49 protein-coding genes and 1 pseudogene (1 of these 50 only partly in view) are annotated in these 57530 nt (G+C 64.5%); 33 read left to right on the forward strand and 17 right to left on the reverse strand.

Annotation, left to right across the window (positions count from 1 at the left end; translation table 11 throughout):
- Window positions 1–119 carry the 3' end of an outer membrane protein assembly factor BamC gene (gene bamC / locus DCN14_RS22265; protein WP_096506839.1) on the forward strand. The gene continues 1093 nt to the left of window position 1, outside the view, so the window shows 119 of its 1212 coding nt (coding positions 1094–1212); the start codon falls outside the window, past its left edge; it ends in the stop codon at window positions 117–119.
- Between the two features lie 525 nt (window positions 120–644).
- On the forward strand, window positions 645–935 hold the full coding sequence (locus DCN14_RS22270) for a putative quinol monooxygenase (RefSeq protein ID WP_096506838.1): 291 nt from the start codon (window positions 645–647) through the stop codon (window positions 933–935).
- Between the two features lie 41 nt (window positions 936–976).
- Here DCN14_RS22270 and DCN14_RS22275 read toward each other — a convergent pair whose 3' ends face one another.
- From DCN14_RS22275 to DCN14_RS22285, 3 genes are all read right to left on the reverse strand, one after another.
- Entirely contained in the window at window positions 977–1234 is a 258-nt protein-coding gene (locus tag DCN14_RS22275) for a DNA-binding protein (protein ID WP_096506837.1), read from the reverse strand.
- A 136-nt stretch (window positions 1235–1370) separates the two neighbouring features.
- On the reverse strand, window positions 1371–1646 hold the full coding sequence (locus DCN14_RS22280; protein ID WP_096506836.1) for a hypothetical protein: 276 nt from the start codon (window positions 1644–1646) through the stop codon (window positions 1371–1373).
- A gap of 220 nt (window positions 1647–1866) precedes the next feature.
- Window positions 1867–2583, reverse strand: a complete 717-nt coding sequence (locus DCN14_RS22285; protein ID WP_096506835.1) for a YdcF family protein — start codon at window positions 2581–2583, stop codon at window positions 1867–1869.
- A 157-nt stretch (window positions 2584–2740) separates the two neighbouring features.
- On the opposite strand from DCN14_RS22285, the gene DCN14_RS22290 reads away from it, so the two are divergent.
- On the forward strand, window positions 2741–3058 hold the full coding sequence (locus DCN14_RS22290) for a hypothetical protein (protein WP_096506834.1): 318 nt from the start codon (window positions 2741–2743) through the stop codon (window positions 3056–3058).
- A 192-nt stretch (window positions 3059–3250) separates the two neighbouring features.
- Here DCN14_RS22290 and DCN14_RS38755 read toward each other — a convergent pair whose 3' ends face one another.
- Window positions 3251–3502, reverse strand: a complete 252-nt coding sequence (locus DCN14_RS38755; protein WP_096506833.1) for a hypothetical protein — start codon at window positions 3500–3502, stop codon at window positions 3251–3253.
- Between the two features lie 209 nt (window positions 3503–3711).
- Window positions 3712–4098: pseudogene (locus tag DCN14_RS22300) on the reverse strand (transposase); the annotation flags it as partial.
- Between the two features lie 430 nt (window positions 4099–4528).
- Here DCN14_RS22300 and DCN14_RS22305 point away from each other — a divergent pair.
- The 9 genes from DCN14_RS22305 to truB all read left to right on the forward strand — a co-directional run bounded on the left by DCN14_RS22305 (window position 4529) and on the right by truB (window position 16575).
- Window positions 4529–5431, forward strand: a complete 903-nt coding sequence (locus tag DCN14_RS22305) for a LysR family transcriptional regulator (protein WP_096506831.1) — start codon at window positions 4529–4531, stop codon at window positions 5429–5431.
- Between the two features lie 64 nt (window positions 5432–5495).
- The gene (locus DCN14_RS22310) at window positions 5496–6698 is read left to right on the forward strand and encodes a pyridoxal phosphate-dependent aminotransferase (RefSeq protein WP_096506830.1); all 1203 of its coding nucleotides are present in this window, start codon (window positions 5496–5498) and stop codon (window positions 6696–6698) included.
- 273 nt (window positions 6699–6971) lie between these two features.
- Window positions 6972–7973 (forward strand): SMC-Scp complex subunit ScpB, encoded by a 1002-nt coding sequence (scpB, locus tag DCN14_RS22315; RefSeq protein WP_096506829.1) that lies wholly within the window; start codon window positions 6972–6974, stop codon window positions 7971–7973.
- Window positions 7974–8033: 60 nt separating this feature from the next.
- A complete protein-coding gene (gene rluB / locus DCN14_RS22320; RefSeq protein ID WP_096506828.1) occupies window positions 8034–9755 on the forward strand; it encodes a 23S rRNA pseudouridine(2605) synthase RluB in 1722 nt (573 codons plus the stop codon).
- 400 nt (window positions 9756–10155) lie between these two features.
- Window positions 10156–10614: a ribosome maturation factor RimP gene (rimP, locus tag DCN14_RS22325; protein ID WP_096506827.1), complete on the forward strand. Its 459-nt coding sequence runs from the start codon at window positions 10156–10158 to the stop codon at window positions 10612–10614.
- On the forward strand, window positions 10614–12089 hold the full coding sequence (gene nusA / locus DCN14_RS22330) for a transcription termination factor NusA (protein WP_096506826.1): 1476 nt from the start codon (window positions 10614–10616) through the stop codon (window positions 12087–12089). Before rimP ends, nusA begins: the two co-directional genes overlap by 1 nt.
- Window positions 12090–12180: 91 nt before the next feature.
- Window positions 12181–15117, forward strand: a complete 2937-nt coding sequence (gene infB, locus DCN14_RS22335) for a translation initiation factor IF-2 (RefSeq protein ID WP_096506825.1) — start codon at window positions 12181–12183, stop codon at window positions 15115–15117.
- Window positions 15118–15230: 113 nt separating this feature from the next.
- The gene (gene rbfA / locus DCN14_RS22340; protein WP_096506824.1) at window positions 15231–15629 is read left to right on the forward strand and encodes a 30S ribosome-binding factor RbfA; all 399 of its coding nucleotides are present in this window, start codon (window positions 15231–15233) and stop codon (window positions 15627–15629) included.
- Window positions 15630–15642: 13 nt separating this feature from the next.
- Complete coding sequence (gene truB / locus DCN14_RS22345) at window positions 15643–16575, forward strand: tRNA pseudouridine(55) synthase TruB (RefSeq protein WP_096506823.1); 933 nt, start codon at window positions 15643–15645, stop codon at window positions 16573–16575.
- 101 nt (window positions 16576–16676) lie between these two features.
- On the opposite strand, the gene DCN14_RS22350 is transcribed toward truB, so the two are convergent.
- The 4 genes from DCN14_RS22350 to DCN14_RS22365 all read right to left on the reverse strand — a co-directional run bounded on the left by DCN14_RS22350 (window position 16677) and on the right by DCN14_RS22365 (window position 21618).
- Entirely contained in the window at window positions 16677–18236 is a 1560-nt protein-coding gene (locus DCN14_RS22350; RefSeq protein WP_096506822.1) for a DHA2 family efflux MFS transporter permease subunit, read from the reverse strand.
- 27 nt (window positions 18237–18263) lie between these two features.
- Complete coding sequence (locus DCN14_RS22355) at window positions 18264–19481, reverse strand: HlyD family efflux transporter periplasmic adaptor subunit (protein ID WP_096506821.1); 1218 nt, start codon at window positions 19479–19481, stop codon at window positions 18264–18266.
- Window positions 19482–19533: 52 nt separating this feature from the next.
- Window positions 19534–21039 (reverse strand): efflux transporter outer membrane subunit, encoded by a 1506-nt coding sequence (locus DCN14_RS22360; RefSeq protein ID WP_096506820.1) that lies wholly within the window; start codon window positions 21037–21039, stop codon window positions 19534–19536.
- Window positions 21040–21123: 84 nt separating this feature from the next.
- Entirely contained in the window at window positions 21124–21618 is a 495-nt protein-coding gene (locus DCN14_RS22365; protein ID WP_096506819.1) for a MarR family transcriptional regulator, read from the reverse strand.
- 326 nt (window positions 21619–21944) lie between these two features.
- Here DCN14_RS22365 and typA point away from each other — a divergent pair, with 326 nt between their 5' ends.
- From typA to DCN14_RS22405, 6 genes are all read left to right on the forward strand, one after another.
- A complete protein-coding gene (gene typA / locus DCN14_RS22375; protein ID WP_096506818.1) occupies window positions 21945–23771 on the forward strand; it encodes a translational GTPase TypA in 1827 nt (608 codons plus the stop codon).
- Window positions 23772–24087: 316 nt separating this feature from the next.
- Window positions 24088–26952 (forward strand): 2-oxoglutarate dehydrogenase E1 component, encoded by a 2865-nt coding sequence (locus tag DCN14_RS22385; protein ID WP_096506816.1) that lies wholly within the window; start codon window positions 24088–24090, stop codon window positions 26950–26952.
- A 135-nt stretch (window positions 26953–27087) separates the two neighbouring features.
- On the forward strand, window positions 27088–28362 hold the full coding sequence (gene odhB / locus DCN14_RS22390; protein ID WP_096506815.1) for a 2-oxoglutarate dehydrogenase complex dihydrolipoyllysine-residue succinyltransferase: 1275 nt from the start codon (window positions 27088–27090) through the stop codon (window positions 28360–28362).
- Between the two features lie 81 nt (window positions 28363–28443).
- On the forward strand, window positions 28444–29874 hold the full coding sequence (gene lpdA / locus DCN14_RS22395) for a dihydrolipoyl dehydrogenase (protein ID WP_096506814.1): 1431 nt from the start codon (window positions 28444–28446) through the stop codon (window positions 29872–29874).
- A 100-nt stretch (window positions 29875–29974) separates the two neighbouring features.
- Entirely contained in the window at window positions 29975–31072 is a 1098-nt protein-coding gene (zapE, locus tag DCN14_RS22400) for a cell division protein ZapE (protein WP_096506813.1), read from the forward strand.
- A 144-nt stretch (window positions 31073–31216) separates the two neighbouring features.
- Entirely contained in the window at window positions 31217–31627 is a 411-nt protein-coding gene (locus DCN14_RS22405) for a transposase (protein ID WP_162826234.1), read from the forward strand.
- A gap of 102 nt (window positions 31628–31729) precedes the next feature.
- Here DCN14_RS22405 and DCN14_RS22410 read toward each other — a convergent pair whose 3' ends face one another.
- The 4 genes from DCN14_RS22410 to DCN14_RS22425 form a co-directional block, all read right to left on the reverse strand.
- Entirely contained in the window at window positions 31730–32191 is a 462-nt protein-coding gene (locus DCN14_RS22410; RefSeq protein ID WP_096506811.1) for a DUF2147 domain-containing protein, read from the reverse strand.
- A gap of 166 nt (window positions 32192–32357) precedes the next feature.
- Entirely contained in the window at window positions 32358–34043 is a 1686-nt protein-coding gene (locus tag DCN14_RS22415; RefSeq protein ID WP_096506810.1) for a POTRA domain-containing protein, read from the reverse strand.
- Window positions 34044–34188: 145 nt separating this feature from the next.
- The gene (locus DCN14_RS22420) at window positions 34189–35634 is read right to left on the reverse strand and encodes a collagen-like triple helix repeat-containing protein (protein ID WP_115531437.1); all 1446 of its coding nucleotides are present in this window, start codon (window positions 35632–35634) and stop codon (window positions 34189–34191) included.
- A gap of 40 nt (window positions 35635–35674) precedes the next feature.
- Window positions 35675–37342: a collagen-like triple helix repeat-containing protein gene (locus tag DCN14_RS22425; protein ID WP_096506808.1), complete on the reverse strand. Its 1668-nt coding sequence runs from the start codon at window positions 37340–37342 to the stop codon at window positions 35675–35677.
- 678 nt (window positions 37343–38020) lie between these two features.
- Here DCN14_RS22425 and DCN14_RS22430 point away from each other — a divergent pair.
- The 14 genes from DCN14_RS22430 to DCN14_RS22495 all read left to right on the forward strand — a co-directional run bounded on the left by DCN14_RS22430 (window position 38021) and on the right by DCN14_RS22495 (window position 51958).
- Window positions 38021–38245 (forward strand): Flp family type IVb pilin, encoded by a 225-nt coding sequence (locus tag DCN14_RS22430; protein WP_096506807.1) that lies wholly within the window; start codon window positions 38021–38023, stop codon window positions 38243–38245.
- A gap of 117 nt (window positions 38246–38362) precedes the next feature.
- Window positions 38363–38863 (forward strand): prepilin peptidase, encoded by a 501-nt coding sequence (locus tag DCN14_RS22435; RefSeq protein ID WP_096506921.1) that lies wholly within the window; start codon window positions 38363–38365, stop codon window positions 38861–38863.
- On the forward strand, window positions 38860–39315 hold the full coding sequence (locus tag DCN14_RS22440) for a TadE family protein (RefSeq protein WP_096506806.1): 456 nt from the start codon (window positions 38860–38862) through the stop codon (window positions 39313–39315). Before DCN14_RS22435 ends, DCN14_RS22440 begins: the two co-directional genes overlap by 4 nt.
- 93 nt (window positions 39316–39408) lie before the next feature.
- Window positions 39409–40335, forward strand: a complete 927-nt coding sequence (cpaB, locus tag DCN14_RS22445) for a Flp pilus assembly protein CpaB (protein WP_096506805.1) — start codon at window positions 39409–39411, stop codon at window positions 40333–40335.
- Between the two features lie 68 nt (window positions 40336–40403).
- Window positions 40404–41765, forward strand: a complete 1362-nt coding sequence (locus DCN14_RS22450) for a type II and III secretion system protein family protein (RefSeq protein ID WP_096506804.1) — start codon at window positions 40404–40406, stop codon at window positions 41763–41765.
- 60 nt (window positions 41766–41825) lie between these two features.
- Window positions 41826–43091 (forward strand): fimbrial protein, encoded by a 1266-nt coding sequence (locus DCN14_RS22455; protein ID WP_096506920.1) that lies wholly within the window; start codon window positions 41826–41828, stop codon window positions 43089–43091.
- 3 nt (window positions 43092–43094) lie between these two features.
- Window positions 43095–44465, forward strand: a complete 1371-nt coding sequence (locus tag DCN14_RS22460; RefSeq protein ID WP_096506803.1) for a CpaF family protein — start codon at window positions 43095–43097, stop codon at window positions 44463–44465.
- The gene (locus DCN14_RS22465) at window positions 44458–45453 is read left to right on the forward strand and encodes a type II secretion system F family protein (protein WP_096506802.1); all 996 of its coding nucleotides are present in this window, start codon (window positions 44458–44460) and stop codon (window positions 45451–45453) included. The genes DCN14_RS22460 and DCN14_RS22465 overlap by 8 nt, the downstream gene beginning before the upstream one ends.
- 4 nt (window positions 45454–45457) lie before the next feature.
- On the forward strand, window positions 45458–46453 hold the full coding sequence (locus DCN14_RS22470; protein ID WP_096506801.1) for a type II secretion system F family protein: 996 nt from the start codon (window positions 45458–45460) through the stop codon (window positions 46451–46453).
- An 18-nt stretch (window positions 46454–46471) separates the two neighbouring features.
- Complete coding sequence (locus tag DCN14_RS22475; protein WP_096506800.1) at window positions 46472–47317, forward strand: pilus assembly protein; 846 nt, start codon at window positions 46472–46474, stop codon at window positions 47315–47317.
- Window positions 47314–47658, forward strand: a complete 345-nt coding sequence (locus tag DCN14_RS22480) for a DUF3613 domain-containing protein (RefSeq protein WP_240327424.1) — start codon at window positions 47314–47316, stop codon at window positions 47656–47658. Before DCN14_RS22475 ends, DCN14_RS22480 begins: the two co-directional genes overlap by 4 nt.
- A 110-nt stretch (window positions 47659–47768) precedes the next feature.
- The gene (locus tag DCN14_RS22485; RefSeq protein ID WP_239007909.1) at window positions 47769–49694 is read left to right on the forward strand and encodes a hypothetical protein; all 1926 of its coding nucleotides are present in this window, start codon (window positions 47769–47771) and stop codon (window positions 49692–49694) included.
- 109 nt (window positions 49695–49803) lie between these two features.
- Window positions 49804–51195, forward strand: a complete 1392-nt coding sequence (locus DCN14_RS22490) for a sigma-54 dependent transcriptional regulator (RefSeq protein ID WP_096506797.1) — start codon at window positions 49804–49806, stop codon at window positions 51193–51195.
- Between the two features lie 55 nt (window positions 51196–51250).
- Window positions 51251–51958: a DUF2968 domain-containing protein gene (locus DCN14_RS22495; RefSeq protein WP_096506796.1), complete on the forward strand. Its 708-nt coding sequence runs from the start codon at window positions 51251–51253 to the stop codon at window positions 51956–51958.
- Between the two features lie 85 nt (window positions 51959–52043).
- On the opposite strand, the gene hfq is transcribed toward DCN14_RS22495, so the two are convergent.
- Entirely contained in the window at window positions 52044–52616 is a 573-nt protein-coding gene (hfq, locus tag DCN14_RS22500) for an RNA chaperone Hfq (RefSeq protein WP_115531438.1), read from the reverse strand.
- A gap of 295 nt (window positions 52617–52911) precedes the next feature.
- Between hfq and DCN14_RS22505 the strand changes: the two genes are divergently transcribed.
- Complete coding sequence (locus DCN14_RS22505) at window positions 52912–53196, forward strand: hypothetical protein (protein ID WP_096508294.1); 285 nt, start codon at window positions 52912–52914, stop codon at window positions 53194–53196.
- A 62-nt stretch (window positions 53197–53258) separates the two neighbouring features.
- On the opposite strand, the gene DCN14_RS22510 is transcribed toward DCN14_RS22505, so the two are convergent.
- The 3 genes from DCN14_RS22510 to DCN14_RS22520 all read right to left on the reverse strand — a co-directional run bounded on the left by DCN14_RS22510 (window position 53259) and on the right by DCN14_RS22520 (window position 57514).
- Window positions 53259–55013 carry an AMP-binding protein gene (locus tag DCN14_RS22510; RefSeq protein ID WP_096508295.1) on the reverse strand — a complete coding sequence of 585 codons (1755 nt, stop codon included), beginning with the start codon at window positions 55011–55013 and terminating at the stop codon, window positions 53259–53261.
- A 246-nt stretch (window positions 55014–55259) separates the two neighbouring features.
- Window positions 55260–56078: a TetR/AcrR family transcriptional regulator gene (locus DCN14_RS22515; protein ID WP_096508296.1), complete on the reverse strand. Its 819-nt coding sequence runs from the start codon at window positions 56076–56078 to the stop codon at window positions 55260–55262.
- 215 nt (window positions 56079–56293) lie between these two features.
- A complete protein-coding gene (locus DCN14_RS22520) occupies window positions 56294–57514 on the reverse strand; it encodes an MFS transporter (RefSeq protein ID WP_096508297.1) in 1221 nt (406 codons plus the stop codon).
- Window positions 57515–57530: the final 16 nt, after the last annotated feature.

The following is a 57530-nucleotide window of genomic DNA, read 5'->3' on the forward strand; positions in this document are numbered from 1 at the left end:
ACGTGAAGGCGCTGACGCCGGATCAGACGCGTATCGCGGTCATCGACGATTCGGGCGCGATCGATACGTCGTCGCCGGCCCGGCAGATCATGGCACTGCTCGTGAATCAGCTGCGCTGATCGCGGTCGTTCCCGATCCTGAAAAGCCCGCCATCCGGCGGGTTTTTTTATGCCCGCACGCATTGGTATTGGTGTGTGCGAGAGGTTCGGTCCCTCCGTGTGACGTTACGTAACATCCGCGCGTTACGGCGGCAGAACGGGTGTTACATCGTCATGACTCCGGAAAATACCCTTATGGATCAATGGTATGACTACGCATTCTCGGTTGGCACGCAACCTGCTTTATATGTTGGAATTGTGAAACAGGGAGGATGGCGTCAGATGCCGGGCGTGCGTCGCGAACGCGCGAACAACGGTACCGGCGCTCTCAAACGCCGGCGCGGCGAGCGCCGGTACAACCGATGACGATCCGTGCCGTGCGCGGGTCCCGATGGCCCCGTCGCCTATCCTCGTAGGGCGACGGTTTCGCCCGCGCTTCGTCTGAAGCGCGGGCAATTTTTTTGGCGGGCCGTCATCGAAGACGTGTCGATCCGGCCGATGCGGGATTCACGTATTCTCGGACTTTTCTGAATGAAGGAGCCGGGAATGGCGGAAATCGCAGTCGTCGCGCTGATCGTGGCAAAGCCTGGCGTGGAAGAGAAGTTGCGCGCGGTGCTCGAGGGAATCGTCGAGCCGACCCGCAAGGAAGCGGGCGCGCTGCAGTACGACTTGCACCGGGATCTGAAGGAGCCGGCACGGTTCGTATTCGTCGAGCGCTGGGAAAGCGAGGAGGCGTTGGCCGCGCACGCGCGTTCCGCGCATATTCTGGCCTATCGGGAAGCGGCCGCGGACTGGATCGATCGTTCCGAGATCCGCGTGCTGTCGAAGCTCATGTGAGCAGGGCGATGCGGCCGGACGCATTGCCGGCCGCCGCCGTGTCAGTGCGACGCGCTGGGTACGTCCAGGATCAGGATGATCGTCCAGTCGGCGTCGCCGTCATGGTGATACTGGCGTTCGGCCACGATGAACGGCTGCTGCTTGCCTTGCGGGCCGAGGAAAAGCACGTCGCCTTCCATCGGCAGGCACTCGATCGGCGGCAGCGCGAGGAATGCGTCCTCCGAGCCGCGCGGCATCAGTTGCTTGATCTTGCGAGTGGCTGCTTCGGTCCACTCGATGTCGAGTTGAATGTTGCTCATGCTGTCCTCCGCACCGGGGTGCGCACGGGTGGAAAATTTCGGTGCGCGACTTTAGCACAGCGCGCAGGCGCCGCAACCAAAAAAGCCGAATCCGGTTGCCCGGATTCGGCTTTTCGCTTGTGCGGTGCCGCCGAACTTACTGGCTTGCGGCGTCTGCCGGCGCGGCCTTGCCGGCCTTCTTTGCTGCCTTGTGGTGAGCTTTCTTGCCGTGATGACGGTGGTGCTCTTCTTCACGCACCGCAGGCTGTGCAGCCTCGGCTGCTTGCTGCTGTTGCAGGGCTTGCGCGCGCTGCTCGATCTCGGCGATCTTGGCCGGGTCGGTGATGGTCTGGATTTGCGTGCTCTCTTGCGCATACGCTGCGCCAGTCAGCGCCGACATCGCAACCAGGATAGCCAGGGACGTCTTCTTCATTGCTTTACCTCCGCTAAGTGGTGATGAACCCGAGTGTTGCCGTTTTGTCTGGCGACTGCAATCGAGTGCGTGTCGAGTGTAACAAAAGTGACGGATCAATGTGCACCGGATCGCCGCGTCACGCAAGGCCCCGTTGAAGTCGCGCAACACTTCGGGCATTCCGTCACGCGGATGCCATCGCGAGCAGGGCTACCGTTGCACGTCCGGTGCGTGTCGCCTGTCAAAACCATCCGAGCATCCGGTACACGTGAAATTGCGCGATGCCGACCAGTTCGTGCAGTGCCTGTTCGGCGTCGACCAGGTTGTGCCGGCGGGGCAGCCAGCCCGTCTGTGCACGTCGGCGATTCGAATACACGGGTTGCGGATCGAGGCCGAAACGGCGGAAATCGAGCAGCGCGCGACGCATCTGGTATGACGACGTAACGAGAATGAGCGAGTCGTCATGTTGTGAGCGTAGTATAGACGCAGTGAATTTCGCATTTTCATAGGTCGTGCGGCTCTTCGGCTCCAGAACGAGGTCGTGGGAATCCACACCCTGGGCGATGAGCTGGCGCCCGTAGACGGCCGCTTCGGTGTCGCCGTGATGTTGCGGATCGCCGCCCGACATCACGACGGTGCAGCGGGTGGCGTGTTGTCGGCACGTGCGGTAGAGCGCCGCGGTCTTGCGGATGCGTGCATCGCCGTCGGGCGGCGGCCGCAGTCCGGAATCGGCGCGTCGCGTGCCGGCGCCGATCATGATCAGCGTCGTATTGCCGCGCATGTCGGGGCGCTCGACGGGTGTGACGCCTGCTTCGCTCCATGCGATGAGCGGTGCGGCGAGCCAGCCTGTCGCGAGCAGCCAGAACAGGGCGGCGGCGACGATTGCAATGAGTCGACGCCGCTTGCGGCAGAGCATGAAACAGATGAAGAGAAGTACAAATGAATCGAACAGAATCAATTTGATTGGGGTATGGTGTCTTTTTATGGACGGCTGACGATCCGGCCCTGACGCGACGCCGAACGTCGGCTTCCAGAATCGGTGGCGGTATCGGCGGGCGGAGACCCTGCCCGGCGCACCGCTTCGCATTGTCGCTGCACTTTAAGAAAGAATCGAGATGGCCACGTATTCCAACGAAGCGGTGCTCGACGCATTGAGACGAGTGCAGTACCGCCAGGTACCGTGGGCGCGCCGCCCGGGCGTGTTCGAGTATCTTCGGTCGCTTGGGCTGATGGACACGGTCAGGCAAAAGACCGTTGCGCCCGCGCCGGGTTTTCATGCACCGGTCGACATCGCGGTGCTCACCGACAATGGTCGAGCAGAATGTGCGCGCCTCGAGCGCGACGAGAAATTGTTGTCCTGGACCGATCGCCGCACGGACGACTACGTGCTGAGCGACGCAAGCGCCGTGGCGATCCTCGAAAGCCGCCTGTAGCGGCGAATCTTCCTGTCCTCGTGTGCGCCGTCGCCGGCGCCCAAAAAAAAGCCCGTATCACGAGGATACGGGCGTACCGGATACTTTTGCTGTTGCCACGCTGTGCTCATGGCAACGATGTGACTCATCGTATGCCGGGCAGTTCCCGGATCCGGGAATTTTCTTTGACGAAATCCTGCAGAAATACCGGCGTTACGGATGACGCGGCATGTCGGACGGCTGCGAGCCGATACGCGCACGCGCATTGCTCGCGATATCGCCGCGCAGGTCGCCGCGCGGCACGGTCTGTCGGTTCGGCGGCGCAACGGGCTGCTGCTGGCGGAGGGTGTTTCGGTGATCCTGCTGGCGGTGAGGCGGCTTCGCGCGATCGTCTGCGTGAGCGGGGGCGGTCAGCGCCAGCGAAATGACAATGCCGCATGCGACGAGCAGTGACATTGATTTCATGGCGGGGCTCCCTTCAAGCCGTCGGTGCGGCCTGTTGATATGTCGCTAAGGTAAGCGTGGGAGTGCAGGGTTGCTGTAAATATTGGTAAATAGATGTATCGCTGCGCGACAACGGTAATCGATGGCAACGCGGCGCCATGCAAACGAGTGGCGCCGAAAAGAAACCGGGCGGCCGAGGCCGCCCGATCGAGCATGTGTTACGCCATCTTCACCGGGGCGCGCCAGGATTCCGGGTTGGTCCAGAAGGCGCCGCGCAGCCGGTCACGGCTCGGCGGCGCGGGCGGCTTTGCCGCGCTCGCGCCGATGCGCCCGCGCAGCGAAATCTGACGGCCGCTCGTGCCGAGTCGCTTGACGATTTCGGCGAGCGTGCCGTCTGCCTGCCATTCATCGAAGCGGCGGCGGCAGGTCGGCGGGGACGGATAGCGGCCCGGCAGCTTTGACCAGCCTTCACCCGTCGACAGCACCCACAGCACTGCATTTACCACCGAACGGGCCTCCACGCGGGGACGGCCGCGCCGTTCGCTCCGTTCGGGTTCCGAGCAAAACAGACCCTCGACCAGCGCCCACTCGTTATCTCTCAAATCGTCGAACAGCATCATGTCCTCACCTCAGCGAAGCTAACTCCGGTGCGCTGCCCTGCGCCGCGCACTCTTCAAGCACTCGAGCGTCGAGTGCCGGGTGGGGGCGTCCGGTTGGCCGGCAGCGGCGTTACTGCCTTCAGTCCGACGAAACCTGCGCCCTGTGCGCCAGGTAATGCACGAAGCGTGCCACGTCGGGGGCGATTCCCTCGAGAGCCGCTTGGCAGCGAGCTAACGGCTAAGTCAGCTAGGGGCGTATAAGACGCCAAAATAACCGCGCAGCAAATCGGGACAATCACCAATCTTGTGCAATTCGCCCGTACCACGTGCGTTTGCGCGAATATTGCACCGCAGCGAAACATGTGCGGGCGGTGCCGGAATTGCGCATCGAGGCCGGTTTCGCGCATTAAAATCGCGCATCGGTATCCACGATTGATGAGGTGAGGTGATGAACGTTACGCTGCGCCAGCTTCGCGTATTCATCGAGGTTGCGCGGTTGAAGAGCTTCAGTCGCGCGGGCGACGAGATCGGCCTGACGCAGTCCGCGGTCAGCCGCTGCGTGCGCGAACTGGAGGCCGAGCTCGGACTGAAGCTGATCGACCGGACGACTCGCGACGTGCAACTGACCGATGTCGGCGCGAACCTGATCGCCAGCGTGTCGCGTCTGATCGACGATCTCGACGACACGCTGCGCGAGATTCGCGAGATTGGCGAGCAACGGCGCGGGCGCGTGATCGTCGCGGCGAGCCCGACGATCGCGTGCCGGTTGATGCCGCGCGTCGTCGCGTCGTGCGAGCGCCAGTTCCCGTTCGTCACGCTCGGCCTGCGCGACGACGTGCAGAGCGATGTGCTGCGCAAGGTGAAGTCGAGCGAGGTCGACTTCGGTGTCGTCATCGGGCCGCTCGCCGTCGCCGATCTGGTGTGCGAACCGTTGATGACCGACTCGTTCTGTCTCGTCGCACGTGCAGATCATCCGCTCGCGGCGCGCGCCGAGGTGCCGTGGACCGCGCTCGACGGCGAACGCCTCGTGCTCCTCGACCATGCGTCCGGAAGCCGGCCGTTGATCGACGCGGCACTGGCCGCTCATCGCGTGAACGCGACGGTCATGCAGGAGCTCGGACACTCGGCGACGGTGTTCGGCCTGGTCGAGGCCGGTGTCGGCGTGAGCGTGCAGCCGTGGCTGTCGCTGCCGCTGCCGGCCGGATCGACGCTGGTCGCGCGGCCGTTGACGCCACGTACCGAGCGTACCGTCGAGCTGGTGCGCCGCCGCGATCGGTCGTTGTCGCCGGCTGCGCAGGCGATCTGGGAACTCGCGCGCCAGATGCCGGCGCGGGCGGAGGACCTCGACTGACGGCACCGATCCGGTGCGCGGGCCGGTACACTACGCGGATCGTGTTCCTCGGCGGTGGTTCTCGATGGCGCATTCCGCAGATTTCGGTCCGGCGACGGGTGAGCCGGCCGCACGCAGCGCAGTGCAGGGGCTGCGTGCGTCGCTGATCAGGGACGTGGCGAACGCAGGCTCCGGCGTGCCCGACGTGCTGCCGTTCTGGTTCGGTGAATCGGATCGCGTGACGCCGGCGTTCATTCGTGACGCGGCCTCCGCGGCGCTGCGCGACGGTGCGACCTTCTACACGCACAATCTCGGCACTGCGCCGCTGCGCGACGCGATCGCAGCCTACGTGAGCGCACGTCACGGCGCGACGTCGGCCGATACGATCGCCGTGACGAGTTCGGGCGTCAGCGCGCTGATGCTGGCCGCGCAAATGCTGGCCGGTCCTGGCGATCGCGTCGTCGCCGTCACGCCGCTCTGGCCGAATCTCGTCGAAATCCCGAAGATCGTCGGTGCGCATGTCGAATGCGTGCCGCTCGGCCATGGCGATGCGGGCTGGCAGCTCGACGTCGATCGCCTGCTTGCGGCGCTGACCCCCGACACGCGGATGCTGCTCGTCAATTCGCCGAACAATCCGACCGGCTGGACCATGTCGCGCGACGACCAGCAAGCGGTGCTCGCGCACTGCCGGCGGCATGGAATCTGGCTGGTCGCCGATGAAGTGTACGAACGGCTTGCGTTCGGGCCGGGCGGTGCGCCGTCGTTCCTCGATGTCGCATCGCGTGACGACCGGGTGGTTGTCGTGAATTCGTTTTCGAAGGCGTGGGCGATGACGGGCTGGCGGCTCGGATGGCTCGTCGCACCGGCGTCGGTCATGAGCGATCTGTCGAAGCTGGTCGAGTACAACACGTCGTGTGCGCCGGGTTTCGTGCAGGCCGCGGGCGAGGTCGCGCTGCGTGACGGCGAGCCGTTCGTGCAGTCGTTCGTCACGTCGCTGCGCGACGCGCGCGATCATCTGGTCGCCGCGCTGCGGACGTTGCCGGGCGTCGACGTGCCGCCTCCGCCGGGCGCGATGTATCTGTTCCTGCGCTTGCCGGGCGCCGACGACAGCCTCGCGTTCTGCAAGGCGCTGGTGCGTGAGGCCGGACTCGGACTGGCACCCGGGCGCGCATTCGGTCCCGAGGGAGAAGGCTTCGTGCGCTGGTGCTATGCGTGCGCCCCCGCGCGGCTCGATGCGGGCGTCGAGCGCCTGCGCAACTTCCTTGCGCGCGGCTCGGCTCCGCGCTGAAGCGGGGACGGAGCGGGCGCGGCGTGCGGGCGGCGGGGCGTTCGGCTTGTCTTTACGCACCGGACAATTTTGCGTAATATGGCGCTCAGTCACGCGGTTCCGCCGTTGAGCCGTGCTGTTTCCGTCCGGTTTGGGCCTGGCCTGAAGTTGATTCGCCGCCCCCGGTTCGTGCTCCCATCAATATGACCGATCAGAATCGGGCGAGCGCGTCTTCCGTTCCTTTCGTCTGTTTGTTGATCCGGTTCGTTTGACCACAGGGTCTGGCCTAGCTGCATGAATACCCAAGAGGCGAAGATCGTCCTCGAGACTGCTTTGATCTGCGCGCAGGAACCGCTGAAGCTCGGTGATTTGCGCAAGCTCTTTGCCGACGGCGTGTCGGCTGACACGGTCCGCACGTTGCTCGAAGATCTGAAACAGGATTGGTCCGGTCGCGGCGTCGAACTGGTGGCGCTGGCAACCGGGTGGCGTTTTCAGAGCAAACCGGCGATGCGCCATTTTCTGGATCGCCTGCATCCCGAGAAACCGCCGAAATATTCGCGCGCGGTGCTCGAAACGCTCGCGATCATCGCGTATCGGCAACCCGTCACGCGCGGCGACATCGAGGAGATTCGCGGCGTCACGGTCAATACGCAGGTGGTCAAGCAGCTCGAGGATCGCGGCTGGATCGAAGTGATCGGGCATCGCGACGTGCCGGGGCGCCCGGCGCTGTACGCGACGACCAAGCAGTTCCTCGACGATCTCGGCCTGAAGGCGCTCGACGACCTGCCTGCGCTCGAGGAGCCAGCCGCGAACATCGAGGCCGCGCTGCTCGCGCAGCAGGCGATGGACTTCGACGGCGATGCGCCGGTTGCCGACGGTCTGTCGGAAGCGGGCGAAGTGGCGGCCGATGAGCAGTCGAACGCTGTCGCGACCGACGTCGCGGCGACGCAGGAAATGCCGAACCGCGATACGCTGGACGTCGATCGCGGGCAAACGGAACAGGGCGGCGCCGAAGCAGCGCCGGCCGGCGTGCAGCCCGAGCCGCTGCGCGCGGAATGGAACGAGGAAGATCGCAAGCCGGCCGCCGACGCGGTTGCCGGAGATGGAGCGGAAGCGGCCGGCGACATGCCGGACAAGGCCGGTCAGGCCGACGCCTCGCGCTCCCGTCCAGCGGACGGCGAGATGCTGGACGATACGTCCGACAGTCTTGCCGATGCCGTACGCAGTGCCAGCGCGCCCATCGGCGCCGACGTGCTGCCGGACGACGAAGCAGAACCCGAACAGCGCCGCGCCTGATCGCGGCCGACTTCTTGCCGCGCCCCCGCCGGGCGCGAGACCTGACATTTTGAGGTTGTTTTGACAGATATCCACGATATTGAATCGTCCGCGCCTGCCGTGCAGGCTGCGCGTGCCGACGATGCGCCGGAGCAGGACGCTCCGGCCGCGGGTGGTGACGAGCGTCCCCGCCGCGGTCTGCGACGCGGCCCGCGCAGCCTGATCGCACGTCGCCGCGCGGCGGCCAAGTCGAAGGGCGCCGACGGCGAGCCGCAGGGCGGCGAAGGCGAAGAAGCGCAGCCGGCCGAAACCGCGGAAGCGCAGCAGCCCGCCCGGGCACCGCGCAAGGAAGGTGCGGCCCGAGGCGCGCGCAAGCCGGCCGGCAAGCGCGAAGGCGCAGCCAAGGGTACTCAGGGCGCGCAAGGCGGCCAGGGGCGGCGCGGCGGTGCGGCGAAAGCCGAAAGCGGCGCAGCGAAGGCCGACGGCGAGGCGTCGCAGGACGACCTGTTCGCCTATGTGACGTCGCCGGCATTCGACGCGGACAACGCGGCGGGCGGTAGCGGCGTGCGTGCGCCGATGCTGCGCCGCGGCCGGAGTCAGCCGACGAACAAGCGCGTGCTGTCGCCGGACGACGACGCGCCGAAGCTTCACAAGGTGCTCGCGGAAGCGGGCATGGGCTCGCGTCGCGAAATGGAAGAACTGATCGTCGCCGGCCGCGTGTCGGTGAACGGCGAGCCTGCGCACATTGGCCAGCGCATCATGCCGACCGACCAGGTCCGGATCAACGGCAAGCCGGTCAAGCGCAAGCTGCCGAACAAGCCGCCGCGCGTGCTGCTGTACCACAAGCCGACCGGCGAGATCGTCAGCCATGCGGACCCAGAAGGCCGTCCGTCGGTGTTCGACCGCCTGCCGCCGATGAAGACGGCGAAATGGCTCGCGGTCGGCCGTCTCGATTTCAATACCGAAGGTCTGCTGATGCTGACGACTTCGGGCGATCTCGCGAACCGCTTCATGCATCCGCGCTACAGCGTCGAGCGCGAATATGCGGTGCGCGTCGTCGGTGAACTGTCCGAAGGCATGCGGCAGAAGCTGCTGCACGGTGTCGAACTCGATGACGGCCCGGCAAACTTCCTGCGCATCCGCGATGGCGGCGGCGAGGGCACGAACCACTGGTATCACGTCGCGCTGGCCGAAGGCCGCAACCGCGAAGTGCGCCGGATGTTCGAGGCGGCCGGCCTGATGGTGAGCCGCCTGATCCGTACGCGCCACGGCCCGATTCCGCTGCCGCGCGGCCTGAAGCGCGGTCGCTGGGAAGAGCTCGACGAGGCGCAGGTGCGCAAGCTGATGGCGACTGTCGGCCTGAAGGCGCCGGCCGAGGAAAAGGGCAAGCGCGGTGCGGGTGGTCAGGCCGAGCGCCGCCAGCCGGATCCGATGCAGACGTCGATGGGCTTCATCGGCCGTGAGCCGGTGTTGACGACGCATGGCCAGCTCGATCAGCCGCGTCGCGGCGGCGGTGGCCGTCGCGGCGGCCCGGGCCTGCCGGGTCTGAGCGGTTACGGCAGCCTGCCGGTTTCGCCGTCGGGTTACGGCAATCGCTCGGGCGGCGGTCGCGATGTCGACGGCAACCGCGCGTCGTATGGCGCCGGTCCGAAGCGTGAAGGTGCCGGCGGCAAGCGCGGTGGCAGCAAGGGTGGCAACCGCAATCCGAACGGCAATCGCGCCGAAGGCGCCGGTAACGGTGGTGGTGGCGGCGCGCGCGGCGGTCAGCAGCGTCCGCAGCGCAATCGCTCGCGCGGCCGCTGAGCGCTTCTGGCGTACCGTGGTGTGAAGCCGTGGTGTGCCGACGGAATCGACGTCGTTTCGGTTTTGTCGGTACGTCGCCGACTGTATATATGTCGCGCAGCCGGATTGTTCCGCTTCGTCGGACGGTCCGGTTTCGCATTTTTGGTCGGTAAAGGCGGGCTGGGCGCCGCTTTTACCGGCTGGCTTGGCGTTTGCGCCAAAAATCGCTATAATCGCGGAGTCGCTGGGCGTACGGATTCAATGTGCGGCTCAGGTGCGACCACCAGTAAGAAGATGGGCGTTCCGCCCATTTTTTTTTGCTGAAACGGTTAGGCATCTCGGGTAGCGCTTCCTGCGCCGGCTAAGGCGCGCGCCCGCGGGTGAATCGCGAGCGGCGGGCGCGAACACCTGAGAGGACACTGTGCAACTGACGGAACTGATAGAAACCACGGTCACCGGGCTCGGCTACGAGCTGGTGGATCTTGAGCGCACCGGGCGCGGCATGCTTTGCATCTATATCGATCAGCTTGCCGGCATCTCGCTCGAAGATTGCGAAAAGGTCACGCGTCAGCTCCAGCACGTCTTGACGGTCGAAAACATCGATTACGAACGGCTTGAAGTCTCGTCCCCGGGGCTCGACCGCCCGTTGAAGAAACTGGCCGACTTCGAGCGCTTCGCCGGCAGTGAAGCTTCCGTGACCTTGAAAAAGCCGCTGGACGGGCGCAAGACGTACCGGGGCATTCTGCACGCGCCGAATGGCGAAACGATCGGTTTGGAATTTGAGAGGGAGAAGGGCGAGGCAGCCATGCTGGATTTCACGCTGGCCGATATCGATAAAGCCCGCCTGATTCCGCAAGTTGACTTTAGGAGCCGCAAATAATGAGTCGCGAAGTGTTGATGCTGGTGGATGCGCTGGCGCGCGAGAAAAACGTCGACAAGGATGTGGTGCTGGGCGCCCTCGAGGCTGCGCTCGCGTCCGCGTCCAAGAAGCTGTTCGACGAAGGCGCCGAAATCCGCGTCCATATCGATCGCGAAAGCGGCGAGCACGAAACCTTCCGTCGCTGGCTCGTCGTACCCGACGAGGCGGGCTTGCAGGAGCCGGATCGCGAGATCCTGCTGTTCGAAGCGCGTGAGCAGAAGTCCGACGTCGAAGTCGGCGAATTCATCGAGGAGCCGGTGCCGTCGATCGAGTTCGGCCGTATCGGCGCGCAGGCTGCGAAGCAGGTGATCCTGCAGAAGGTGCGCGATGCAGAGCGCGAGCAGATCCTGAACGACTACCTCGAGCGCGGCGAAAAGATCATGACGGGGACGGTGAAGCGCCTCGACAAGGGCAATTTCATCGTCGAATCGGGCCGTGTCGAAGCGCTGCTGCGCCGCGACCAGCTGATCCCGAAGGAAAACTTGCGCGTGGGCGACCGCGTGCGCGCGTACATCGCGAAGGTCGACCGCACCGCGCGCGGCCCGCAGATCGAACTGTCGCGTACGGCGCCGGAATTCCTGATGAAGCTGTTCGAGATGGAAGTGCCGGAAATCGAGCAGGGCCTGCTCGAGATCAAGGCGGCCGCTCGCGATCCGGGCGTGCGCGCGAAGATCGGCGTGATCGCCTACGACAAGCGGATCGATCCGATCGGCACCTGTGTCGGCATCCGCGGCTCGCGCGTGCAGGCCGTGCGCAACGAGCTTGGTGGCGAAAACATCGACATCGTGCTATGGTCGGAGGATCCCGCCCAGTTCGTGATCGGCGCGCTCGCGCCGGCAGCTGTCCAGTCGATCGTCGTCGATGAAGAAAAGCACTCGATGGACGTCGTCGTCGACGAGAACGAGCTGGCTGTCGCGATCGGCCGCAGCGGTCAGAACGTTCGCCTTGCCGGCGAACTGACCGGCTGGCAGATCAACATCATGACGCCGGACGAGTCCGCCCTGAAGCAGGGTGAGGAACGCGACCGCCTGCGTGCGCTGTTCATGGCGCGTCTCGATGTCGACGAAGAAGTTGCCGATATCCTGATCGACGAAGGCTTCACGAGTCTCGAAGAAATCGCTTATGTGCCGCTCAACGAAATGCTCGAAATCGAGGCATTCGATGAGGACACCGTGCATGAGCTGCGCAACCGCGCACGCGACGCATTGCTGACGATGGCGATCGCGAACGAAGAAAAGGTCGAGAATGCAGCGCTGGATTTGAAGGGCCTCGACGGCGTCACGCCGGAGTTGCTCGCGAAGCTGGCCGAACACGGCATGCAGACGCGCGACGATCTCGCCGAGCTGGCTGTGGATGAACTGGTCGACATGACCGGAATGGAAGAGGATGCCGCTAAGGCGTTGATCATGAAAGCACGTGAACATTGGTTCCAGTGAGAAATGACCATGGCGCACTGATTTGATGGCGGCCGTATGGCCTGACCCGATGCTAACAGCAAGGAATCGGTCCTTGCACTAAGAGGAATGAATGGCGAGTAACAACGTAGCCCAATTTGCCGCGGAACTGAAAATGCCTGCTGGTGTGCTGCTCGAGCAGCTGCAGGCAGCGGGCGTCCAGAAAGCGAGTGAAGACGATGCGCTGTCCGAAGCGGACAAGGCGCGTCTGCTCGATCATTTGCGCAAGTCGCACGGCGCAACCGACGGCGACAAGCGCAAGATCACGCTGACCCGCAAGCATACGTCGGAGATCAAGCAATCTGACGCGACGGGCAAGGCTCGCACCATTCAGGTCGAGGTCCGCAAGAAGCGCACGTTCGTCAAGCGCGACGAAGTGAGCGAGGGTGCGGAACAGGGTCAGGCGCAGGTCGCCGAAGCGGACGACGACGCGGAACTGAAGCGTCGCGAGGAAGAGGCGCGCCGCGAGGCCGAGCTGCTCGAGAAGCAGGCGCAGGAACTGCGCGAGCGTCAGGAACGCCTCGAGCGCGAGGAAGCCGAGCGTCGCGCCCGCGAGGAAGCGGCTGAAGCCGAGCGTCGTCGCGCCGAGGAAGAGGCGGCGGCGAAGCGTGCCGCGGCCGAAGCCGCCGCAGCACAGCAGGCTGCTGCTCAGCAGGCCGTCGAGGCCAAGCAGGAAGCAGCCGCTGCACCGGCCGCGCCGGCGCCGGCCGCACAGGACGAAGCACGCGCGGCCGCAGAACGTGCGGCACAGCGCGAAGCGGCGAAGAAGGCCGAAGACGCTGCCCGCGAAGCGGCGGACAAGGCGCGCGCCGAGCAGGAAGAAATCAGCAAGCGTCGCGCGGCGGCAGAAGCCGAAGCGCGCGCGATCCGCGAAATGATGAACACGCCGCGCAAGGCAGTGGTCAAGGCAGTCGAACCGCCGAAGCCGGTGGAACCGCCGAAGCCGGCCGAAGCGAAGGGCACGCTGCACAAGCCGGCCAAGCCGGCTGGCGCGGGCGCGCAAGCACGTCCGGCCGTGAAGAAGCCGGCAGGTGCAGCGCCGGCGACGACGCAGGCTCCGGCAGGTGCGGGAGATCGCAACAAGAAGCCGGGCGGCGGCAAGGGCGGCTGGCAGGACGACGCAGCGAAGCGCCGCGGCATCAAGACGCGTGGCGATTCGAGCGGCGGTGTCGACCGCGGCTGGCGCGGCGGCCCGAAGGGTCGTGGCCGTCACCAGGACAGCTCGTCGACGTTCCAGGCACCGACCGAACCGATCGTGCGTGAAGTGCACGTGCCGGAAACCGTTTCGGTTGCCGATCTTGCGCACAAGATGTCGATCAAGGCCTCGGAAGTCATCAAGGTGATGATGAAGATGGGCCAGATGGTCACCATCAACCAGGTGCTGGACCAGGAAACGGCGATGATCGTCGTCGAAGAACTGGGCCACCGCGCGGTTGCCGCGAAGCTGGACGATCCGGAAGCGCTGCTGGTCGAAGGCGAGACCAGCACCGACGCAGAGCAATTGCCGCGTCCGCCGGTCGTCACGGTGATGGGTCACGTCGACCACGGCAAGACCTCGCTGCTCGATCACATCCGCCGCGCGAAGGTTGCAGCGGGCGAAGCGGGCGGCATTACGCAGCACATCGGCGCTTACCACGTCGACACGCCGCGTGGCGTCATCACGTTCCTCGATACGCCGGGTCACGAGGCGTTCACGGCAATGCGTGCACGCGGCGCGAAGGCGACCGACATCGTGGTGCTGGTGGTGGCGGCCGACGACGGCGTGATGCCGCAGACGAAGGAAGCTATCGCTCACGCGAAGGCGGGTGGCGTGCCGATCGTCGTGGCGATCAACAAGATCGACAAGCCGGAAGCGAACCCGGACCGTGTCAAGCAGGAACTGGTCGCGGAAGGCGTCGTGCCGGAAGAATACGGTGGCGATTCGCCGTTCGTGCCGGTGTCGGCAAAGACGGGCGCCGGTATCGACGACCTGCTCGAGAACGTGCTGCTGCAAGCGGAGGTGCTGGAACTGAAGGCACCGATCGAAGCACCGGCCAAGGGCATCGTGATCGAAGCGAAGCTCGACAAGGGCAAGGGCCCGGTCGCGACGATCCTGGTGCAGTCCGGTACGCTGAACCGTGGCGACATCGTGCTGGCAGGCACGGCTTATGGCCGCGTGCGTGCGATGCTCGACGAGAACGGCAAGCCGACGAAGGAAGCCGGCCCGTCGATCCCGGTCGAAATCCAGGGTCTGTCGGAAGTGCCGGGTGCAGGCGAGGAAGTGATCGTGCTGCCGGACGAGCGCAAGGCGCGCGAAATCGCGCTGTTCCGTCAAGGCAAGTTCCGCGACGTCAAGCTGGCGAAGCAGCAGGCCGCGAAGCTGGAAAGCATGCTCGAGCAGATGGGCGAAGGCGAAGTGCAGAACCTGCCGCTCATCATCAAGGCGGACGTGCAGGGCTCGCAGGAAGCACTCGTGCAGTCGCTGCTCAAGCTGTCGACCGACGAAGTGCGTGTGCAGATCGTGCACAGCGCGGTGGGCGGCATCAGCGAAAACGACGTCAACCTGGCAACGGCATCGAAGGCGGTCATCATCGGCTTCAACACGCGTGCGGATGCACAGGCGCGCAAGCTGGCCGAGTCGAACGGTATCGACATCCGCTACTACAACATCATCTATGACGCAGTGGATGAGGTGAAGGCGGCGATGTCGGGCATGCTGGCGCCGGAGAAGCGCGAAGTCATCACCGGTATGGTCGAGGTGCGCCAGGTGTTCAAGGTGCCGAAGATCGGTACGGTCGCTGGCTGTATGGTCACCGACGGTATCGTCAAGCGCTCGTCGTCGGTTCGCGTGCTGCGCAACAACGTCGTGATCTTCACGGGCGAACTCGAATCGCTGAAGCGCTTCAAGGACGACGTGAAGGAAGTCAAGCAAGGCTTCGAGTGCGGTATGTCGGTGAAGAACTTCAACGACGTCACCGAAGGCGACCAGTTCGAAGTATTCGAAGTGACCGAAGTCGCACGTACGCTGTAATCGTCGCGTATCGGCTCATGGGGCGGGGCAGGCTTGGGCCTGTCCCGCCCATTTTCATGGTGGCGTGCCAACGGCGCGCCGCTTTATCCTGATAAACGGATCACGGATCGATCATGTCCAGGAAACGTACTTCCCCCAATCGCAACGTTCAGATTGCCGACCAGATTCAGCGCGATCTGTCCGAACTCATCATGCGCGAGGTCAAAGACCCGCGGATCGGCATCGTGACCATCCAGAGCGTCGAGCTCACGCCGGACTACGCACACGCGAAGGTCTATTTCACGGCGCTCACCGGCGATCCGGACAAGACGCAGGAAGCGCTGAACCACGCGTCGGGTCACCTGCACAACCTGCTGTTCAAGCGCCTGCACATTCATACCGTGCCGACGCTGCATTTCCACTACGATCAGACGATCGAAAAGGCGGTGGAGATGTCGCGCCTGATCAAGGAAGCCAACTCGACACGCGCGAAGGACGACGACGAAGCCGACGCGTCCGCGAAGGACGACTGAGCTCGCGCGCCCTATGACGACTGCAGCAAACCAGCGTCCACGCGTGCCGCGGCGCGCGCTGGACGGCGTCCTTCTGCTCGACAAGCCGGTCGGTTTGTCGAGCAGCGACGCATTGATTCGCGCCAAGCGCCTGCTTCTCGCGAAGAAGGCCGGTCATACCGGCACGCTCGATCCGCTGGCCTCGGGCCTGTTGCCGCTGTGCTTCGGCGAGGCGACGAAGTTCTCGCAGGACTTGCTCGAAGCCGACAAGACCTACGAAGCGACGATGCATCTCGGCGTGCGCACGACGACCGGCGACGCGGAAGGCGACGTGCTCGACACGCGTGCCGTCGAATGCGACCTCGCGGCGGTGGAAGCAGCGCTTGCGCGCTTTACCGGCGAGATCGTGCAGGTGCCGCCGATGTATTCGGCGCTCAAGCGCGACGGCAAGCCGCTGTATGAATATGCGCGCGCGGGCCAGACCGTCGAGCGGGAAGGCCGCAACGTGACGATCCATGCGCTCGATCTGCTCGCCTGCGAACTGCCGGATGTGACGTTTCGTGTGACCTGCAGCAAGGGCACGTACGTGCGTACGCTCGCGGAAGATATCGGCGAAGCACTCGGCTGCGGTGCGCATCTGACGATGCTGCGCCGCACGGGTGTCGGCGCGCTGACGCTCGAGCATGCGGTGACGCTCGACATGCTGTCCGACGCCGCCGAAGCGGCACGCGATGCGTGGCTTCAGCCGGTCGATGCGCTGCTGTCGACGTTTCCGCTGGTGCGTCTCGACGAAGCCAGCGCGAAGCGCTTCCTGCACGGCCAGCGCTTGCCGCTGTCGGCGCTCGATTCGATCGATGCGGCAGAAGGCGATCGTGTGCGCGTGTACGACGCCCGACGTCTGCTTGGCGTGGCGCGCAAGGCCAACGGCGTGCTCGCACCCGAACGTCTCGTCGTGACGGCTGAGTGATGTGACGCGCGCAAGCGCCGTCGTCGAAGCCCGTCGAAACGAAAAAAGCCCGGTCGAAATCGACCGGGCTTTTTGTTTGGCGCGTTGCCTTGAGCTGGGGCTCAGTGTGCAGCCGACGCAGCCGCCCCCGCATCGCCGCCGCCCGCGCGTTCGGGTTTCGTGATCCAGATCAGTCCGATCAGCAGCACGAAGATCGCCGCGGAAATGTAGAACAGATCGTTCACGCCGAGTTGCGCAGCCTGCTGGGTGGCCATGTTGTTGATCAGGCCATGCGCCTGCTCCGGCGTGAGCCCGAGGTTGCCCATCTGCGTGACGGCCTGGTTGAACGTCGGGTTGTACAGATTCGTCTGCTCGACCAGTTGCGCGTGGTGGAAGTTGTTCCGATGATCCCACGCGGTCTGGAAGATCGACGTGCCGATGCCGCCGCACATGATCCGCACGAAGTTCGACAGGCCCGACGCCGCGGGAATGCGGTGGCCGGGCAGGCCGGACAGCGTGATCGATACGAGCGGAATGAAGAAGCCGGCCATCGCGATGCCCTGCACGAGCGTCGGCAGCATCAGTGACCACTCGTCGACGCCGGTCGTGTAGAGCGAGCGCATCCAGAAGCACAGCGCGAACGTCAGGAATGCGGCGGTCGCGATGTAGCGCGGGTCGGTGCGCGGCAGGAACTTGCCGGTCAGCGGCGACAGCAGGATCGCGAACAGCCCGACGGGCGCCATCACCAGACCCGCGTCGGTTGCCGTATAGCCGATCTGGGTCTGCAGCCACAGCGGCAACAGCACGAGGTTGCCGAAGTAGAGCCCGTAGCCGACCGCCAGCGCGATCGTGCCGCCGGTGAAGTTCCGCATCCGGAACAGCGACAGGTCGACGACCGGATGTTCCGCGGTCAGTTCCCAGATCACGAAGAACGCGAACGAGATGATCGCGATCAGCGCGAGCGCGACGATCGTGGTCGACGCGAACCAGTCGAGATCCTTGCCCTTGTCGAGCATGATCTGCAGCGAGCCGACCCACAGCACGAGCAGCGCGAGGCCGACGCCGTCGATCGGCGCGCGGCGCACCGTCGACTCACGCGTACGGTAGATCGACCACGTGGCAAGCGCAGCGGCGATGCCGACGGGGATGTTCACGTAGAAGATCCACGGCCACGAATAATTGTCCGAGATCCAGCCGCCGAGGATCGGCCCCGCGACCGGCGCGATCAGCGTCGTCATCGACCACAGGGCGAGCGCCATCGGCGCTTTCGCACGGGGGTAGCTCGACAGCAGCAGCGATTGCGACAGCGGAATCATCGGCCCGGCGACCGCGCCCTGGAGCACGCGCGACGCGAGCAGGAACGGCAGGCTCGGCGCCAGCCCGCACATCCACGACGAGATGACGAACAGGATGATCGACGCGAGGAACAGGCGAACCTGTCCGAAGCGATCGGTCAGCCAGCCCGTCAGTGGCACCGAGATCGCGTTCGCGACCGCGAACGACGTGATGACCCACGTACCCTGGTCGGAAGACACGCCGAGGTCGCCCGAGATGGTCGGGATCGCGACGTTCGCGATGGACGTGTCGAGCACGTTCATGAACACCGCGAGCGATACCGCGATCGTCCCGAGCACGAGTTGCCCGCCCTGCAAGGGCGGGTGGGAGACAGGAGCCTGTGCCATGTCGGTAGTTTTTCCGGAATCGAGCCGTTACATCATCTTGGCGGTGCCGTTCGACTTCGCCGCGGCCGGTGCCGCCGCGTTGCCGCCGGCGTTCGCCGCGATGATGCGAGCGATTTCGGCGTCGGCTTCGTCACCGTACTTCGCGAACACGTTGGTCTCGTAGACCGTGTTCTGCGCGTTTGCGAGCTGGTCGCCGCGTTCGTCCTTGATGTCGACGTCGACCTGCATCGACAGGCCGATGCGCAGCGGATGCTTCTCGAGATCCTTCGGATCGATTTCGATACGCACCGGCAGGCGCTGCACGACCTTGATCCAGTTGCCCGTCGCGTTCTGCGCCGGCAGCAGCGAGAACGCGGAGCCCGTGCCGGCCGAGAAGCCGACGACCTTGCCGTGGTACACGATCGACGAGCCGTAGATGTCGGCCGTCAGTTCGACCGGCTGGCCGATGCGCATGTGATTGAGCTGGACTTCCTTGAAGTTCGCATCGACCCACACGGCGTTCAGCGGCACGACCGACATCAGCGGGTTGCCCGGCGACACGCGCTGGCCGACTTGCACCGAGCGCTTCGCGACATAGCCGGTGACCGGCGCGGGCAGCACGTTACGTGCGTTCGCGAGGTACGCGTCGCGCACCTTTGCCGCGGCCGCCATCACGTTCGGGTGCGATGCGATCGTCGTGTTCGCGGTCAGCGCGCGGTTCGATGCGAGCTGCTGCTGGGCCGCGTCGACCGAGGCCTGTGCGGCGCGCACGGCGTCGCGTGCGTGGGAGATCTCTTCCTGCGACACGGCGCCCGTTTGCGCGACGGCCAGGCGACGACGCAGGTCGTCCTGCGCCTTCGACAGGTCGGAGTCGCGCAGCGCGACTTGCGCACGGTACTGGTCGTCGTTGACGAACAGGCCGCGCACCTGGCGCACCGTCTGCGCGAGGTTTGCTTCGGCCTGCTGCAGCGCGACTTGCGAATCGGCCGGATCGAGCACGACCAGCGGATCGCCGGCCTTGACCGTCTGCGTATCGTCGGCCTTCACGGCGATCACCGTACCCGTGACCTGCGGCGTGATCTGCACGACGTTGCCGTTCACGTATGCGTCGTCGGTCTCTTCATGGAAGCGCGCGACGAGGAAGTAGTACAGACCGTACGCGATGGCCGCGATCACGATGACCGCGATCAGCAGCGTCATCATCCGTTTGCGCTTCCCGTTGTTCTGCGGCTGTGCGCTGGCGGCGTTTTGTTGAGGGTCGCTCATGGCGATTTTCTCCGTCCGTTATTTCGAGTGTCTGCGTAGTGGTGGCGCCGGATCAGTTGGCGGCCTGTTGTGTCTGCTTGCCGGTGTCGGTCGCGTCGGGCGCGGCGAGTCGCGTGCCGGTCGCGTCGAACCCGCCGCCGAGCGCCTTGATCAGCGCGAGCTGCATGTCGCGCCGGCGCATCTTCAGGTTGGTCACGGTCTGTTCCGATGCAAGGCGGTTGCTGTCCGCGGTCAGCACCTGGAGCTGCGGCGACAGGCCGGCCTTGTAGCGGATCACGGCGAGGTCGTACGCACGCGTCGACGCGTCGAGCGCGCGCTGTGCGTCGCCCATCTGACGATCGACCGCGCGGATCGAGGCAACTTGCGTCGCGACATCGTTCAGCGCGCTGATCAGCGTCTGGTTGTAGTTCGCGACCGACAGGTCGAAGTCCGCATAGCGGCCCTTGAGCTGCGCGCGCAGCGCGCCGGCATCGAAGATCGGCAGGTGGATGGCCGGGCCGAACTGCGCCTGGCGGCTTGTGAAATTCAGGAATTTGCCCCAGCCGAACGCATCGAAGCCGAAACCGGCTGCGAGGTTCACGTCCGGGAAGAATTCGGCCTTCGCTTCCTTCACGTCGTGCATCGCGGCCTCGACCTGCCAGCGTGCGGCGACGATGTCGGGGCGGCGCGACACGAGATCGGCCGGCAGGTTGCCGGGCAGCGCCACATCGGCGGTCGGGTTCATCACCGGCGCGGCGATTTGCAGCCCGCGGTCCGGACCCTTGCCGAGCAGGGCGGCGAGCTGGTAGCGCACCGTCGTGATCTGGCCGTCGAGGTCGGACAGCGACGCCTGGGTCGTCGCGATATTGCCGCGTGCGGTCTGGCGCTCCACGTTGGTGTCGAGGCCGGCCGACACGCGCCCGTCGGTGATCTTGCCGACCGTCTGGCGGTTGGCGATCTCGCGTTGGGCGATGTCGCGCAACGCATAGAGTTGCGCGAGCGAGTTGTAGGTGCGGGCGACCGACGACGCGAGCGTGATGCGCGCCTGCTGCATGTCGGCTTCGGCGGCCTTTTCCTGCGACACGGCCGTGTGCAGTCGTTCGCGGTTCTTGCCCCACAGGTCGAGATCCCACGATGCGCTCGCGAGCGCATTGTTCTCGCTGTACCACTGACCGCCGTACGGCGGCGGGAACAGCGCATTCGACGAATACAGCTCGCGGGTCCACGAGTAGCTGGCCTCGGCTTTGGGCATCAGGTTGGAGCGCGACGTCTCGATGTATGACGACGCTTTCGCGATGCGCGCCTGCGCCTGCGCGATCGACGGGTTGCCCTGGAGCGCCTCGTCGATCAACTGCGGCAGCTGCGGATCGCCGAACTGGCTGGCCCAGTCGAGCGCCGGCCAATGGCCGCCCTGGGCCGGCAGGCTCTGGGTGGTTTCGAATTGCGACGCGGGCGCAATCTGCTTGTCGCTCTTGATGCCGATGTAGTTCGCGCAGCCTGCCAGCGCCAGCGCGGCAACCGCGGCGGCGACGGCGGCGCGGCACGAACTGGCGCGCACGGACAACGGAGTGGATTTCATCGCGCTGAGCCCTGACTCGGAATGAATGATGGACACTGCAAGGATTTCCTTACATTAATCTGTCAAAAGTAATTGTTATGGCAACTATTCCGTGACGCTGCTACCTGCCGTCTCGCAATAGTTGCTGAGAATGCGGCGCAGCATGCTCTTCAGGAACCCGACTTCCTCCGGCGTAAAACCGCCCAGCAGTTCGTCGAGGACGCTGCGGAACACCGGCGGCAGCCGCTCGGCGAGCGCGCGGCCTTCGTCGGTCAGTTCGAGACGCACGACCCGCCGGTCCTCGATGCTGCGCACGCGGCACAGCAGGCCGCGCTTCTCGACGCGGTCGAGCAGGCGGGTGACGGCGCTCGCGTCGATTCCGTATTCCCGTGCGAGTTCGGCGGCCGTCGAGCATTTGCCGACCGCGATCATGAACAGCATGCTCGCCTGCGTGCCGGTGATGCCGAGCTCTTCCTGCGTGCGTTGCGTGACGAGGTTGGTCATGACCGACTTCACGCGCGACATCAAATAACCGACGCTGTCGTTCATCTGATACGAAGACAGCGGCGAAACGGGCGGTTGGGAAGGAGAATCCGACATAAAACCCTGAAGCTGCAATAGTTGACTAGGCAGCAGTATAGGCACAATTGCTTGCCGCGGCAAATGTTAATCGAACCGACCGGGAGGGCGCGCCGCGGACCAAAATTCCCTTGTCGGGGTAAGGGTTTTCGGCCGGCTGGCGGCAGCTTCGGGCGGTCGATGCAGCGCGCAAGGGAAGGGGCGGAGGCGCGCTGTTTGTTGCGTCGCAGCGGCAGTCCGGCTCCGGACATTCGCACGTGCTATAATTTGTGGTTTCCAAGCTGCAATGCGCGCGCACGTGTCGAACGAGCGTGCGCGTTTGCGCGTTCAACGATTTCCAGGTTTCTATGACCCGCGCCCTTCGCAATATCGCCATCATCGCTCACGTCGACCACGGCAAGACTACGCTTGTCGACCAACTGCTCCGCCAGTCCGGCACCTTCCGCGAGAACCAGCAGATTGCCGAACGCGTGATGGACTCGAACGACATCGAAAAAGAGCGCGGGATCACGATTCTCGCGAAGAACTGCGCGGTCGAATACGAAGGCACGCACATCAACATCGTCGACACGCCGGGGCACGCGGACTTCGGTGGCGAAGTGGAGCGCGTGCTGTCGATGGTCGACTCGGTGCTGCTGCTCGTCGACGCCGTCGAAGGCCCGATGCCGCAAACGCGCTTCGTCACGAAGAAGGCGCTGGCGCTCGGCCTGAAGCCGATCGTCGTCGTCAACAAGATCGACCGTCCGGGTGCGCGGATCGACTGGGTCATCAACCAGACCTTCGACCTGTTCGACAAGCTCGGCGCGACCGAGGAACAGCTCGACTTCCCGATCGTCTATGCGTCGGGCCTGAACGGCTACGCGTCGCTCGACCCGGCCGCCCGCGAAGGCGACATGCGCCCGCTGTTCGAGGCGATCCTCGCGCACGTGCCGGTTCGCCCGGCCGATCCGGAAGCGCCGCTGCAGCTCCAGATCACGTCGCTCGACTTTTCGACGTACGTCGGCCGGATCGGCGTCGGCCGCATCACGCGTGGCCGCATCAAGCCGGGGCAGCCGGTCGTGATGCGCTTCGGCCCGGAAGGCGACGTGCTGAACCGCAAGATCAACCAGGTGCTGTCGTTCAAGGGCCTCGAGCGCGTGCAGGTCGAATCGGCCGAAGCGGGCGACATCGTGCTGATCAACGGTATTGAAGACGTCGGCATCGGCGCGACGATCTGCGCGGTCGATACGCCGGAAGCGCTGCCGATGATCACCGTCGACGAGCCGACGCTGACGATGAACTTCCTGGTCAACTCGTCGCCGCTAGCCGGCCGCGAAGGCAAGTTCGTGACGAGCCGCCAGATCCGCGATCGTCTGATGAAGGAACTGAACCACAACGTTGCGCTGCGCGTGAAGGACACGGGCGACGAAACGGTGTTCGAAGTGTCGGGCCGTGGCGAACTGCACCTGACGATTCTCGTCGAGAACATGCGCCGTGAAGGCTACGAGCTGGCCGTGTCGCGTCCGCGCGTCGTGATGCAGGAAATCGACGGCGTGCGGCACGAGCCGTACGAACTGCTGACCGTCGACGTCGAAGACGAGCACCAGGGTGGCGTGATGGAAGAGCTCGGCCGCCGCAAGGGCGAGATGCTCGACATGGCATCGGACGGCCGCGGCCGCACGCGTCTGGAGTACAAGATGTCGGCGCGTGGCCTGATCGGCTTCCAGAGCGAATTCCTGACGCTCACGCGCGGTACGGGCCTGATGAGCCACATCTTCGACTCGTACGCACCGGTCAAGGACGGCTCGGTCTTCGAGCGCCGCAACGGCGTGCTGATCTCGCAGGACGACGGCGCAGCCGTGGCCTACGCACTGTGGAAGCTGCAGGACCGCGGCCGCATGTTCGTGAAGCCGGGTGACGCGCTGTATGAGGGCATGATCATCGGCATCCACAGTCGCGACAACGACCTCGTCGTGAACCCGATCAAGGGCAAGCAGCTGACGAACGTGCGCGCGTCGGGTACCGACGAAGCCGTGCGTCTCGTGCCGCCGGTCCAGATGTCGCTCGAATACGCGGTCGAATTCATCGACGACGACGAACTCGTCGAAGTGACGCCGCAGTCGATCCGTCTGCGCAAGCGCTTCCTGAAGGAACACGAGCGTCGTCGCGCGAGCCGCGAAGGCGCGGTCGACTAAGCTCGATCGTTCCCGTGCATGACGAAAAAGGCCACCTCCGGGTGGCCTTTTTTGCATCTGCGCAATGCGCAACCGGACAGCCTGCAAAACACTGTTCCCGCGGGTCGTTGCAATCGGGCAAAACCCCGTCGCGCGGTGCTTTCAGGCACATTTCGTCGTGAACTTCGGTATCGGTTCTGTGATATGCTGCGCGCACGCAAGTTTTAGGTCCTTCCAAGCAAGACTTGATTCGCAATCCGCTAAACGGTCAGGCCGTGTCGCGGAAGGTTGAGTAACCCGCTATTTCTCGAGAAGCTCGAAGAAAGGTGAGCGTAAAATGTCAGATGTAATGAAGCAGTTTCAGCTGAACTCCTATCTGTTCGGCGGCAATGCTTCGTACGTTGAAGAACTGTACGATGCATACCTCAACAATCCGGCATCGGTGCCGGAGAACTGGCGTGAGTATTTCGACGCGTTGCAGAACGTCCCTGCAACCGACGGCTCGACCGCCAATGACGTCGCTCATTTTCCGATCGTCGAATCGTTCGCCGAGCGTGCGAAGGCCAATGCCTTCATCCCGCGCGAAAGCACCAGCAACCTGGCAACCGCGCGCAAGCAGGTTCACGTCCAGTCCCTGATCAGCGCATATCGCTTCCTCGGCTCGCAATGGGCCAATCTGGATCCGCTGAAGCGTCGCGAACGTCCCGCCATTCCCGAACTCGAACCGGCTTTCTACGACTTCTCGGAAGGCGACCTCGACCAGACGTACAGCGCGAGCAACCTGTATTTCGGTTTCGACCAGGCTTCGCTGCGCGATATCGTCAAGGGCCTGCGTGACACGTACTGCGGCACGATCGGCGCCGAGTACATGTACATCAGCGACCCGGAGCAGAAGCGCTGGTGGCAGGAGCGTCTGGAGTCGACCCGCGCGACACCGAATTTCTCGGCCGACGAGAAAAAGCACATCCTGAACCGCCTGACGGCCGCTGAAGGCCTCGAGCGTTACCTGCACACCAAGTACGTCGGCCAGAAGCGCTTCTCGCTCGAAGGCGGCGAGAGCTTCATCGCGGCGATGGACGAAGTCGTCCAGCACGCGGGCAAGAGCGGCGTGCAGGAAATCATCATCGGCATGGCTCACCGCGGCCGCCTGAACGTGCTGGTCAACACGCTGGGCAAGATGCCGGCCGACCTGTTCGCCGAATTCGAAGGCAAGCACGTCGACGACCTGCCGGCCGGTGACGTGAAGTACCACAAGGGCTTCTCGTCGGACGTGTCGACCGAAGGCGGCCCGGTCCACCTGTCGCTCGCGTTCAACCCGTCGCACCTCGAAATCGTGAACCCGGTGGTCGAAGGTTCCGCGAAGGCGCGGATGGACCGCCGCGGCGACGAAGACGGCCTGCAAGTGCTGCCGGTGCAGATCCACGGCGACGCGGCCTTCGCTGGCCAGGGCGTCGTGATGGAAACGCTGAACCTCGCGCAGACGCGCGGTTACGGCACGCACGGCACGCTGCACATCGTCATCAACAACCAGATCGGCTTCACGACGTCGGACCCGCGCGATGCGCGCTCGACGCTGTACTGTACCGACGTGGTCAAGATGATCGAAGCGCCGGTGCTGCACGTGAACGGCGATGATCCGGAAGCTGTCGTCCTCGCGATCCAGATCGCGATCGACTACCGGATGCAGTTCCACAAGGATGTCGTGATTGACATCGTCTGCTTCCGCAAGCTGGGTCACAACGAGCAGGACACGCCGGCGGTCACGCAGCCGCTGATGTACAAGAAGATCGCGCAGCACCCGGGCACCCGTGCGCTGTACGCCGAGAAGCTCGTGCAGCAAGGCGTGATCACCGCGGAAGACGCCGACAGCTACGTGAAGGCGTACCGCAAGGCGATGGACGACGGCCACCACACCGTCGATCCGGTCCTGTCGAACTACAAGAGCAAGTACGCGGTCGACTGGGTTCCGTTCCTGAACCGCAAGTGGACGGACGCAGCCGATACGGCCGTGCCGCTCGCCGAACTGAAGCGCCTCGGCGAACGCATCACGACGGTCCCGGAAAATTTCAAGGTTCACCCGCTCGTCGAGCGCGTGATCAACGACCGCCGCAACATGGCGCGCGGCGACCAGCCGCTCGACTGGGGCATGGGCGAACACCTCGCATTCGCGTCGCTCGTCGCATCGGGCTACTCGGTGCGTCTGACGGGCCAGGACTCGGGCCGCGGCACGTTCACGCACCGTCACGCGGTGCTGCACGACCAGAACCGCGAGCGCTGGAACGACGGCACGTACGTGCCGCTGCAGAACATCGCTGAAGGCCAGGCGAAGTTCACGGTGATCGACTCGGTGCTGTCGGAAGAAGCGGTGCTGGGCTTCGAATACGGTTACTCGACCGCCGAGCCGAACACGCTCGTGCTGTGGGAAGCGCAGTTCGGCGACTTCGTGAACGGCGCGCAGGTCGTGATCGACCAGTTCATCTCGTCGGGCGAAGTGAAGTGGGGCCGCGTGTCGGGTCTCACGATGCTGCTGCCGCACGGCTACGAAGGCCAGGGTCCGGAGCACTCGTCGACCCGTATCGAGCGTTTCCTGCAACTGTGTGCCGACCACAACATGCAGGTCGTTCAGCCGACGACCCCGGCGCAGATTTTCCACCTGCTGCGTCGCCAGATGATTCGTCTGTTCCGCAAGCCGCTGATCGTCGCAACGCCGAAGTCGCTGCTGCGCCACAAGGAAGCGGTGTCGGACCTGTCGGAACTCGCGAAGGGTTCGTTCCAGCCGGTGCTGGGCGAAACCGACGGCGGCATCGACGCGAAGAAGGTCAAGCGCGTGCTGGCTTGCTCGGGCCGCGTGTATTACGACCTCGTCGCGCACCGCCGCGAAGCGAAGGCGAACGACGTCGCGATCATCCGTATCGAGCAGCTGTATCCGTTCGCGCACAAGCAGTTCGAAGCCGAAATGAAGAAGTACGAGAACGCGACTGAAGTGGTCTGGGTGCAGGACGAGCCGCAGAACCAGGGCCCCTGGTTCTACGTCGAGCACCACCTGAAGGAAGGCATGAAGGACGGGCAGAAGCTGGCATACAGCGGCCGTCCGGCTTCGGCCTCGCCGGCGGTTGGCTACTACGCGAAGCACTACGAGCAGCAGAAGGCCCTCATCGAAGGTGCTTTCGGCCGCCTGAAGAGCGCATCGATCGCGAAATAACCGACGGAAGCGAAACGGGAAGGCGCGCCGCGCTTTCCCGTCTCTTTTGGCCCGCCGGGCGCGTTGCGCGCCGCACCGGCCCAAGGAATCGCACGAACCTCGTCATTACCCAGATTAAGCATCCAGGAAAATCACATGGCTATCGTAGAAGTCAAAGTCCCCCAGCTTTCGGAGTCGGTTTCGGAAGCCACCATGCTGCAGTGGAAGAAGAAGCCGGGCGAAGCAGTCGCGCAGGACGAAATCCTGATCGAACTCGAGACCGACAAGGTCGTGCTCGAAGTGCCGGCACCGGCAGCGGGCGTGCTCACGCAAGTGCTGCAGAACGACGGTGACACGGTCGTTGCCGACCAGATCATCGCGACGATCGACACCGAAGCGAAGGCCGGCGCGGCCGAAGCAGCGGCAGGCGCCGCCGAAGTCAAGCCGGCGGCAGCACCTGCTGCAGCCGCACCGGCAGCCCAGCCGGCTGCTGCAACCGCATCGTCGGCAACCGCATCGCCGGCCGCAGCGAAGCTGCTGGCCGAGAAGGGCCTGTCGGCGGGCGACGTCGCGGGTTCGGGCCGCGACGGCCGCGTCACGAAGGGCGACGCGCTGTCCGCAGGCAGCGCACCGAAGGCTGCGCCGGCCGCCGCACCGGCGAAGACCGCCGCTGCGAAGCCGTCGCTGCCGGAAGTGAAGGTGCCGGCGTCGGCAACGACGTGGCTGAACGACCGTCCGGAACAGCGCGTGCCGATGTCGCGTCTGCGTGCGCGTATCGCCGAGCGTCTGCTCGAATCGCAGCAGACCAACGCGATCCTGACGACGTTCAACGAAGTCAACATGCAGCCGGTCATGGACCTGCGCTCGAAGTACAAGGACCGGTTCGAGAAGGAACATGGCGTGAAGCTCGGCTTCATGTCGTTCTTCGTGAAGGCGGCCGTGCACGCGCTGAAGAAGTTCCCGCTGGTGAACGCGTCGATCGACGGTAACGACATCGTCTACCACGGCTACTTCGACATCGGTATTGCAGTCGGTTCGCCGCGCGGTCTGGTCGTGCCGATCCTGCGCAACGCGGATCAGCTGAGCCTCGCCGAAATCGAGAAGAAGATTGCCGAATTCGGCCAGAAGGCGAAGGACGGCAAGCTGTCGATCGAAGAAATGACGGGCGGTACGTTCTCGATCTCGAACGGCGGCGTGTTCGGCTCGATGCTGTCGACCCCGATCATCAACCCGCCGCAATCGGCGATCCTCGGCGTGCACGCGACGAAGGAGCGTCCGGTTGTCGAAAACGGCCAGATCGTGATCCGTCCGATCAACTACCTGGCGCTGTCGTACGACCACCGGATCATCGACGGCCGCGAAGCGGTGCTGTCGCTCGTCGCGATGAAGGATGCGCTGGAAGATCCGGCACGCCTGCTGCTCGACCTGTAAGCCGAGTTTCACCGCATTGACCCGCTCCGCACGCTCGCGCACATGCGCGGCCGTGCGGACGCACAAGTAGAAAGGATTGTCATGTCCAAGGAATTTGACGTCGTCGTGATCGGCGCCGGCCCCGGCGGCTACATCGCCGCGATTCGCGCCGCGCAGCTCGGCAAGACGGTTGCCTGTATCGAGAAGTGGAAGAATCCGGCCGGCGCGCTGAAGCTCGGCGGTACGTGCCTGAACGTCGGTTGCATCCCGTCGAAGGCGCTGCTCGCGTCGTCGGAAGAGTTCGAGAACACGTCGCATCACCTGGCCGACCACGGCATCACCGTCGACGGCGTGAAGATCGACGTCGCGAAGATGCTCGGCCGCAAGGATGCGATCGTCGAGAAGATGACGAGCGGGATCGAGTTCCTGTTCAAGAAGAACAAGATCACCTGGCTGAAGGGCCATGGCAAGTTCACCGGCAAGACCGACGCCGGCGTGCAGATCGAAGTGAGCGGCGAAGGCGAAGCCGAAGTCGTCACCGCGAAGAACGTGATCATCGCAACCGGCTCGAAGGCCCGCCACCTGCCGAACATCCCGGTCGACAACAAGATCGTGTCGGACAACGAAGGCGCGCTGACGTTCGACTCGGTGCCGAAGAAGCTCGCCGTGATCGGCGCGGGCGTGATCGGCCTCGAGCTCGGCTCGGTGTGGCGTCGTCTGGGTGCCGAAGTGACGGTGCTCGAAGCGCTGCCGGCATTCCTCGGCGCAGCCGACGAAGCGCTCGCGAAGGAAGCGGCCAAGCTGTTCAAGAAGCAGGGCCTCGACATCCATCTCGGCGTGAAGATCGGCGACGTGAAGACGACCGCCGACGGCGTGTCGATCGCTTACGCGGACAAGGACGGCAACGCGCAGACGCTCGACGCCGACCGCCTGATCGTGTCGGTCGGCCGTGTGCCGAACACCGACAACCTCGGCCTCGAGGCAATCGGCCTGAAGGCGAACGAGCGCGGCTTCATCGACGTCGACGACCACTGCCGTACGGCGGTGCCGAACGTCTACGCGATCGGCGACGTGGTGCGCGGCCCGATGCTCGCGCACAAGGCGGAAGACGAAGGCGTGCTGGTCGCGGAAGTGATCGACGGCCAGAAGCCGCACATCGACTACAACTGCATTCCGTGGGTGATCTACACGTACCCGGAAATCGCATGGGTCGGCAAGACGGAGCAGCAACTGAAGGCCGAAGGCCGCGAGATCAAGTCGGGCAAGTTCCCGTTCTCGATCAACGGTCGCGCGCTCGGCATGAACGCGCCGGACGGTTTCGTGAAGATGATCGCCGACGCGAAGACCGACGAACTGCTCGGCGTGCACGTGATCGCGGCGAATGCGTCGGACCTGATCGCGGAAGCCGTGGTGGCGATGGAGTTCAAGGCGGCGTCGGAAGACATCGCCCGCATCTGCCATCCGCACCCGTCGATGTCGGAAGTGATGCGCGAAGCGGCGCTCGCCGTCGACAAGCGCTCGCTGAACAGCTGAGCGCGGTATAGCGCCGGCCGGCCATCGGTTGGCGCAGCCGTCTCATGACGAAGGCGGGCGGGTTTTTCCCGCTCGCCTTTGTTTTTTCCGGTTTGCCCTGATGAACGTCACCGAATACTACACGCGCGAATTGACCACGCGCGGCTATCAGTCCGATCCCGCGCAGCGCGCGGCCGTCGATCGTCTGCAGCGCTGCTTCGACGAGTGGGTCGACTACAAGGCGCGCCGCTCGAACGCGTTCAAGAAGCTCATCAATCACCCGGACCTGCCGCGTGGCGTCTACATGTGGGGGGGTGTCGGCCGCGGCAAGAGCTTCCTGATGGACAGCTTTTACGCAGTGGTGCCCGTGCAGCGCAAGACGCGCCTGCATTTCCATGAATTCATGCGCGAAGTGCACCGCGAGCTCGAGGAGCTGAAAGGGCAGGCCGATCCGCTCGACGAACTGGCGCGACGCATCGCGAAGCGCTACCGGCTGATCTGCTTCGACGAGTTTCACGTGTCGGACATCGCGGACGCGATGATCCTGTACCGGCTGCTCGATCGCCTGTTCAACAACGGCGTGCAGTTCGTGATGACGTCCAACTACGATCCGGACGATCTGTATCCCGACGGCCTGCATCGCGATCGCATGCTGCCGGCCATCGCGCTGATCAAGGAAAAGCTCGACGTACTGAACGTCGACGCGGGTGTCGACTATCGACAGCGCACGCTGGCACAGGTGCAGATGTATCACACGCCGCTCGGTGCGGATGCCGATCGCGAGCTGCGCCATGCATTCGCGAAGCTTGCCGCGGTGCCGGACGAAAGCCCGATCCTGCATATCGAGAAGCGCGAGCTGAAGGCGTTGCGCAAGGCCGATGGCGTCGTGTGGTTCGACTTTGCGACGCTGTGCGGCGGTCCGCGCTCGCAGAACGACTATCTCGAACTCGCCAGCCGCTTCCATGCGATCGTCCTGTCCGAGGTGCCGCAGATGTCGCCGCGGATGGCGTCCGAGGCGCGCCGCTTCACGTGGCTCATCGACGTGCTGTACGACCACAAGGTCAAGCTGCTGATGTCCGCGGCGGTGCCGGCGGAACAGCTGTACGTCGAAGGCCCGATGGCGAACGAGTTCGCACGCACGGTATCGCGGATCGTCGAGATGCAGTCGAAGGAGTACATCGAAACGCCGCGTCGCATCGTCGATACGTCGCTGACCTGACCACAGCTCTCGGCAAGTGGCGTGCTTCAACCGTCAAATCCGGTCAAATTCTGCTGATCCCGGAGTATTTTCGGACTTGTCTTATATTCGTCGCTGAGGTCAGCCGATATCGTTGTGTCATGGTTCCTAAGGCTGGAGATGTCCATGACACCGTATCGCGATCTGACCGATCATGAGTGGCGCCGCGTCGTGCCGCTTTTGCCTGAAATGCAGCCGCGCACTGAATTGCGCGGCCGGCCGCTGGCCAACACGCGTGCTGTCCTGAATGGCGTGCTCTGGGTGATATACAGCGGCGCGACGTGGTCCGCCATGCCGCGTCGCTACCCGTCGTACCAGACATGCCATCGCCGCTTCAAGGTGTGGCACGACACGGGCACGCTGATGCACGTGATGCGTGAGCTGTATGGCGACGCGGGCGTGAATCTCTGCAACGAGCTGTCCACACGGATGCGCAGGCACGCGCAGTCGAAAGCGGCGCAGGCGCGCAGTACCGCAACACCGACCTATCGTGCGCCGGGCAGCTACGCGTCGAACACGTTGAAGCACGCGGCGTGATCACGGCGGACTTCATCGTCACGCACACCAAAACAAAATCGGCCTGACGTCGTCGTTGCAGGCCGATTTTTCATTGCATCGCGCGCTTCGACGCGCGCCGCGTTATTGTGCGCGAACCCAGGTCTGCGACCGGCCGAGCAGCGATACGCCGATGTAGCCGCGTACGACGAGCTTCTGGCCACCGTCTTCAAGCGTCATCTTGCACTTGTAGACCTTGCCGTTTTCCGGATCGAGGATGTTGCCGCCGTCCCACTGGTCGCCGTCCTTCTTCATCGCCTTGATGATCGTCATGCCCTTGATGAGCTGATCCTTGCGCTCGTCGGTGCATGCGGTGCAGCGGCGATCGGGCTTGTCGCTCGGGCCGAGACCTTTGACGACCTTGCCCGACAGCGAACCGTCGCCGTCGTCGGCGATCTGCACGAGTGCCTTCGGCTGATGGGTGTTGTCGTCGATCGTCTGCCACATGCCGATCGGGCTGTCGGCTTGCGCGAACGACGGCGCGGCACAGGCGAGCAGTGCGCCCGTAATGGCCAATGTGCGCAGCGGGCGGGTCACTTGAATCATTGTCTTCCTCCTTGTTTCACGTCGTATTCGATTCGCCCGCACGACCGTCTGCATGGGGCGGTGGCATGTTGCGAGCTTTGCCAGAATACGTGAAACCGTGCGCTGCGTTTGATAGAGGGGACTCTATTCCAAACAGTCCGCGGGATGCGGACTGTTCGGTGCCCGATCAGTTGAGCTGGTACGAGAACGCGGCATTCACGCGGGGGCTGCGCGATGCGCTTTCGACAGGCGCATCGCCGACCGGCTTCGCGATGTTCAGGTCGAGGCTGTAGTACCGGCTGTCGGTCAACCGCACGCCGATGCCGACCGACGACAGGCGGCTCGGCGACGGTGTGCCGGTATGCAGATACACGCGCGCCATGTCGTACGCGATGTACGGCGTGACGGATTTCAGGTACGTCCAGCCCGGCGTGAATCCGCGGTTGACCTCCAGCGACATCCCCCAGCCCGAGTCGCCCGACGTTTCACCGGGCTGATAGCCGAGCGCGTAGCGCGTCGAGCCGAACGAGATCTGTTCCGACGTCGGCAGCGAGTCGGCGCTGTACTGGCCGGTCACCGAGACCGACGTGCCGATCTTGAACGGCCATTCGTTGGTCTGCGTGAAGGTCGCGCCGGTACGGACGAAGGTCAGCGAAGTCGGATCTGCGTATGTCACCGGTACGCCGTCAACCAGGCCGGTCTGCGATTTCGATGCGCCGAGAATGTTGAATGCCTTGGCGACGTTGACGCTCAGCTTGCGTACCTGCTTCGGTTCGACACTCGTGTAGTCGAGCTGCAACTGCATCACGCGAACCTGCGAGCGATTGTCGAGCACGTTGCCGTTGACCTGGTTCTGGTAGCGGTCTTCGTTGTGCGCTGCATAGCCCGACACGGTGCCGAGCAGGCTGCGCTGGTTGTTCAGCAGGATCGGATAGGAAGCCGAAAGACCGAGTTTCTCGCTCTTGACGGTGCGCTGGACGGTCGACGGCAGGCCTGGGTTGTCGGTCGGCTTGCCGCGGTACGTGCTTGCATCGAGGCGCGTGACGAGACCGTTGCTGCCCACCGGCACCGAGCCGCTGAACGCGAAGTAGGTCTGCTTGTCGCGTCCGGGCGGCGCCAGCGCGGAAATGCTCAACTGCTCGCCGAACGAAGTCAGGCCGTTTTCGGTTGCGGTGATGAGGCCCTGGACCCCGGGGTGATTGAAATCGATGCCGGTGCTGACGTTGAATGCCTTGCGGTCGACCGCGAGCTCGAGCGTCGTCGCGCCATCGGTTGTCTGCGGCGGCGGCACGTTGGCCTTCACCGTGACGCCGGGCAGCAGGCCGAACGTGTTCACGTAGCGTTCGAACGTTGCACGGCGCAGTGGCCGATCGGCCGTAATGTGCGCGGCGATCGCGCGAATCTTCGACTCCATCGCGCCGGGCTTGCCGGTGACCTTGACGTCCGACACGTAGCCTTCCACGACCGTCACGCGCACGACGCCGTTCTCGAACGTCTGCGCGGGAATGAACGCGAACGACAACGCATAGCCGCGCTCCTGGTACAGCTTGGTCACGCCGTTGGCGGTTTCGATCAGCTCGCCGATCGTGATGTCCTTGCCGACGAGCGGCGTGAAGCGGCGCGAGATTTCGTCGAACGGTATCGACTTCACGCCTTCGACCTGGAACGTCTTGGGCGTCAGATGGCGCGACAGCAATTCCTGAAGCTGTGGTGCCTGCGGCGCGACCTGGACGGTGACGCTCGGGCCTTGCTTCGGTGCGTTGATCTGGGGCAGGGAGTCGAGCGGGTTGCCTGCCGCGCGCGTCTGCGCATGTGCCGTGCCTGCCGCCGCAATGGCGAGCAGCATCATCCATCTGTCCAGTCTGGATTTCATTGTTCTTCCTCGTAGGCCTTGCTTGGCGTCTTCTTTGTAATGCGGGCGCGCGACATCTGGGTGCCGCGCGCCACGTGCCGCGTCGCCGGTTGTGTTTGTACGGCCGCGCCTTCTGCTCCGGCTGCAAGGGCGCGACCGTCCTCCTTTACTTGCCAACGCTACCCAGCGTGCCCAGCAACCCCGTTACCGGTGCCAGGAGGCCCGCCGAACCGCCCGACGATGCCGACCCCGTCACGCTGCCTGCTGCTCCGGTGACAGTATTCAGCAAACCGGTGACGGGCGCGAGAGGGTTTGCCCCGCCTGTGCCGCCCGTTGCGCCGCCGAGGGTTCCCGTGACGGTCGACACGAGGTTCGTCACCGGCGCGAGCGGGCTGCTGCCGCCCGAGCCGCCGACGCTGCCCAGTGTGCCGGTGACAGTCGACACGAGGCCCGTCACCGGCGCGAGCGGGCTGCTGCCGCCCGAGCCGCCGACGCTGCCCAGTGCGCCGGTGACAGTCGACACGAGGCCCGTGACCGGTGCGAGCGGGCTGCTGCCCGAGCCGCCCGTTGCGCCGCCGACCGCACCCGTGAGCGAACCGAGCGGCGTCGACCCGAGCCCGGACAGCAGACCGCCGAGCGGGTTCGTCGAGCTGGAACCCGACGCCGTGCCGCTCTGGACGGTTGCCGTCGAGCCGCCGACGAGGCTCGTGATCAGGCCGGGGATCGGTGCTGCGCCGTTCGGGCCATTCGGGTTCACGAGGCCGCCGGCGTTGGTCACCGTATTGCCCACTGCGGTGACGAGCTGGCCGACGTCGCCGACGAGCGGTTGATTTGACGTGCCGGCGACCTGCTTGCCTGCCGAACTGATGGCGCCGCCGACCTGGCCGAGCAGACCCGACACCGGCTGTCCGAGGCCCGTGGTCGTGCCGACCTGCTGCGTGAGCTGACCGGCGGTGATCACCAGCGGCGTGATGGCCGAGCTGAGCGGTTGCGTGACTTGCTGCACGGCGCCCGACGACAACGTCGAGCCGATCGTCGTGCCGGCGGCCGTCAGGCCGTTGGCGACCGTGTCGAGCACGGTACCGACCGGCGTCGTGACGGGGGCTAGCGGCGAGAGCTGCCCCGTGCCCAGCGCCTTGACCGTCTGGCTCAGCCCGGACACGGTGTTGCTCGTCGCGCCGACCACATTGCCGAGGCCGGCGACCGTCGTGCCGACCGGGTCCTTCGTCGTGCCGATTTGTCCCAGGCCATTGCTTACGGCATCGGCTGCCGCGCCGACGATCGTGCCGGTACTGGAAACGGTGCTGCCGACACCCTTCGTCACACCGTCGCCCAGGCCCGGCAGGCTGATGTTGCCGACCGTGCTGCCGAGGTCCGTAGCAGTCTGGCCGACCGTGCTGATGACACCTTTGGTACCCGTCGACGAGCCGCTGGTGCCGCTCGTTCCGCTGGTGCCACTCGTGCCGCTGGAGCTGCCGCCGTTGCTGCTCGTCGGCGGCGAGCTGACGCCGCCGCCGCCGCAGGCGGCCAGCAGGCAGGCTGCGGCGAAGGCGGTGAGGGGCACGCGCCATTGGCGCAGGGCGACGGTCGTGATGGAACGTTGCTGGGACATGATGGACTCCTCGCTGTCTTTTCGATGAATGGATGTCGGATTACTTGCCGTGCGTGCCGCCGAGCAGACCGCCGATCAGCGATGTGACAGGCGAGAGCAGATTCGAGCCCGAGCCCGCATTCGTGCCGGTGCCGGTGCTGCCGCTGAGTGCCGGGACGCCGACCGTGCTGGTGACCGCGGAAACCGCGCCAGTCACGGGGGCGAGTGCGCTGCTGCCGTTCGTCGCGCCGCCGAGTGCGCCGGTGACTGTCGACACCAGGCCCGTGACGGGCGCGAGCGGGCCGCTGCCGCCACCTGCTGCGCCGCCGAGTGCGCCGGTGACGGTAGAGACGAGGCCGGTGACGGGCGCGAGCGGACCACCGCTGGTGCCGCCTGCTACGCCGCCGAGCGCGCCGGTGACGGTGGAGACGAGGCCGGTGACGGGCGCGAGCGGGCCACCGCTGGTGCCGCCTGCTACGCCGCCGAGCGCGCCGGTGACGGTGGAGACGAGGCCGGTGACGGGCGCGAGCGGACCACCGCTGGTGCCGCCTGTTGCGCCGCCGAGTGCGCCGGTGACGGTGGAGACGAGGCCGGTGACGGGCGCGAGCGGGCCACCGCTGGTGCCGCCTGTCGCGCCGCCGAGCGTGCCGGAGACCGTCGTGAGGAGACCCGTGAGCGGAGCGAGCGGGTTGGTTACGCCGCCGGTGCCGCCCGTGAGGAGGCCGCCGACCGCCTTCACGGTGTTGCCTGTCGACGAGACGGTGTTGCCGAGGCCGGTCGTGACTGGGTTGCCGCCCGTCGATGCGATCATCGCGCCTGCCTGGTTCAGGCCGTTGCCGATCGTGCCGAGCAGCGTGTTGACGGGGGCGCCGAGGCCCGTGGCCGTGCCGACCGTCTGTGTCGTCTGGCCGATCATCGTCGTGATCGGCGTGATGGCCGAGCTGACCGTTTGCGTGACCTGCTGGATCGGGCCCGTCGACAGCGCGTTGGTCAGCGTGGTGCCGCCGCCCGACACGGCGTTTCCGACCGTCGTCACGAGGCCGCCGACGGCGCCCGTGACCGGGGCGAGCGGCGACAGCGGGCCGCTGCCGAGACTTGAAAGCAGAGTGCCGGTTTGCGTGACCGCACCGCCGAGCTGGTTCACGACGCCGCCCGTGCTGGCGACCGTGATGCCGACAGGGTCTTTCACCGCGCCGAGTTGCCCGAGGCCGTTGCCGAGGCCATTGCCCAGCGCGGTGACCGCGCCGCCGACGTTCTGCACGATGCCGCCCGCCGCTTGCGTCGTGGCCGGGTTGACGCCCGGTAGCGACTGGCTGGCGACGACGCTGCCGAGGCCCGATACGGTTCCACCGAGACTGGTGACGATATTGCTGCCGCTTGCGAGGACATTTCCTACCGGGTTCGCCGACACACCCGAGGTGCCGCTCGTACCGCTGGTCGTTCCGCTCGTCGTTCCGCTGGTGGTGCCGCTCGTCGAGCCACTCGTGCTGCCGCTGGTCGAGCCGCTGGTGCTACCCGACGTGCTGCCACTCGTCGAACCGGACGTGCTGCCTGACGTGCCGCCGTCGGAGGTCGAGATGGAATCGCCGCCGCCCGAGCTCGAGCCGCCGCCGAGCCCCTGGCTGATTGAACCGGAACCGCCGCACGCGGAGAGGGAAAGCATGGCTGCCACGGTGGCCGCGATCATCGTCGCCCGGAACGTGCCATGAGGGATAACCAGAGTGTCCATTTCGTCCTCGCATTGAAGCTGTGTTGTGTTGAGTAATGCGAGGTCTACTCTGCAACTGTCGTGCCATTTCGATAGCCGATGGCGCCGCAAACGTTTTAAACGAGGCAATGCCTTGTCGGAAAAGGCAATTATGGAAATTGAAAGATTGTTGAATCTTTTTAAGTCTGCTCAGAAGAGAGCGATTTCAGGTGCGCTGTAACGTAACGTCACAACATTGGCGTTACGCTTGCAACGTAACGCTGGGCGCATCAAGCCCGATGACCCGGTTCACGGGGGATACGGTATTTTACTGGTGGACTAGATGTGTACATCTAACCTATCGTAAGTCCTATGTGAAAAACGTACCGAAAAGCCGTACAAATACGTTGTGCATCCGGGAAAAAATTTCGATCCGGATCGTTGAAAGGGGTTGGAAATTAAAGAGGATCAGATATAAGATTCGGGACAGGTGTAAGGAAATGTACGGATCAGTACACAACGTTCGAGGAGGATCCCTATCGCGAATGTTAACTTGCATCAAGTAACGTGAAGTGCTCTTCGGGGCGACCTATAAAGAAAGTGCACCCAGTCGTCGTTATAGCAGTTGCAGCGAACGATTCGGGGCAAGTGGCCAGATATGCGGGGATGTAGAACGTATAAAAGGCCAAAGAACGTACATACAGGCACGAGGAATTAAAAATGAAAGCAATCATCAAGCGTTTTCTTAAGGAAAACAACGGGGTTACCGCGATCGAGTATGGGTTGATCGCGGGTTTGATCGCGGTTGCGATCGTTGCAGGGGTCACGTCGATCGGCGGAAGCCTCGGCAATATGTTCACCAACCTGGGCACCTGCGTGAGTACGCGCACGGCTGCCGCTTGCTCAACGACCACCATCTGGGCCGCGCCTGCTGCTGGCGGTTGACGCCTCTGCAAATTGCGAGGACGACTTATTACTTTGTAAAGCGTCGTCTTGATGCGGTAGCGGGCGGATTGCTTTTGCAATCCGCCTGTCCCGATGCTTGCGGCTGGCTGCGGCGCGATGGCACATCTCATTTTCAGTGGAATATTCCTGGTCTGGGCGGCATTCGTCGCGGTCAGCGATATTCGCTTTCGTCGAATTCAGAATTCGCTCGTCCTGGCAGGATTGACCGGTGCGCTCGGGGGTGCGTTTCTTGACGCGAATCCATTTGGTGTTTTTCCGCTTCAGGCAACGATCGGTATGCTGGTTGGAGTGATCGGGCTGTTTCCGTTTTTCCTGCTGCGGGCCATGGGTGCAGCGGACGTCAAGGTCTTTGCCGTGCTCGGCGCCTGGTGCGGAATGCATGCGCTGCTCTGGCTGTGGATCGTCGCGAGTCTGGCTGCTGGTATTCACGCGCTCGCGGTGATGCTGTTGTCGCGCACGTCGCTTGGGGCGCTGCGGCGGCAGGGCGCGCCTGCGATGACGTTGGGCGGATATCGGGCGACACCTTATGCGGCATGTCTTGCGATACCGGCTGCGGCATGGCTCTTCTATCTCGTCGCCACGGGGGGCGCGCGATGAAACGACAGAAACAACGGCGCGGGTACAGGCGGCAGCGTGGTGCGACGGCGGTCGAGTTTGCAATGGTGTTTCCGCTGTTCTTCGTGATTGCCTATTCGATCATCAGTTTCGGGATGATTTTCGTGATTCAGCAGAGCCTGACGCTGGCTGCCAGCGAGGGGGCCCGGGCTGGATTGAGCTACGCCCCTACGATGACTGCCCGCATTGCGAACGCGACGACTACCACGCAAAACGTCCTGGGCTGGCTGAATATCAGCCCGCCGGAGGTGGTGGCACCGCGTTGCAGTTACGATCCGTCGCAGCCGCCGAATCCGCCGTCGCTGTATTGCCTCTCGGTCACGGTGAGTTACTCGCCGGAATCGTGGATGACGTATATCCCGCTCCTAGGGAGCGTGGTGAATCAGCCGTTGACGAGCACCGCGATCGTACAAATTCCGCAGTCCATTTTGTGAGAGGCGCATCGTGGTGCGACGGACACGCCGACACCAGAAGCACGTGACCAGAGAGATTGACTCGGACTTTCATTCCGGCATCCATACAACAACATGGCCAACAACTTAACGAAGATCATCGCCGGGCTGCTGATTGCGATCGCTGTTTTGCTCGGTATCTACGCGTGGATGCTCGGGCGCAGCACGCCGAGCGCGGCACCGGCGCAGCCGACCGTTGCCGCCAACCCGGTGCCCGTCGTGATTGCGGCGCGAACATTGCCTGCCGGCCAGCCGATTGCCGCCGATGCGCTGAAGATGCAGCCTGCGTCGCCGGTACCGATCGGGGCATTCAGCGATCCGTCGTTGCTCGTCGGCCGCATCCCGAACAAGGACATTCCGGCGTCGGCGCCGGTTGTCGCGGGAGGGCTGGTATCGGGGCTCGCCGAGGACGTGCAGCCGGGCGAACGCGCGGTTGCGATCCGTGTCGACGAAACCAATGCGGTCGGCAATCGGCTGCGTCCGGGCAATTATGTCGACGTGTTTCTCAACCTGAAGCGCGAAGGCGGCGGGGCGATGTTCGACGGTGAGGTATCGCAAACGCAAGCGCGGCTTTTGCTGTCGAAGGTGCGCCTGCTGTCGTTCGGCGACGCGACACCCGATCACGATAGCGGCAGCAACGCAAACGGCAGCAACGGACAACCGACCAATGTACGCATCGCGGTGCTGTCGGTGCCGACCGCGCAGGTCGATGCGTTGACGCTCGGCGAGGCGAGCGGTCGGCTCACGCTTGCATTGCGCAATCCGCGCGACGATGAACTCGCGGCGCAGACCGTCGCGGTGCGCACGGATAACAAGCTGTCGCCGTCGGCGCTCGCCGCAGCCGGCGTGTCACTGCAACAGCTTTCCGGCACGCAGAGAAGTCAGACGGCCAACGTGAACGTGCCGCCGCTGCCGTCTCGTTTGCCTCCGGGGGGGCGGCCGAACGGTGGAGGAGGCATCGAGATTATCCGTGGCGGCCGGTCGGAAACGGTCGCGTATTGAGCGGTATCGACGGTCATCGATATTCAGCAAAAACAGATTAAAAGGGTCGCGCAACGGCCTTCCAAACGATGAAAAACACACTGATTGCATTCGCGATGGCTATCTGGACCATGACGTTCGCATCGTTTGCCTCGGCTGCCGGCACGATCGAACTCGCGGTTGGTGCACAACGCCAGATTTCGGCCGGCCGTGCGTTGCAGCGGGTTGCAGTCGGCGATCCGGCCATCGCCGACGTGCTGCTCATGAAAGGAAGCCGTTCCGGCTCCGTGCTCCTGACTGCGAAGGCGGCGGGTGCGACCAACGTGATGCTGTGGGTGCGCGGTCGCGATGAGCCCGAGATCTGGAACGTCGAAGTCGTCGACGCGGCTGCGCAAGCGGTACTCGATGGCGGCACGCCGCGCGTGAATGTCTATGGCGGGACGTCGGTGCTGCGAGGAACTTCGACATCGCTCGACGCCCATCAGCGCGCGGTCGACGTCGGCAAGAACACGAGTGCGAAGGGCGCGGTGATCGATCGCTCGACGGTCACCGGCAAGAACGTCGTGCAAGTCGACGTGCGCGTCGTCGAATTCAGTCGCTCGGTGCTCAAGCAGGTCGGATTCAACTTCTTCAAGCAGAGCAACGGCTTTTCGTTCGGTTCGTTTGCGCCGGGCGGCGTGCAGTCGTACAGCGGTGGATCGGGTTCCGGTGCGAGTTCGGGCTCGTCATCGAGCCCAGGTTCATCGTCATATTTGCCAACGCTCGGCGCGCCCGTGGCGTCAGCATTCAATCTGATCGTGAACGCCGGCGGGCGCGGCATCTTCGCCGATCTGTCGCTGCTCGAAGCGAACAATCTTGCGCGCGTGCTCGCGGAGCCGACCCTCGTCGCGCTGTCCGGCCAGAGCGCGAGCTTCCTCGCGGGCGGCGAGATTCCGGTGCCATCGCCTCAAGGGCTCGGCTCGACCGCGATTCAGTGGAAGCAGTACGGCGTCGGGCTCACGCTGACCCCGACGGTGCTGAATCCGAATCGTATCGCGCTGAAGGTCGCGCCGGAGTCGAGCCAGCTCGATTTCGTGAACAGCGTGACGATCAGCGGTGTCGCGGTGCCGGGCATCACGACGCGCCGCGCGGACACGACGGTCGAACTCGGCGATGGCGAGAGCTTCGTGATCGGCGGCCTGATCGACCGTCAAACGATGTCGAACGTAAGCAAGGTGCCGCTGCTCGGCGACTTGCCGATCATCGGCGCGTTCTTCAAGAATCTGAACTATCAGCAGAACGACAAGGAATTGCTGATCATCGTGACGCCGCATCTCGTCGCGCCGATCGCGAAGGGCGCCGTGTTGCCGTCGACGCCGGGCGAACTGTCCGAGCAGCACGATGGGCCGGTCTGGAGATCGTATCTAGGTGGCGTGGCGTCGCCGGATGCTGCTCCGGGGTTTTCGAAGTGAAGGCGAAGCGTTGCGCGTTGCGGCGCATCGTCACGCCTTGCGTAATCGGGGGTGTTCGACATGAACGCGCGAACCGAATCATTGTGTGAACCCGCCGTGACCGACTATTTCGTTTGCGCGTCGTCGCAGGACAGGCATGTCCGCTGGCTGGCAGATACGCTCGTGTCGGCCGGCGCGGTGGAGGCTGCGTCGCTCGAGCCCGGTGCGCTTGCTCAGCGCATCACGGGCCTCAATCCGGCGCTCGTATTCATCGATTTTTCGGAAGGAAGTGCGGCGGCGAGCGCCGCCGCCGCTGCGGTGCGCGCGTCGTATCCAGGGCTGCCGGTCGTTGCGCTCGGTTCGCTCGCGCAGCCGGAGAGCACGCTCGCCGCGTTGCGCGCCGGTGTACGCGACTTTATCGATGTATCCGCATCCGCCGAAGATGCGCTGCGTACGACGCGCGGGTTGCTTGCGCACGTCGGCGAACCGGTCAGTCGCCACGGCAAGCTCGTTACGTTGCTCGGTGCACGCGCCGGCATGGGCGTGAGTACGCTCGCCGCGAACCTCGCCGTCTGGTTGCAGAAGCATGCCGCCGTTACCGGGACGGACGCCGTGCCGGCTGGCGGCGCGGCGGTCGGCCGTCAAACCGCGCTCGTCGATCTGGGGCTGCCGGCGGGCGATGGTGCGCTGTTCCTGAACACGCGTTGCGAATTTCATTTCGTCGACGCGGTGCACAACCTGCGCCGTATCGACCGGACTTTCGTGAACACTGCCTTGACCCGTCACTCGAGCGGTGTCGCACTGACGACGCTGCCGGCCGATCTCGGCGGCCTGCGCGACGTATCGTATGCGGCATGCGTCGGGCTGCTGAACCGGTTTCGCGCATTCTTCGATCAGCAGGTTGTCGATCTCGGCGGTTTCTCGAACCACGAGTTCGTCGCGCAGATCGCGGCCTCTGCCGACGAGGCGTGGCTGGTCTGCGATCAGGGCGTTGCATCGATCGTATCTGCGGCCGATCTGCTCACCGGGTTGCGCGATACGGGTGTTGATGTCGACCGCGTGCGGCTGGTCGTTAACCAATACGATCCCGCACTCGATTTGACGCCCGCACAGATCGCGGAGCGTCTCGGACTGTCGCTGGTCGGCACGCTGCCTTCGCGTCGCGTCGCAATCGGCCATGCTGCGAATCAAGGGCGACTCATCGTCGATGCAGCGGAGCGTGATCCGTATGTGCGCGCGCTCGAATCGCTCGCCGCACGCCTGCCGGGGGTGGCGACCTCGTCGCGGCCGGCGGTCGGCCTGTCGGTACTGAAGCGCTTTATTCAACCTTCGTCCAAGCGGTCGTAAGCGATGGCACACGACATTCAATTTGCCGACGGCGCAGCGCCGTTCTCCCAGACGCAGCAATTCCACGACATTAAGAATGCCGCTCACGAGCATTTGCTGACGCGTATCGAGGAACTGGGCGCCGAGTTCGGCCGATGGTCCCGTCAGGCGATCAATCAGTTCGTCGATCTCGAGATCGACAGCTTCGTGCGCCTGCGCCGCATTCCGTTGAACGAGAACGAGGTGCGCGCGATTGCGGAGGCGTTGACCAAGGAACTCGCCGGCTTCGGGCCGATCGAGGACTTGCTCGGCGATCCCGCGGTCGAGGATATCCTGATCAACGGATACAACGATGTGTATGTGTCGCGTCACGGGATCCTTGCGAAACTGCCGGTACGTTTCACCGACAACGCGCATTTGCTGCGTATCGTGCGCCGCATTCTCGCACCGATCGGGCGTCGCCTCGACGAGTCGAACCCGATGGTCGACGCGCGGCTGCCCGATGGTGGGCGCGTCAACGTCGTGATCGAGCCGCTGTCGATTGACGGACCGGTCGTGTCGATCCGGAAATTTCGCAAGGATCCGCTGAAGCCGTCCGACCTGCTCGGCAATGGTACGTATAACGATGAAATCGGCACGTTGCTCGAGGCGGCTGTCGAAGCTCGCTGCAACATTCTCGTGTCGGGCGGGACGAGTTCGGGCAAGACGTCGCTGCTGAATGCGCTCGCTTTCCATATTCCCGAGATCGAACGCGTCGTGACGATCGAGGATACGGCCGAACTGTCGTTGAACCACCCGCACGTCGTAAGGCTCGAGAGTCGGCCGGGCGGTTTCGACGGCACCGGGGTGGTGTCGATTCGCGACTTGCTTCGCAATACGTTGCGGATGCGCCCGGACCGAATCATCGTCGGCGAAGTCCGCGGCGGCGAGGTGCTCGAGATGTTGCAAGCGATGAATACCGGCCACGACGGATCGATGGGCACCGTGCATGCGAGCTCGCCGCGTGAGTGCCTGTATCGCCTCGAGATGCTTGCGGGCTTCGCGGGCTTCCAGGGTACCGAATCGAGCCTGCGCCGGCAGATTGCGAATGCGATCGATTTCATCGTGCAGATCGGCCGCCTGTCGAACGGGCGGCGCAGAATCCTGTCGATCACCGAAGTGACCGGGCTATCGGACAACATCATCGCGACGCAGGAGCTTTACCGGTATGAGGCGCGCGTGACGCCGGAGGGCGAGGAGATCGATCATTGGGAGTCACTCGGCATTCATCCGCATTCGCCGAAGCTCGCACGTTTTCGTCAGGCGTTGACGAGCAGCGGGTTCAACGGCGGCGGGTTCGGTGGAGGCTTCGGTGGTGGCGGATTCGGTCGCGGCGGCGGAGGCTTCAATGTATAGCGCAATGGTCTGGGTACTTGCGTTCGCGATGCTGTGCGTCGCCACGGCAATGATGCTGTGGCGGCACGCGGAGACGCGGCGCGTGCGGACCGACGCGAAGCGTTTCATCGATAGCCGGCTCGAACCGGGCGTGCGTGTCGCGGCTGCCGCGCAGGCACCCCGGCCGACACCGGGTGTACCGCGGACTGCATCGCCGCCCGGCGCCACGCGAAACGCGTCGTCCGACGTATTCCGGGCGCGCTGGTATGCGGCTGTGGCCGAATATCTGACGAACCTCGCGAGTCGCGCGGGGATCGAGGGCGCGCGCGGCAAGGTGATGGTCGCGTTTGGCGGACTCGTTGGCGTGGCGGCATTTGCGGGCAGCCGCGGCGGCGCGCTCGCGTGCGTCGCGGCTATCGCATGCGGAAGCGCGATGTTTGGCGTCTGGCTTTCGTCGCGGATTCAACGGCGGCGGCTCAAGATCGTCCGGCAGATTCCTTCGTTCCTCGACGGGATCGTGCGTCTCGTGACACTCGGCAACAGCGTGCCGGCCGCATTCCAGTCCGCGCTTCAGACGACCGAGGAGCCGCTTCGCGGTTGCCTCGACCATGTGTCGCGCATGCTCCGCGGCGGCGTGGAGATCGACCGAGCGATGATGCATATCGCGAAGATCTACCGAACCGAGGAGTTCGAACTCGTCGGCTCGGTGTTGAGGCTGTCGGTCAAGTATGGCGGCCGCGCGGATGTAATGCTCGAGCGCATGGCTGTGTTTATGCGCGACCTCGAACAGGCGGAACGCGAGTTGACTGCGATGTCGTCGGAGACGCGGCTGTCGGCGTTCGTACTCGTGATGCTGCCGATCGCCATCGGCGGTTTTGTCATCATGACCAATCCGAAGTATCTGCACGGGATGTGGAACGATCCGAGCGGGCGCTCGCTGCTCGTGGTCGCGTTCATGCTGCAACTGGCCGGCAGCGTGTGGTTGTACCGAATGGCCCGGCTAAGGTGACGCAATGACATCGACTCAGATTGGAGCGATTGCCCTTGCGGTTGGCGCGCTCGGCGTGCTGTTGCTCGGAATGGTCGCGCTGCTGCGGGCGCATGCCGCGACGCGTGCCGAACGAGCACTCGTCGACGCGCTGGACCGACGCATGGTCGCGCTCGAGGCGGCGAAGGCGCGGACGTCGGACAGCGGGCGCGACGCGGCGGCGCAACCCGACGCAGGCGGCGGAAGGCGCGTCGCGCAGTTCCTCGAACAGTTGTCGGCGGTGGGCGTGCGCTGGCTCAACACCGGGCTCGGCAAGCAGCTCGTCGCCGAAGAGGATCGTCGCCTGCTCGAGCAGTGCGGCTATGTCGACGCGCGCACGCGGGGGTTGTTCCTGAGCGCGCGAATCGCGTGCGGGATCGGCTTGCCGCTGTTGTTCGTGATCTTCGCGAGCGGCCGGATGAAGGGCAGCTACTGGATGATCGGCCTGTTTGTCGCGTTCGGCGTCGGCTTCATGTTGCCGAAGCTCTACATCCAGCGCCGCGCAGCTGCGCGGCGACAGAGCGTCGTCGACGAATTACCGCTGCTCGTCGATATGCTGCGTCTGCTGCAGGGCGTCGGACTATCGCTCGACCAGAGTCTGCAGGTTGTAACGAACGATTTTCGCGGGATGTTGCCGGTGTTGTCATCGGAGGTGGGGATTGCACAGCGCCAGTTCGCGGCGGGCCGCACGCGCGAACAGTCGCTGCAGCGGTTGTCCGGCGGCTTCGATAACGAGGACTTGCGCGCGATCGTGCGGTTGATGATCCAGGTCGACAAGCACGGCGGTGCGGTGCAGGAGCCGCTCAAGCAATTCGGCGACCGGTTGCGCGAGACACGTCGTGCGATGCTTCGCGAGCGGATCGGCCGGTTGACGGTGAAGATGACTGGCGTGATGGTGCTGACGTTATTGCCTGCTTTGCTGATTGTCACGGCCGGGCCGGGGATGCTGGCGGTCATGCACGCGCTATCGTCGCACCACTGACGGACGGAAGGAACGAAGATGAAGCAGATCAGTGGAGTGGTGACGCGGGCAGGCGTGATAGCAGTGGCGCTGCTGCTCGGTGCGTGCGCGACCAAGGACAGTGGGTATGGTGTCAATGCGCAAACCGAGCGGGCGGCGTTGATGCAGGCTGCCGATCAGAAGCGGGCGGTGCCCGATACGCCGGGAATGTATCTGGGCCTGATTCAGCGGATGCAGGCGCAGGGACTCTATTATGCGTCGCTCGCACATATCGACGCATATGAGAAAACTTACGGCGTAACGCCGGACTCCACCCTGTTGCGGGCAGATGCACTGCGGATGACCGATCAGTCGGCCGCGAGTGCGGCCGTGTACACGCAACTGCTCAAAACGCCGCTTGCCGCGCGCGGCTATCGTGGGCTTGGGCTGCTTGCCGGTGCGGCAGGCGACTTCGGTCGTGCGGTGCAGGCGCTTGCGCAAGCGTCCGAGCTTGCGCCGACCGATGCGTCGTTGCTGTCCGATCTGGCTTACGCGAAGCTGCGCAGCGGCGATGTCGCTGGCGCGCGGGTGCCGCTTCTGAAAGCCGCCGAACTGGACCCGCACAATCCGAAGATCGTCAGCAACCTCGCGCTCTACCTGCTCGCGGCGGGTCGCACGCAGGATGCGCAACGGTTGATGAATCAGCAGCACCTGCCGGCGGATATTCGCAAGGACATCAACGGCGATGCCGCGAAGATTGCGGTTGCAGTGCAGGCTCAGCAGCGCGCTATCGCTGTGCCGTCGGCGGTGGTCGCGCGACGCAGCCTGCTCGCGCCGAATACGCCGATGGCGAACAATTCTGGCTACGACCAGACCATGCCGTTGCTGCAACGATTTGCACAATGAACAGACATCGGGGGATTGACATGAACAATAGCAAGCAATATCGAAACGCGCGGGCGGGCCGAATCGCGGTGCTCGGTGCGCTCGCCTGCATGGTGGCGGGTTCCGCGTCCGCATACGGGCAGGTAACGTCGTCTGCGTCCGATGTCGATCGTTCGACAAGGGAGTGGCTCGCGCTACAGCGCGACAATCGCGCGGCGGCACCGACGCAGCCGGTGTTGGGCGACGTCGCGTCCCTCATCTATCAGCGTTACCTCGATTCGTTCAAGAACAAGATTCCGAATTCGATGAGTTCGCAGATAGGCTCCGGCAGCGGAGCGGGCGGCGGGCAATCGACTCAATAAGCGAGACGACAATGCGGGCAGATCAAGCATGCGCGGCACGACGGCGCGGCGCGGGCCGGCCGGCGGGGCGTTGCCAGCGTGGCTCCGTGGCGGTGCTCGCGGTGATATGGATGTCGATCGCATTCATCATGCTGGCCGGGATCGACATCGGCCACTTTTATTCCGAGCGACGCCTGATGCAGGCAGCGGCCGATTCGGCCGCACTGTCAGCGGTTTCTCAAGTTTCCGCCGATACAGCCTGCGCGGCGGCGACGACCGCGGCGAATCAAATCGCGAATCCGACAAAAAAACCGCTACCGCCCAGCGTGACCGTTTCCGTGACGTGCGGGATCTGGACTGCGCCCCAAGCCAGCGGCAGCGCGTTGTTCTCGCCGACCGCGGGAACGGCGACCAATGGTCAATGCGCGGGGTTGTCGGCCGGCGCGGCAAGTGGCCAGCCGGCCAATGCCGTATGCGTGACCGTTTCCGAGCCGGTATCCGGCATTTTTCGTAATGGAACGACGATCAGTGCGTCAGCCATCGCCAAGATCACGCCGTACGACACCTTTACACTCGGCACGGCGCTCGCGTCGTTGAATGGCGGGTTGATCAACCAGTTGCTCGGTACGCTGACCGGTTCGCCCAACCCACTGAATCTCCAGGCCGTCGATTATCAGGGGCTGGCGCAAGTCAACCTGAACATGGCGGGCATTCTGGCCAATTTGCCGGTCGGTACGAGCACGGCCGTGCTGAACGGAACCGTGTCGCTCGGCCAACTGGTCAATGCGGAATTGCAGGCAGCGACGCAGCAGAATCTGGCGAGCGCGAATCTGAACGTTCTGAATGCGATCGCTGCGGCACTGTGCATCAACAACACCTGCGGCGGCCCTCAGATCGCGCTCGGTCAACTGGTTTCCGCTGCGGTTGCCGGTGGCAGCTCAGCGGTCAATGCGAGCGTGAATGCACTCGGATTGCTATCGACGGCGTTGCAAATCGCGAACGGAACGAGCCCGGTCACCATTCCCAGCATAACGGTGCAGACGCCGACCGCGCTCGCGCCGCTGCTGAACACGACCGTGTCGGGCTCCGTATCGCTCGCCGGAACGCCGCCATCCACGGCAAGCGGTCCGCCCGGGCCGTCTAACTGCGGGACGACCAATTGCACGACCAATACGTCGACTGCGCAGGGCAATATCTTCCTGAATACGTCGCTGTCGCTCCTGTCGACGTGCTCGGATGGGTCTCTGGCCTACCCGGGAGCCGCTTGTTCGAAAGGCAAGGCGACTCCGCTCGCCGCCGTTCAATTGCCGGTTACCGCCTATGTGTCGCCGGCGACGGCGGGTCTGGCGTCCGTCACCTGTACGCCGGACGGTACGAAAAGCGCACAGGTGAATGTCCAGACAGGTGTGCTTGCCGTCTACCTCGGCGGGTCGGCGAATACCCCGATCAATCTCAATGCCGCCAGCGGTTACACACCGAGCGGCAGCGCAAACCCGATTCCGCTCGTGTCCGTCAACCTGCAGAGCCTGCTGAATCTGCTGAACCTCGGCGGCTTGACCTCCACGCTGACATCGCTGCTTAACGTGCTGACGCTGGGCCTCCTCAACCTGAACGACATCTCGATCAGCATCAGCTTGAAGCCTGGCCAATTGACGGTTCCAGTCGCCAATCAAACGCCGACGCCGTTGTCGTTCGCGTATCCCGGGCCGCAATCCTCCGCTTCTCCGAGCCCCGCGTCGCCGTACACGCTGAACGTCGGCACGGATCAGTTCCTGGCGCCTGCGGTTCAGGGCATCGTGAACGGTGGCTTGACGTTGACGTTATCTGCGAGCGGCGGCTTGGTGTCGATCCTGGCTGGTGTATTGAATCCGTTGTTGAGTGCCCTGACGGGGCCGATTTTGACTGCACTGGGGAATACGCTCGTTCCGCTGCTGCTGCAACCGGTCGATTCTCTTCTGGCCTCCGTCACGAGCCTGCTCGGCCTGAGCCTGGGAAATGCCTATGTCACGAATACACCGGATTCGATCAAGTGCGGCACGCCCATGCTCGTTCAATAAATCTCCGAGCATTCCGTTATCGACGGAGGGCGGTTTCGCCGCCGTCCGCAACCAATCGCTGATCGGCAATGCCGCGTTACTCTTCAATTATTGAAGCCGTACCCAAAGAATGAGACCCACCCCCGCAATCGCAGAACTCGACCTCTACGTCTGGGAAGGCAAGGCGGACATCGTCGACCGCGTTGCCCGGTGCATGGCGAGCTTCGACGTCGAAGTGATCCGTGCGGACAACGCGGAGATCTCGCCCGAGCGCGCCGCATTGCGGCCGTCGCTCGCGATCATCAGCGTGACGATGATCGAAACCGGCGCGGCGTTCCTGCGCGACTGGCAGGCCAACATCGGCATGCCGGTCGTCTGGGTCGGCGCGGCGCGCGACCACGACGCGTCGCAGTATCCGCCCGACTATTCGCATATCCTGCCGCTCGACTTTACGTGCGCCGAACTGCGCGGCATGGTCGGCAAGCTCGTCACGCAGTTGCGCGCACACGCGGCCGAAACGCTGCAGCCGTCCGAACTCGTCGCGCACTCCGAGTCGATGCAGGCGCTGCTGCACGAAGTCGACACGTTCGCCGACTGCGACACCAACGTGCTGCTGCACGGCGAAACCGGTGTCGGCAAGGAGCGCATCGCGCAACTGCTCCACGAAAAACACTCGCGTTACCGGCAGGGCGAGTTCGTGCCGGTCAACTGCGGTGCGATTCCGGACGGCCTGTTCGAATCGCTGTTCTTCGGGCACGCGAAAGGCTCGTTTACCGGCGCGGTTGTTGCGCATAAAGGCTATTTCGAGCAGGCGGCGGGCGGCACGCTGTTCCTCGACGAAGTCGGCGACCTGCCGTTGTACCAGCAGGTCAAGCTGTTGCGCGTGCTCGAGGACGGCGCCGTGCTGCGCGTCGGTGCGACGACGTCGATCAAGGTCGATTTCCGTCTGGTCGCGGCCAGCAACAAGAAGCTGCCGCAACTCGTGAAGGAAGGCCTGTTCCGCGCGGATCTTTACTATCGGCTCGCGGTGATCGAGCTGAGCATTCCGTCGCTGGAAGAGCGAGGCGCAGTCGACAAGATCGCGCTGTTCAAGTCGTTCGTCGCGGAGGTGGTGGGCGAGGAACGGCTCGGACAACTGTCGGACCTGCCTTACTGGCTTGCGGACGCGGTGGCGGACAGCTATTTCCCCGGCAACGTGCGCGAGTTGCGCAACCTGGCCGAGCGCGTCGGCGTGACGGTGCGGCAGACGGGGGGCTGGGATGCGGCGCGATTGCAGCGGCTGGTCGCGCATGCGCGCAGCTCGGCACAGCCGGTGCCGGTGGAGAGCGCGGCGGAAGTCTTCGTCGATCGCAGCAAATGGGACATGAACGAGCGCAGCCGCGTGATCGCGGCCCTCGACGCAAACGGTTGGCGGCGTCAGGACACGGCGCAGCAACTCGGTATCAGCCGCAAGGTCCTGTGGGAAAAGATGCGTAAATATCAGATCTTCGACGAGGAGCCCGAGACGCGCGAAAGCGAGTAATTAATGAGATAAAATCGCGCTGAATTACAACGACACGGGCGGGGAATCAAAATTGATGAGCCATATGACGGGGTTGGGGCGGGCGTGTGCGTTGCTCGCCGTGGTAGGGGGCATGCAGGGCGCGTTCGCGCAGGGGTTGGCAGGCAACGGGACGCCGGCAGTACAGCAGGCGTCCGCGCCGGTGGCGGCGATTCCGGTGATCGATCAGCAGGGTCAGGCGTCGGTGCAGCCGCAGGCAGGCGAGACGACCGGGCAGAGCACGGTTGACGAGCTGCAGCGCCAGATCCAGGCGCATTCGCTGACGGAAATGCGCACGAGCTATAACGGCAGCTATGGTGCGAGCCAGCTGTTCAGCGTCAAGGACGGTTCGTATTTCGTCGCACTGTTCCAGCAGAAGGCGTTCTGGCGCGTGATCAAGACTTACGACGAAACGCGGGCGGAAGCGATCTATCGCGATTTCTCGCGTCAGGCCGAACGGCTGGCCGTCAACGAGTTGCGTGCGGCGAAGCTGGAATCGCAGAAGGCGCAAACGGACAAGCAGATCGAAGTCACGCAGGAGCGCGCACGACGTCTGCAGGCTGACATCTCGATCGCGCGCGAGCAGCAGGCAGCGGTCGCGGATCGTCAGAAGACGGTGCGTAACGAAACGGCGGCATTGCAGGCGCAGCAGGCGGAACTGCAATCGCAGTTGCGCGCATTGCAGCAGCAGGTGCATGCGCTGCAGCGCGAGGCCGACGCGGGCTTGCCGACGACGGCACGCTGAGCAGAAGCAGGATGGGGCAGGTGCGGCGACATGCCGCGCCGACCGACGAAGAAAAAGGGCAAGCCGATTGGCTTGCCCTTTTGTTTTACTGGCCGTCCGGCACGATTCGCCGGCGGCGCGTGACGATGACTGGCCCGCTGCTGCCGCGTGCGTCGGACGGTGACGTGTTGCTCGATGCGTCGCCGGCGTCGCGCGGTGCGCCGTAGCTTTCGCGCGGTTCGCGCGGGGCATAGCCTTCACGGGGTTCGCGCGGCGCGCCATAACCTTCGCGCGGTTCGCGGGAGCCGTAGCCTTCGCGCGGTTCACGCGAGCCATAGCCGCCGCCGTCGCCGCGCGACTCGCGGGAGCCGCCGTGCGAGCCGTACGGGCTGTGGCCGCCGCCTTCGCGGCCACCCGGCCGGCCGCCGGGGCGCGGGCCGCGCGGGCCGCCGCCACCGGGGCGCGAGCCGCCGGTGTCGAGCTGGATCGTAGAAATGGCACGTTTGTAGATGCCTTGCAGACCCACGGGGGTGCGCAGCATCACCAGATACTGGTCGAACGACTCGATGCAGCCCGTCAGACGAATGCCGTTGACGAGATAGATTTCAACGCGCTTACGTTCCTTGCGCGCCGCATTGATGAAGTCGTTTTGCGGATGGGATTCTGCGGGATTGGCCATTGAGGTGCGGCAGGAGCCTGCGTCAGAGAATATGTTGTGCGTGTGTGTGGCGTGTTCGCCCACCAAGTGTTTGGCGGGATTTTACCCTGTTCGTTCCGCCAGCGCGCGGTCGTGATTGTGTCGAACCGTAACCCACTATAGACGTTCCCGCGCATTTTCGCGATTCGGTCGAACGGCTAATGCCCGTTCGTTACGGCGCGTTACGAATCTCGCAGCGGCGTAGCACCTGGCGATGCGTGTCGCGATTAAAGTCGTCGCGCATGTCGGGCAGGCCGGCAGATCAGGGATACGGAACATGAACAAGAGGACAGTCGCGGGATGGCTCGGAAGCGCAGCGTTGCTCGCTTCCGGCAGTGCGATGGCAGCGCACGTCGACCTGTCGGTCGGCATCGGCGTGCCGGTCGCACCGGTCTATGCCGAGCCGGTACCGGTCTATGTGGCGCCGCAGCCGGCGATGGTCGCGTATCCGGATGGCGGATACGGCTACTACGGCGACGATGGCGACGATCGCTACCGGAAATGGCGCAGGCACCATGAGCGGCACTGGCGCGAGCATCACGGCGACGATGACGACGACTGAGCCGGCTGCGCGCGCCGCCGGAGCGCGGCCGGGATCGTCCGGCCGCGTCCCGCCCGGCTTGCTCAACCCGGTTTCCCGGCCTTGATCCTGGCCATTTCCTCGTCGCGCAGCGCGCGGCGCAGGATCTTGCCGACGTTCGTCTGTGGCAGCGCGTCGCGGAATTCGACGAACTTCGGCATCTTGTAGCCGGTGAGATTCTTGCGGCAATGCGCGAGCACGTCGTCGACGGTCAGCGCGGGATCGCGGCGCACGACGAATACCTTGATCCGCTCGCCCTGTACTTCGTCAGGGATGCCGATCGCCGCGGCTTCGCTGATGCCGGGATGCATCACGAGTACTTCCTCGATCTCGTTCGGATACACGTTGAAGCCCGAGACGAGGATCATGTCCTTCTTGCGGTCGATGAGACGGATGAAGCCGCGCTCGTCCATCACGCCGATATCGCCGGTGCCGAGCCACCCGTCGGCGTCGATCACCTTCGCGGTTTCGTCCGGCCGCTGCCAGTAACCGCGCATCACTTGCGGACCGTGCACGCAGAGCTCGCCCGCCTCGCCGATGCCGGCCCAGGTGCCGTCCTCGTGTCGAAAGCGCACGATGGTCGACGGCGCGGGCAGGCCGATCGAGCCGCTGAACGCGGCCATGTCGGTCAGGTCCACCGGATTCATCGTGACGATCGGCGAGCATTCGGTGAGCCCGTAGCCTTCGACGACCGGCCGGCCCGTGACTTGCTGGAAGCGCTCCGCGACCGCGCGCTGCATCGCCATCCCGCCCGCCATCGCGAGCTTGAGCTTCGAGAAGTCGCGCTTGCGGAATTCCTCGTTGTCGAGGAAGGCGTTGTACAGCGTGTTGATGCCGGTGATCCCGGTGAAGGTCTCGTTGCGGATGATCTTCATCACCATGTTCGTGTCGCGCGGGTTCGCAATCAGGATGTTGCGGCCGCCGAGCCCCATGAAGATGAAGGCGTTCACGGTCAGCGAATAGATGTGATAGAGCGGCAGCGGCGTGAGCACCGTCTCGACGTCGCCGGTGACCTGGTCGGCGATCCAGGCCTTCGCCTGCAGCAGGTTGGCGATCAGGTTGCCGTGCGTGAGCATCGCGCCTTTCGCGACGCCGGTCGTGCCGCCGGTGTATTGCAGGAACGCGAGGTCGTCGCGCGTCATCGGCACCGGCTGCGGCTTGCCGCGCGCGCCGAGCGCGAGTGCGGCGCGCAGCCGGATCGCCTGCGGCAGCTGGTAGGCCGGCACGAGCTTCTTCACGTGCTTCAGCACGAAATTGATCAGGTGTCCTTTTGCATTGAGGCCGTCGGCGAGTAGGTCGCCGAGCGCGGTGACGACGATGTTCTTCACTTGCGTTTCCGGCAGCGCGTCCTGCAGCGTGCGCGCGAAATTTTCGAACACGACGATCGTCTGCGCACCGCTGTCCTTCAACTGGTGCGCGAGTTCGCGCGCGGTGTAGAGCGGATTGACGTTGACGACGATCGCGCCGGCCTTCAGCGTGCCGAACAGTGCGACCGGGTACTGGAACGAGTTCGGCAGCATGATCGCGACGCGGTCGCCGGGCTTCACGCCCGTGTCTTGCAGGTACGATGCGAACGCATCGACTTTTTGCGCGAGCGTGCGGTAGGTCATCGATGCGCCCGCGCTGACGTAGGCGACGCGCTCGGCAAAGCGGGTCGTGCATTCGTTGAAGAACTGCACGAGCGATGCGTATTGCGTGACGTCGATCTCGTGCGGGACGCCGGGCGGGTACGACGCGTACCAGATGCCGTCGGTGTTCGGCGGGAGCTGGGCCGCTGCGGTGGCTGCGGATGAGGACATGATGGGTCTCCGGTGTCTCGGCGAGAGCGAGCGCGTCGGCGCTCGTTCCTGCCCGATGTTGTGCAGTCGACGAAAGCCCGTGCGCCAGCACTGCGCCGCATGACATTCGTTCGGCCCGGATCCGCGCGTGAACGCAGGCCCGGGCCGCATACATGGGCGCCAAACCGGCGCGAACGCTTGCACGTCCGCGCGATCCCGCACCCGCAAGTCATCAATGAAATGCCGCCTGCGCGGCCGTCGGCGCGATCAGTTCGCCGGGTGCAGCGTGGCCGTATCGGCGCTTGCCGTACTCGGTGTCAGCCCGAACACCTCGCTCGCGCCCGCATCGTCGAGCACCGCCGCGAAGATCGACAATTGCGCACTGTCGGGCATCGGGGCCTTCAGCGCGGCGACGATCAGCGAAGACAGCCGCGCGATCATCTGCACGTCGTTCATCGTGCGGCCTTGCGAGAATTCGTCGATCAGGCTTTCGGTCTCGGCACCGGCGAGCGCGCCGGACAGCGCGCCGATCGCGAAGTGCAGCCGCCAGCCGAGCTCCGTGCGCGGCAGATGCGGCAGCGCACGCTGGAACGCGTCGAAGAAACGGCCCGCAACGCTTGCGTAGTGGGCGGTCAGGAAGTTGCGCACGAACGGCGACGGGTCGGTGTACGCGCGACCGATCAGCCGGAGGAACGCGGGGCCGCCGCGTTCGGGGTCGCGCGACGCCTTCAATGCAGGAATGAACATCGCGCCGAGCACGTGCTCGCAGGTGATGTGCTCGGCGAGCTGCGCATCGAAGCGATCGAGGATGCCGAGACGCTCCTGGTTGAGCTGATCGAGCCGCCGCGACAGCATCGCGTGGATCAGCGCTTCCTTGCTGCCGAAGTGATAGTTGACCGCTGCGAGGTTCACCGCCGCGCGCGACGTGATCTGCCGCATCGACATCGCCTCGAAGCCATGTTCGATGAACAGATCCTCGGCCGCATCGAGAATGCGCGCCTTCGTCCCGCCGGCCTGCCGAGTGCCGGATGATCGCCCGCCGGACGGCCGTCCCGCCGACGGTCGCCCCTCCTGACTTACTGCCATGTTCCGCCTCCCACGCCGGTTTCCCGGCCGCGAACTGGTGATTTGATTATCTGATTCAAACAGCCGTTTTTATTAAGATAAAAAAACGCGGGCGGAGCGGGCAAGCGGGGAATCTGGACAAATTCCTCTAGTTCGATGTGCAGGTGCGGAAAGTCATGCGTGCGGCCCCGGCGGGACGGGGCACGCGCGATGATGCGATGCGGCAATGCGTGCGATCAGCTCGCGGTGGTACGCGTATTGACCGATTGCGTCATGTCGATGCCGCGCCGCTCGCGGCTGAACAGGATCAGCACCGCGATCACGACGGCCACGATGCCGGCGACGAGCGCGAGCGCGTAACCGTAGTTGTTGCCTTGCGAAACCGCGAACGATGCCTGCATCGTCGCGTTACCCGACGCGAGCAGGTTGCCGAGCTGATAGACGACGCCGGGGAAGGTTGCGCGGATCTCGTCGGGAGAAATCTCGTTCAGGTGGACCGGGATCACGCCCCATGCGCCCTGGACGGAAATCTGCATCAGGAACGCACCGGCGGCGAGCGCGACCGGGCCGCTCGAGAATGCCCACAGCGGCAGCACCGGCAACGCGATCAGCGCCGCGATGAAGATCGCGCGGCGACGGCCGATGCGCTCCGAGATCGCACCGAACGACAGGCCGCCGACGATGGCGCCGATGTTCAGCACGATCGTGATCCACGATACGGTGTGCGGATCGAAATGGTGTTGTTCGCGCAGGAAGGTCGGATAGAGATCCTGCGTGCCGTGCGAGAAGAAGTTGAACGCGGTCATCAGCACGATCGCGTAGATCGCGAGCTTCCAGTTCTGCTGCATCGTGGCCCACAGGCTCGGCCGCGGCCGCTTTTCCATCTGCTTCCAGGCCGGCGATTCCGGCACGTGCGCACGCACGTACAGCACGAGCAGCGCGGGCAGCACGCCGATCATGAACATGCCGCGCCAGCCGATGTACTGGTAGAACAGGCCGAACACGATGGACGCGAGCAGGTATCCGCTCGGATAGCCGGCCTGCAGCAGGCCCGACACGATGCCGCGTGCATGGGTCGGCACGGTTTCCATCGTCAGTGCGGAGCCGACGCCCCATTCGCCGCCCATCGCGATGCCGAACAGCGCGCGCAGCACCAGCAGGGCGGCCAGGCTCGGCGCGAAGCCGGACGCGAGTTCGAGCACGGAATAGCACGCGATGTTGACCATCAGCGTCGGACGGCGACCGAAACGATCGGCGAGCCGGCCGAAGATCAGTGCACCGAGCGGGCGCATCGCGAGGGTCAGCGTGAGCGCGAAGGCGACGGCGGGGATCGTCGATGCGAACTCGGAGGCGATGTCCTTCAGCACGAAAACCATCAGGAAAAAATCGAACGCATCGAGCGTCCAGCCCAGATAGGCGGCGATCGTGACGTTGCGTTGTTCGCGGGTCCAGCTCATGTCCGAAGTCTCCTGA

This window comes from Burkholderia sp. IDO3 (assembly GCF_003366075.1).
Taxonomy (GTDB): Bacteria; Pseudomonadota; Gammaproteobacteria; order Burkholderiales; family Burkholderiaceae; genus Burkholderia; species Burkholderia anthina.

Bases quoted from the DNA above. Each gene is read 5' to 3' on its own strand.
- DCN14_RS22270 (WP_096506838.1), top strand. From the start codon at position 645: ATGGCGGAAATCGCAGTCGTCGCGCTGATCGTGGCAAAGCCTGGCGTG.
- DCN14_RS22275 (WP_096506837.1), bottom strand. From the start codon at position 1,234: ATGAGCAACATTCAACTCGACATCGAGTGGACCGAAGCAGCCACTCGC.
- DCN14_RS22280 (WP_096506836.1), bottom strand. From the start codon at position 1,646: ATGAAGAAGACGTCCCTGGCTATCCTGGTTGCGATGTCGGCGCTGACT.
- DCN14_RS22290 (WP_096506834.1), top strand. From the start codon at position 2,741: ATGGCCACGTATTCCAACGAAGCGGTGCTCGACGCATTGAGACGAGTG.
- DCN14_RS38755 (WP_096506833.1), bottom strand. From the start codon at position 3,502: ATGAAATCAATGTCACTGCTCGTCGCATGCGGCATTGTCATTTCGCTG.
- DCN14_RS22305 (WP_096506831.1), top strand. From the start codon at position 4,529: ATGAACGTTACGCTGCGCCAGCTTCGCGTATTCATCGAGGTTGCGCGG.
- DCN14_RS22310 (WP_096506830.1), top strand. From the start codon at position 5,496: ATGGCGCATTCCGCAGATTTCGGTCCGGCGACGGGTGAGCCGGCCGCA.
- scpB (WP_096506829.1), top strand. From the start codon at position 6,972: ATGAATACCCAAGAGGCGAAGATCGTCCTCGAGACTGCTTTGATCTGC.
- nusA (WP_096506826.1), top strand. From the start codon at position 10,614: ATGAGTCGCGAAGTGTTGATGCTGGTGGATGCGCTGGCGCGCGAGAAA.
- infB (WP_096506825.1), top strand. From the start codon at position 12,181: ATGGCGAGTAACAACGTAGCCCAATTTGCCGCGGAACTGAAAATGCCT.
- rbfA (WP_096506824.1), top strand. From the start codon at position 15,231: ATGTCCAGGAAACGTACTTCCCCCAATCGCAACGTTCAGATTGCCGAC.
- truB (WP_096506823.1), top strand. From the start codon at position 15,643: ATGACGACTGCAGCAAACCAGCGTCCACGCGTGCCGCGGCGCGCGCTG.
- DCN14_RS22350 (WP_096506822.1), bottom strand. From the start codon at position 18,236: ATGGCACAGGCTCCTGTCTCCCACCCGCCCTTGCAGGGCGGGCAACTC.
- DCN14_RS22355 (WP_096506821.1), bottom strand. From the start codon at position 19,481: ATGAGCGACCCTCAACAAAACGCCGCCAGCGCACAGCCGCAGAACAAC.
- DCN14_RS22360 (WP_096506820.1), bottom strand. From the start codon at position 21,039: ATGAAATCCACTCCGTTGTCCGTGCGCGCCAGTTCGTGCCGCGCCGCC.
- DCN14_RS22365 (WP_096506819.1), bottom strand. From the start codon at position 21,618: ATGTCGGATTCTCCTTCCCAACCGCCCGTTTCGCCGCTGTCTTCGTAT.
- typA (WP_096506818.1), top strand. From the start codon at position 21,945: ATGACCCGCGCCCTTCGCAATATCGCCATCATCGCTCACGTCGACCAC.
- DCN14_RS22385 (WP_096506816.1), top strand. From the start codon at position 24,088: ATGTCAGATGTAATGAAGCAGTTTCAGCTGAACTCCTATCTGTTCGGC.
- odhB (WP_096506815.1), top strand. From the start codon at position 27,088: ATGGCTATCGTAGAAGTCAAAGTCCCCCAGCTTTCGGAGTCGGTTTCG.
- lpdA (WP_096506814.1), top strand. From the start codon at position 28,444: ATGTCCAAGGAATTTGACGTCGTCGTGATCGGCGCCGGCCCCGGCGGC.
- zapE (WP_096506813.1), top strand. From the start codon at position 29,975: ATGAACGTCACCGAATACTACACGCGCGAATTGACCACGCGCGGCTAT.
- DCN14_RS22405 (WP_162826234.1), top strand. From the start codon at position 31,217: ATGACACCGTATCGCGATCTGACCGATCATGAGTGGCGCCGCGTCGTG.
- DCN14_RS22410 (WP_096506811.1), bottom strand. From the start codon at position 32,191: ATGATTCAAGTGACCCGCCCGCTGCGCACATTGGCCATTACGGGCGCA.
- DCN14_RS22415 (WP_096506810.1), bottom strand. From the start codon at position 34,043: ATGAAATCCAGACTGGACAGATGGATGATGCTGCTCGCCATTGCGGCG.
- DCN14_RS22420 (WP_115531437.1), bottom strand. From the start codon at position 35,634: ATGTCCCAGCAACGTTCCATCACGACCGTCGCCCTGCGCCAATGGCGC.
- DCN14_RS22425 (WP_096506808.1), bottom strand. From the start codon at position 37,342: ATGGACACTCTGGTTATCCCTCATGGCACGTTCCGGGCGACGATGATC.
- DCN14_RS22430 (WP_096506807.1), top strand. From the start codon at position 38,021: ATGAAAGCAATCATCAAGCGTTTTCTTAAGGAAAACAACGGGGTTACC.
- DCN14_RS22435 (WP_096506921.1), top strand. From the start codon at position 38,363: ATGGCACATCTCATTTTCAGTGGAATATTCCTGGTCTGGGCGGCATTC.
- DCN14_RS22440 (WP_096506806.1), top strand. From the start codon at position 38,860: ATGAAACGACAGAAACAACGGCGCGGGTACAGGCGGCAGCGTGGTGCG.
- cpaB (WP_096506805.1), top strand. From the start codon at position 39,409: ATGGCCAACAACTTAACGAAGATCATCGCCGGGCTGCTGATTGCGATC.
- DCN14_RS22450 (WP_096506804.1), top strand. From the start codon at position 40,404: ATGAAAAACACACTGATTGCATTCGCGATGGCTATCTGGACCATGACG.
- DCN14_RS22455 (WP_096506920.1), top strand. From the start codon at position 41,826: ATGAACGCGCGAACCGAATCATTGTGTGAACCCGCCGTGACCGACTAT.
- DCN14_RS22460 (WP_096506803.1), top strand. From the start codon at position 43,095: ATGGCACACGACATTCAATTTGCCGACGGCGCAGCGCCGTTCTCCCAG.
- DCN14_RS22465 (WP_096506802.1), top strand. From the start codon at position 44,458: ATGTATAGCGCAATGGTCTGGGTACTTGCGTTCGCGATGCTGTGCGTC.
- DCN14_RS22470 (WP_096506801.1), top strand. From the start codon at position 45,458: ATGACATCGACTCAGATTGGAGCGATTGCCCTTGCGGTTGGCGCGCTC.
- DCN14_RS22475 (WP_096506800.1), top strand. From the start codon at position 46,472: ATGAAGCAGATCAGTGGAGTGGTGACGCGGGCAGGCGTGATAGCAGTG.
- DCN14_RS22480 (WP_240327424.1), top strand. From the start codon at position 47,314: ATGAACAGACATCGGGGGATTGACATGAACAATAGCAAGCAATATCGA.
- DCN14_RS22485 (WP_239007909.1), top strand. From the start codon at position 47,769: ATGTCGATCGCATTCATCATGCTGGCCGGGATCGACATCGGCCACTTT.
- DCN14_RS22490 (WP_096506797.1), top strand. From the start codon at position 49,804: ATGAGACCCACCCCCGCAATCGCAGAACTCGACCTCTACGTCTGGGAA.
- DCN14_RS22495 (WP_096506796.1), top strand. From the start codon at position 51,251: ATGAGCCATATGACGGGGTTGGGGCGGGCGTGTGCGTTGCTCGCCGTG.
- hfq (WP_115531438.1), bottom strand. From the start codon at position 52,616: ATGGCCAATCCCGCAGAATCCCATCCGCAAAACGACTTCATCAATGCG.
- DCN14_RS22505 (WP_096508294.1), top strand. From the start codon at position 52,912: ATGAACAAGAGGACAGTCGCGGGATGGCTCGGAAGCGCAGCGTTGCTC.
- DCN14_RS22510 (WP_096508295.1), bottom strand. From the start codon at position 55,013: ATGTCCTCATCCGCAGCCACCGCAGCGGCCCAGCTCCCGCCGAACACC.
- DCN14_RS22515 (WP_096508296.1), bottom strand. From the start codon at position 56,078: ATGGCAGTAAGTCAGGAGGGGCGACCGTCGGCGGGACGGCCGTCCGGC.
- DCN14_RS22520 (WP_096508297.1), bottom strand. From the start codon at position 57,514: ATGAGCTGGACCCGCGAACAACGCAACGTCACGATCGCCGCCTATCTG.